The 57,671-nt window shown below is 44.5% G+C and carries 46 protein-coding genes and 1 pseudogene (1 of these 47 running past the window's edge); 20 read left to right on the top strand and 27 right to left on the bottom strand.

The annotated features are described in order from the left end of the window. From pstA to JC606_RS09145, 3 genes are all read left to right on the top strand, one after another. A protein-coding gene (gene pstA, locus JC606_RS09155) for a phosphate ABC transporter permease PstA (RefSeq protein WP_032498030.1) crosses the window boundary here: on the top strand, positions 1-21 show its final stretch. It extends 843 nt beyond the left edge of the window; the window shows 21 of its 864 coding nt (coding positions 844-864); its start codon lies off the left edge, out of view; it ends in the stop codon at positions 19-21. A 93-nt stretch (positions 22-114) separates the two neighbouring features. After that, on the top strand, positions 115-864 hold the full coding sequence (pstB, locus tag JC606_RS09150) for a phosphate ABC transporter ATP-binding protein PstB (RefSeq protein WP_004737715.1): 750 nt from the start codon (positions 115-117) through the stop codon (positions 862-864). A 336-nt stretch (positions 865-1,200) separates the two neighbouring features. Further along, entirely contained in the window at positions 1,201-3,345 is a 2,145-nt protein-coding gene (locus JC606_RS09145) for a sensor domain-containing diguanylate cyclase (protein ID WP_137406232.1), read from the top strand. A 69-nt stretch (positions 3,346-3,414) separates the two neighbouring features. On the opposite strand, the gene JC606_RS09140 is transcribed toward JC606_RS09145, so the two are convergent. From JC606_RS09140 to JC606_RS09115, 6 genes are read right to left on the bottom strand one after another with little or no spacing between them, the layout of a single operon-like run. Beyond that, positions 3,415-5,094 (bottom strand): BatD family protein, encoded by a 1,680-nt coding sequence (locus JC606_RS09140; protein ID WP_198778463.1) that lies wholly within the window; start codon positions 5,092-5,094, stop codon positions 3,415-3,417. A 2-nt stretch (positions 5,095-5,096) separates the two neighbouring features. Beyond that, positions 5,097-7,019, bottom strand: coding sequence for a VWA domain-containing protein (locus JC606_RS09135; RefSeq protein WP_198778462.1), 1,923 nt, complete (start codon positions 7,017-7,019; stop codon positions 5,097-5,099). Continuing rightward, a complete protein-coding gene (locus tag JC606_RS09130; RefSeq protein WP_105023844.1) occupies positions 7,012-8,004 on the bottom strand; it encodes a vWA domain-containing protein in 993 nt (330 codons plus the stop codon). The genes JC606_RS09135 and JC606_RS09130 overlap by 8 nt, the downstream gene beginning before the upstream one ends. Further along, a complete protein-coding gene (locus JC606_RS09125; RefSeq protein WP_198778461.1) occupies positions 7,997-8,482 on the bottom strand; it encodes a DUF4381 domain-containing protein in 486 nt (161 codons plus the stop codon). The genes JC606_RS09130 and JC606_RS09125 overlap by 8 nt, the downstream gene beginning before the upstream one ends. Next, a complete protein-coding gene (locus tag JC606_RS09120) occupies positions 8,479-9,405 on the bottom strand; it encodes a DUF58 domain-containing protein (RefSeq protein WP_198778460.1) in 927 nt (308 codons plus the stop codon). The genes JC606_RS09125 and JC606_RS09120 overlap by 4 nt, the downstream gene beginning before the upstream one ends. Before the next feature lie 10 nt (positions 9,406-9,415). Next, a complete protein-coding gene (locus tag JC606_RS09115) occupies positions 9,416-10,372 on the bottom strand; it encodes an AAA family ATPase (protein ID WP_198778459.1) in 957 nt (318 codons plus the stop codon). Between the two features lie 455 nt (positions 10,373-10,827). Between JC606_RS09115 and JC606_RS09110 the strand changes: the two genes are divergently transcribed. Both JC606_RS09110 and JC606_RS09105 read left to right on the top strand, forming a co-directional pair. Then, on the top strand, positions 10,828-12,744 hold the full coding sequence (locus JC606_RS09110) for a methyl-accepting chemotaxis protein (RefSeq protein ID WP_198778458.1): 1,917 nt from the start codon (positions 10,828-10,830) through the stop codon (positions 12,742-12,744). Positions 12,745-12,956: 212 nt separating this feature from the next. Further along, on the top strand, positions 12,957-13,157 hold the full coding sequence (locus JC606_RS09105; protein WP_137406239.1) for a restriction endonuclease subunit S: 201 nt from the start codon (positions 12,957-12,959) through the stop codon (positions 13,155-13,157). 211 nt (positions 13,158-13,368) lie between these two features. Here the strand turns inward: JC606_RS09105 and malK are convergent, their stop codons facing one another. Then, entirely contained in the window at positions 13,369-14,481 is a 1,113-nt protein-coding gene (gene malK / locus JC606_RS09100; RefSeq protein WP_063525341.1) for a maltose/maltodextrin ABC transporter ATP-binding protein MalK, read from the bottom strand. A gap of 655 nt (positions 14,482-15,136) precedes the next feature. On the opposite strand from malK, the gene malE reads away from it, so the two are divergent. From malE to malG, 3 genes are all read left to right on the top strand, one after another. Further along, positions 15,137-16,321, top strand: a complete 1,185-nt coding sequence (malE, locus tag JC606_RS09095) for a maltose/maltodextrin ABC transporter substrate-binding protein MalE (protein ID WP_137406240.1) — start codon at positions 15,137-15,139, stop codon at positions 16,319-16,321. A gap of 81 nt (positions 16,322-16,402) precedes the next feature. After that, the gene (gene malF, locus JC606_RS09090; protein ID WP_198778457.1) at positions 16,403-17,974 is read left to right on the top strand and encodes a maltose ABC transporter permease MalF; all 1,572 of its coding nucleotides are present in this window, start codon (positions 16,403-16,405) and stop codon (positions 17,972-17,974) included. Between the two features lie 11 nt (positions 17,975-17,985). Beyond that, the gene (malG, locus tag JC606_RS09085) at positions 17,986-18,876 is read left to right on the top strand and encodes a maltose ABC transporter permease MalG (protein WP_063525338.1); all 891 of its coding nucleotides are present in this window, start codon (positions 17,986-17,988) and stop codon (positions 18,874-18,876) included. Positions 18,877-19,462: 586 nt separating this feature from the next. Here the strand turns inward: malG and JC606_RS09080 are convergent. From JC606_RS09080 to JC606_RS09065, 4 genes and pseudogenes are all read right to left on the bottom strand, one after another. Next, entirely contained in the window at positions 19,463-19,708 is a 246-nt protein-coding gene (locus JC606_RS09080) for a hypothetical protein (RefSeq protein ID WP_032498029.1), read from the bottom strand. A gap of 279 nt (positions 19,709-19,987) precedes the next feature. Continuing rightward, entirely contained in the window at positions 19,988-20,491 is a 504-nt protein-coding gene (locus JC606_RS09075; RefSeq protein ID WP_004737700.1) for an acyl-CoA thioesterase, read from the bottom strand. A 360-nt stretch (positions 20,492-20,851) separates the two neighbouring features. Further along, positions 20,852-22,473: pseudogene (locus JC606_RS23600) on the bottom strand (peptide ABC transporter substrate-binding protein). A 192-nt stretch (positions 22,474-22,665) separates the two neighbouring features. After that, complete coding sequence (locus tag JC606_RS09065) at positions 22,666-23,559, bottom strand: DMT family transporter (protein ID WP_102350028.1); 894 nt, start codon at positions 23,557-23,559, stop codon at positions 22,666-22,668. Positions 23,560-23,658: 99 nt separating this feature from the next. Here JC606_RS09065 and JC606_RS09060 point away from each other — a divergent pair, with 99 nt between their 5' ends. The 3 genes from JC606_RS09060 to JC606_RS09050 all read left to right on the top strand — a co-directional run bounded on the left by JC606_RS09060 (position 23,659) and on the right by JC606_RS09050 (position 26,898). Continuing rightward, positions 23,659-24,447, top strand: a complete 789-nt coding sequence (locus JC606_RS09060) for an AraC family transcriptional regulator (RefSeq protein ID WP_004737696.1) — start codon at positions 23,659-23,661, stop codon at positions 24,445-24,447. A 209-nt stretch (positions 24,448-24,656) separates the two neighbouring features. Continuing rightward, the gene (locus JC606_RS09055; RefSeq protein WP_198778456.1) at positions 24,657-25,904 is read left to right on the top strand and encodes a hypothetical protein; all 1,248 of its coding nucleotides are present in this window, start codon (positions 24,657-24,659) and stop codon (positions 25,902-25,904) included. A 199-nt stretch (positions 25,905-26,103) separates the two neighbouring features. Beyond that, entirely contained in the window at positions 26,104-26,898 is a 795-nt protein-coding gene (locus JC606_RS09050) for an endonuclease I family protein (RefSeq protein ID WP_128165012.1), read from the top strand. A 120-nt stretch (positions 26,899-27,018) separates the two neighbouring features. Here JC606_RS09050 and JC606_RS09045 read toward each other — a convergent pair whose 3' ends face one another. The 8 genes from JC606_RS09045 to JC606_RS09010 all read right to left on the bottom strand — a co-directional run bounded on the left by JC606_RS09045 (position 27,019) and on the right by JC606_RS09010 (position 34,567). After that, a complete protein-coding gene (locus JC606_RS09045) occupies positions 27,019-27,744 on the bottom strand; it encodes a 2'-5' RNA ligase family protein (RefSeq protein WP_017104905.1) in 726 nt (241 codons plus the stop codon). Between the two features lie 126 nt (positions 27,745-27,870). Then, positions 27,871-28,356 carry a GNAT family N-acetyltransferase gene (locus JC606_RS09040; RefSeq protein WP_198778455.1) on the bottom strand — a complete coding sequence of 162 codons (486 nt, stop codon included), beginning with the start codon at positions 28,354-28,356 and terminating at the stop codon, positions 27,871-27,873. A 57-nt stretch (positions 28,357-28,413) separates the two neighbouring features. Continuing rightward, complete coding sequence (locus tag JC606_RS09035) at positions 28,414-28,791, bottom strand: nuclear transport factor 2 family protein (protein ID WP_198778454.1); 378 nt, start codon at positions 28,789-28,791, stop codon at positions 28,414-28,416. Between the two features lie 111 nt (positions 28,792-28,902). Continuing rightward, positions 28,903-29,313, bottom strand: a complete 411-nt coding sequence (locus JC606_RS09030; RefSeq protein ID WP_017107807.1) for a cytidine deaminase — start codon at positions 29,311-29,313, stop codon at positions 28,903-28,905. A gap of 18 nt (positions 29,314-29,331) precedes the next feature. After that, on the bottom strand, positions 29,332-29,757 hold the full coding sequence (locus JC606_RS09025) for an RDD family protein (protein WP_198778453.1): 426 nt from the start codon (positions 29,755-29,757) through the stop codon (positions 29,332-29,334). A gap of 472 nt (positions 29,758-30,229) precedes the next feature. Further along, positions 30,230-31,360, bottom strand: a complete 1,131-nt coding sequence (locus JC606_RS09020) for a lipocalin-like domain-containing protein (protein ID WP_198778452.1) — start codon at positions 31,358-31,360, stop codon at positions 30,230-30,232. After that, positions 31,360-33,870: an ABC transporter permease gene (locus JC606_RS09015; protein WP_137406250.1), complete on the bottom strand. Its 2,511-nt coding sequence runs from the start codon at positions 33,868-33,870 to the stop codon at positions 31,360-31,362. Before JC606_RS09015 ends, JC606_RS09020 begins: the two co-directional genes overlap by 1 nt. Beyond that, positions 33,857-34,567, bottom strand: coding sequence for an ABC transporter ATP-binding protein (locus JC606_RS09010; RefSeq protein WP_137406251.1), 711 nt, complete (start codon positions 34,565-34,567; stop codon positions 33,857-33,859). The genes JC606_RS09015 and JC606_RS09010 overlap by 14 nt, the downstream gene beginning before the upstream one ends. 353 nt (positions 34,568-34,920) lie before the next feature. Here JC606_RS09010 and JC606_RS09005 point away from each other — a divergent pair, with 353 nt between their 5' ends. From JC606_RS09005 to JC606_RS08995, 3 genes are all read left to right on the top strand, one after another. Beyond that, positions 34,921-35,715, top strand: coding sequence for an ABC transporter ATP-binding protein (locus JC606_RS09005; protein ID WP_029225988.1), 795 nt, complete (start codon positions 34,921-34,923; stop codon positions 35,713-35,715). Beyond that, on the top strand, positions 35,712-36,674 hold the full coding sequence (locus tag JC606_RS09000; RefSeq protein WP_198778451.1) for an ABC transporter substrate-binding protein: 963 nt from the start codon (positions 35,712-35,714) through the stop codon (positions 36,672-36,674). The genes JC606_RS09005 and JC606_RS09000 overlap by 4 nt, the downstream gene beginning before the upstream one ends. 86 nt (positions 36,675-36,760) lie before the next feature. Further along, positions 36,761-37,708 carry a FecCD family ABC transporter permease gene (locus JC606_RS08995; RefSeq protein WP_102425656.1) on the top strand — a complete coding sequence of 316 codons (948 nt, stop codon included), beginning with the start codon at positions 36,761-36,763 and terminating at the stop codon, positions 37,706-37,708. Positions 37,709-37,832: 124 nt separating this feature from the next. Here JC606_RS08995 and JC606_RS08990 read toward each other — a convergent pair whose 3' ends face one another. The 4 genes from JC606_RS08990 to JC606_RS08975 all read right to left on the bottom strand — a co-directional run bounded on the left by JC606_RS08990 (position 37,833) and on the right by JC606_RS08975 (position 41,833). Continuing rightward, the gene (locus tag JC606_RS08990) at positions 37,833-38,822 is read right to left on the bottom strand and encodes a zinc-dependent alcohol dehydrogenase family protein (RefSeq protein WP_198778450.1); all 990 of its coding nucleotides are present in this window, start codon (positions 38,820-38,822) and stop codon (positions 37,833-37,835) included. Positions 38,823-39,012: 190 nt separating this feature from the next. Next, complete coding sequence (locus JC606_RS08985) at positions 39,013-39,264, bottom strand: hypothetical protein (RefSeq protein ID WP_198778449.1); 252 nt, start codon at positions 39,262-39,264, stop codon at positions 39,013-39,015. 232 nt (positions 39,265-39,496) lie between these two features. Beyond that, positions 39,497-40,378, bottom strand: coding sequence for a DMT family transporter (locus tag JC606_RS08980; RefSeq protein WP_198778448.1), 882 nt, complete (start codon positions 40,376-40,378; stop codon positions 39,497-39,499). Positions 40,379-40,501: 123 nt separating this feature from the next. After that, positions 40,502-41,833, bottom strand: coding sequence for an MFS transporter (locus tag JC606_RS08975; protein ID WP_137406256.1), 1,332 nt, complete (start codon positions 41,831-41,833; stop codon positions 40,502-40,504). Positions 41,834-42,151: 318 nt separating this feature from the next. On the opposite strand from JC606_RS08975, the gene JC606_RS08970 reads away from it, so the two are divergent. Further along, positions 42,152-42,901: a helix-turn-helix domain-containing protein gene (locus JC606_RS08970; protein WP_137406257.1), complete on the top strand. Its 750-nt coding sequence runs from the start codon at positions 42,152-42,154 to the stop codon at positions 42,899-42,901. Positions 42,902-43,001: 100 nt separating this feature from the next. Then, positions 43,002-44,195 (top strand): MFS transporter, encoded by a 1,194-nt coding sequence (locus JC606_RS08965; protein WP_137406258.1) that lies wholly within the window; start codon positions 43,002-43,004, stop codon positions 44,193-44,195. Between the two features lie 142 nt (positions 44,196-44,337). Here JC606_RS08965 and luxN read toward each other — a convergent pair whose 3' ends face one another. Then, positions 44,338-46,953 carry a quorum-sensing autoinducer 1 sensor kinase/phosphatase LuxN gene (gene luxN, locus JC606_RS08960; RefSeq protein ID WP_137406259.1) on the bottom strand — a complete coding sequence of 872 codons (2,616 nt, stop codon included), beginning with the start codon at positions 46,951-46,953 and terminating at the stop codon, positions 44,338-44,340. 6 nt (positions 46,954-46,959) lie between these two features. Next, the gene (locus tag JC606_RS08955) at positions 46,960-48,138 is read right to left on the bottom strand and encodes an acyl-homoserine-lactone synthase (RefSeq protein WP_198778447.1); all 1,179 of its coding nucleotides are present in this window, start codon (positions 48,136-48,138) and stop codon (positions 46,960-46,962) included. 415 nt (positions 48,139-48,553) lie between these two features. Here JC606_RS08955 and JC606_RS08950 point away from each other — a divergent pair, with 415 nt between their 5' ends. Beyond that, positions 48,554-50,983 carry a M9 family metallopeptidase gene (locus JC606_RS08950; protein ID WP_198778446.1) on the top strand — a complete coding sequence of 810 codons (2,430 nt, stop codon included), beginning with the start codon at positions 48,554-48,556 and terminating at the stop codon, positions 50,981-50,983. A 205-nt stretch (positions 50,984-51,188) separates the two neighbouring features. Next, the gene (locus JC606_RS08945) at positions 51,189-51,581 is read left to right on the top strand and encodes a cystatin domain-containing protein (RefSeq protein ID WP_061032179.1); all 393 of its coding nucleotides are present in this window, start codon (positions 51,189-51,191) and stop codon (positions 51,579-51,581) included. A gap of 99 nt (positions 51,582-51,680) precedes the next feature. Here the strand turns inward: JC606_RS08945 and JC606_RS08940 are convergent, their stop codons facing one another. Next, the gene (locus JC606_RS08940; RefSeq protein ID WP_198778445.1) at positions 51,681-52,280 is read right to left on the bottom strand and encodes a hypothetical protein; all 600 of its coding nucleotides are present in this window, start codon (positions 52,278-52,280) and stop codon (positions 51,681-51,683) included. A 254-nt stretch (positions 52,281-52,534) separates the two neighbouring features. Then, positions 52,535-54,133, bottom strand: coding sequence for an isocitrate lyase (locus JC606_RS08935; RefSeq protein WP_137408600.1), 1,599 nt, complete (start codon positions 54,131-54,133; stop codon positions 52,535-52,537). 129 nt (positions 54,134-54,262) lie between these two features. Between JC606_RS08935 and JC606_RS08930 the strand changes: the two genes are divergently transcribed. Together JC606_RS08930 and JC606_RS08925 are read left to right on the top strand one after the other, a co-directional pair. Next, entirely contained in the window at positions 54,263-55,216 is a 954-nt protein-coding gene (locus JC606_RS08930; RefSeq protein WP_063525311.1) for a LysR family transcriptional regulator, read from the top strand. 118 nt (positions 55,217-55,334) lie between these two features. Continuing rightward, positions 55,335-57,518, top strand: a complete 2,184-nt coding sequence (locus JC606_RS08925) for a malate synthase G (RefSeq protein WP_198778444.1) — start codon at positions 55,335-55,337, stop codon at positions 57,516-57,518. Positions 57,519-57,671: the final 153 nt, after the last annotated feature.

The following is a 57,671-nucleotide window of genomic DNA, read 5'->3' as shown; positions in this document are numbered from 1 at the left end:
TTCAACACGGCAACTTACTAAGCTCACTAGCTACTGGCTCAACAATAAAGAGAGCCCCCGTGATAAAGAAAGCATCAAGTTAGACACGAATTTAAGAATTTAGAGATTACGAACATGAACAAATTTGATATTGAGAACCTAGATCTGTTTTACGGCGACAACCAAGCGCTTAAATCTATCAACCTGCCAATTCCAACTCGTCAGGTGACTGCTCTGATTGGCCCATCTGGCTGTGGTAAATCAACACTATTGCGTTGTTTGAACCGCATGAATGACCTAATTGAAGGCGTTACTATCAAAGGTAAGCTGGATATGGATGGCACGGACATCTACGGCAATATCGATGTCGCTGACCTACGTATCCGCGTAGGCATGGTATTCCAAAAGCCAAACCCGTTCCCAATGAGCATCTACGAGAACGTGGCATACGGCCTACGTGCTCAAGGTATCAAAGACAAAAAACACATCGATGAAGTGGTTGAGCGCTCGCTACGCAGTGCTGCACTGTGGGATGAAGTAAAAGACCGTCTAAAAGCGCATGCATTTGGTCTGTCTGGTGGTCAACAACAGCGTCTATGTATCGCACGTACCATTGCAATGGAACCAGATGTAATCCTGATGGATGAACCAACATCGGCTCTAGATCCAATCGCGACACACAAGATTGAAGAATTGATGGAAGATCTGAAGAAAGACTTCACTATCGTTATCGTAACGCACTCAATGCAGCAAGCGCGTCGTATCTCAGACCGCACGGCTTTCTTCTTAATGGGAGAGCTTGTAGAGCATAACGAAACCAGTGTTATCTTCAGTGAACCAAAAGATGATCGTACTAAAGGTTACGTAAACGGTGACTTTGGTTAATCGACGATTTACGTGTGGTATTTAAGCGATTAGATACCTTTACACACTAACTGAAACGCAGGTTAGATAATCGAATAGAACAACAGAATTATCACTATAACTATAAGCGATGGAAGTTTTGCCCCACTTTAGGTGGGGCTTTTTTATGTGTCTAAAAAAGCCCCAATGTCGATGTGATTTTGGGCAGAGAATCCCATTTTTGTCGTCCTTCTCATGCTTGTGATAATGTTAAAGGTGAAACTGCGACCCGCTTAACATCTCATTTTTACTTACATTGATTGCATATCAAGGCTTCTGTATTTTTGCTTTATTCTTAATCGCCAATGGAAGGAAGCTGTGCCTGTTAAAGCCTTTGCAAAACAAATATCTGCGACACGCGACCATCGTCTGTTGGCTGAGTCTCTTTTTGACTATCTGGTTAAGGTGTTAGCCCCCAAAGGGATTGGCATATTTGCTGAGCCAACGCCAGAGAGCGACGCATTACCACTATTCTCTTACGGCGAACTCACCTCATTAGCGAACTATCCCGCTACATTTTGGCCTTGGGTTGCTCAGTTCGATACCGCGGACGGGGTTTTGCCAATGGCTATCAACACCTGTAAGTGGGAACACATGAAGGTACTTGGTGGTGAGTCATTCATCATGATGCTCGACAATGCGCCTGCCTCCAGAACTTATTTAATTGTTCAAAATTGCTGTACAGAGCAGATCAACCAGACTTTTGCTCAAGACCTTGATGTACTTCAGTTAGCCGCAGCCCGTTGGCAGTGCATTCGCGCAGAGAAGAACGCTGCGCTTGAAATCAAACACAGAGACACACGTGAAGCTCAATATTTAGACGAGATAAAGCTACGTGAACTGTTTGTAGAGAACATGAAGCTGGTCCATCAGGTCGCGCTTGAGCTTTCCAATCCCGAATCACTCGATGCGTTGTATAAAGCCTCGGTTGAGGCTGTGCGAGACAGGCTAGGATTTGATCGTGCGATCTTCATGTTGCTTGATATGAAAAAGCGTTGCTTCAGTGGCACTTATGGCACTGACGAAGCGGGTAAAACCAACAGTGAACACCACACTCAATACGATTTGCATCAACTTGAAGCGGAATACATTGAAGCGCTGTCTGATAACCATACTAATCTAGTCATCATCGATAATGCGCCCCTGTATACAGAAGGTAAGGTGGTTGGGCAGGGGTGGAATGGCATGCTTATCTTGCGTGAAGGGGACAAGCCAGTTGGTTGGATCGCCATGGATAACTACATTCATCGCTCACCGATTACTAACTATCAAAAGCAGATGCTTGAGTCTTTTGGCTCTCTGCTTTCTCAGATCTACATTCGCAAGCGCCAAGAGCAGAACATACGTATGTTGCACTCGAGTATGGTTGAGCTGTCTCGATGCGATAGCGTCAGTGAAGTCTGTAAGTCTGCTGTTAGTTTTGCGATTCAACATCTAGGTATCGATCGGCTGGCGGTTTTCCTGACGGACAAAGAATGCAGCTACATGCAGGGTACGTGGGGTACCGACATCAAAGGCGATATTGTCGATGAGTCTTATTATCGCTCTGAGCTGGTGGAGCGTGACATTGTCGCGGCAGCACGTGCTTGTCCGAATCAAGTCGCGTTCGAAGAGTCGGTCCCGATTTATCACGATTTCAATATTGTCGGGGTTGGTTGGACGGCCATGACTATGCTCACCACAAACACGGGTGAGCCAATTGCGTTTATCGCTGCCGACAACTTGCTAACTCGTAGCCCGCTAACCTCACAGCTTCGAGAGGTCATACGTATCTTTGCTTCAAGCCTTGCTGAGGTGCTGCAAAGAACCATGGCTCAAGAAGAGCTGAAAAAACTCAATGAAACACTGGAGCAAGAAGTCAGTAAGCGTACCCAAGAGCTAGAGTTGGCGAATGAACAATTGGATATCATTTCTAAACTCGACCCTCTGACACGCCTTGGAAATCGCCGTATGTTGTCGCAGGTTTTAGAAGACTTGAATTGCAACGATCAAGGTGCGTTTGCCTCACAGAACGAAATTACATTTGGGTTGATTCTTGTCGACCTTGATCATTTTGGTTTGTACAACAGTGTCTACGGTCATACTGAAGGGGATGCGGCTCTGAGGACAGTAGGTGAGATACTGAATGCCCATGTTCACAATGATAAAGAAACCTTCTGTCGGATTGGCGGAGAGGAGTTTATGTTGTTGATGATTGGCACGAATCACTCAGAGACAAAGCAACGTGCAGAGTCGATTAGGAAATGCATTGAAGAGGCAAAAATCCTGCATTGTGAAAGTAGTACCAGCCCATATTTAACGGCATCCGTTGGCTATGCCTCGATAACGTCTGACCAGCATCAGTTCGATTTTGATTTGTTGTATGGCAAGGCAGATAAAGCCTTGTATCAAGCCAAAGATTCGGGGCGAAATCGAATTGTTTCTGCATTAAAACGTAAAAAAGTCACAGCCTCTCTTTCTTAAAACAAAGGCCGTTGATCTTCATATGATCAACGGCCTTTGTGCTTGACTGTTCTTGATGAGCAGTGTCGACTAAAGCTTTTCTAACGAGCTATTATGCTTTTTACTCGCGACTCTCTTGGGCTTCTTCACCGTTTTGATTGCCAGATCAGGACTCCATGTTTGGGCTGATGAACCGGCTTCACCGTAAAGGCTTTGGTTTAGCTTGGTGAGTTCGGCTTCAAGGGTTTGCAATGCCTCATTACTTAGATCTGAATTTTCAGATTTCCATCGCTCAAATAAGGTTCTGGTCAGCACGCCATCTTTCGTTCTTAGCGCTTCAATAAGCGCTTCTGCGGTATCTGATTGACGTTCAACAGTGTGTGTTGGTTTTGTCGTTACACCGCGGCGTGACCAGAAGTAGAAGGCCATCGCAGAGCTAATCAACCATAAAGCAGCGAATAGGGCGGTGAGATAAGGCCAGAAACCAGGGTTATCGACATTAATCACCGTTGGCGATGCTTGCTGGAGCGGTGCGCTAGCAACTGAAGGTGCGCTTGATACAACGCGATCACTTGCTGTTACTGCTAGCTCTAGGCCCAGAGCTTTACTGGTTTGTTCTGATTGAGCATCAGTATTGAACCAAGCTTGGGAAACGTCAGGAAGCGAGATGTTTCCTGCTTCTTTTGGGATTAGAACCTGTTTGTACACTACAACTGCATCGCCGGACTTTGTGGTACCAAATTGTGGCTTTTCTTCATAAACACGAACCGATTTAGGGTAGGTGATATTCAGTTTTGGTAGTTGGTGCTGCGTTAAGTTACTCGCCGTCATGGTAATAGTACGAGTTAACGAATCACCCGCTTCCATTTCGATGGCTTGCTTATCGCCTTCTAATCCTTTGTTACCGGTTAATTCGTTACCTTGGCTATCAGACCATTGCTGTATCAATTTGAAGTTTGATGTTGGTAACCACTCACCCTTGTAGCCTTTTGGCACATCCTTTACGGTGACATCTAAGGTTTCAACGGGTGTGTCGAGTTGGAACAAACGTGTTGTACTAGAGTTGTTGGTTGAGTAGATGACGGCTCCTGTTAGCTTCGGCCCGTTCAGCTTAAATTGACCTGCTTTTTGCGATGAGATACGGAATGACTGTTGAACTACCGTCACCTCCTTTCCATTGAGAACGTCTTGAAATTGCTTCGATTCCCCAATAGGTTCCACATCTAAGCCTGAAGAGCTCGGTGGCGCGATTATCGGATCTTGAAGCCTTCTTGGATCCGCTTTAATGATCAGCTTTACATCAAGCTCTGCGATCTCTTGTGGGTATAGTGAGCTCTTACTTAGGTTAAGTTGAAACTCAGCCATATCGTGTTGAGTCGGCGCCGCTTTATTAACGGCCACATTGATGGTGATGGGCTTGGTTTTAGCCCCTTCAATATCAAAACTAGGGATCTGTACCTGGCCTAAGCGCAGTGGAGCAAGGGTGATGTTCCACTCGCTTGACACCGAACGGCTACCATTAATGATGCGCATCGATGACCCAAAGCTTGGTGTGCCAACATAGAAGTCTTGCTGAAGCGCGGTGAGATCTAGAGCATCAGAAGAGACCTTCTCGTCGGTGGTAACTCTCAGTAGGAATACTTCATCTTTGGTGACACTGTTCTGTGAAACACTTGCTACGGCATTAGCAGCCAATGCTGAAAATGACGAGAAAGCGCCCAACAGCAGTGTTAGGGCTATGGATAAAAATGGCTTATTTAGAAATCGCATGGTTACCACTTTTTGTTCTGGTTGTTAGGAGCACTTTTTTGTTGTGCTTGTAAAATCATTTGCGCTTTAAGCAGTTGGCTTGGGTCACGCGCACTCTCTACTTGCTCAAGCTTTCGCATATCCGGGTCACTCGATAGCGGTTGCCCTGAGGCCTGTGCTACAGCTTGTTGAGCATTTTTATCACCTTTTTCGCCTGAAGCTTGCTGTGCGTTTGCACTTTGAGGCTGTGGCTTATCCTGCTCTTTTTCCTCAGACTGGTTTGCTGTACTTGGCTGCTTAGATTGCTCGCCCTCTTGTTTGTCTGCGTTTGCACTCGATTGGTCTTTGGCTTGCTCTTGGTTTGTGCTTTGAGGTTGGCTATCAGCTTTGCTCTGCGAGTTTTCATTGTCTGCAGAGTTTTGCTGTTGATCCTGTGAGCCTTGCGAAGAATCATTTTGCTGACCTTGCTGACCTTGCTGACCTTGCTGACCTTGCTGACCTTGCTGACCTTGCTGATTCTGCTGGTCTTGGTCTTTTTGGTCTTTGGATTCAGAATCATCTTGCTGTTGCTGTTGCTGTTGCTGTTGCTGTTGCTGTTGCTGTTGCTGTTGCTGTTGCTGGGCTTGTTTGACGATTTCTAGGTTGTTCTTCGCATACTCATGATCTGGGTTGTTTTGGAGAATACGTTGATACTCTTCAATCGCTTGATCGTACTTGCCTTGTTGTGCTTGAGCATTCGCAAGGTTGTAGCGAGCACTTTCGTCAGTCAAACCTTGTAGCGTTTGCTCAGCCGCTTCGAAGTCACCCGCTTTGTATTGTGAGATGCCTTTCCACTCTTGCTGTTTGAATTGTTCCGCAGCTTGCTGGAAATCTTCATCTTGATAAAACTGATAACCTACTTGGTCGTCGGTTTTCCATGGGCTTGCAAACGCCGTGTTCGGTTGGCTAAATGTTAAGACTGCAGCCAATCCGCACCAAATAACGCCTTTTCTGAAAAGCCCAACCGCAGGTAGCAATAGGAATGGCAGTAGCCAAAAGCCATTGTTGACTCTGGTGTTAAGTGAGTTATTGGTTTTGGTCACTTCCGTCGTTGTTGCAATGCGGTCGAGGTAGTTTGCGATGTGTTCGACATCTGAATTATCAAACTGAACTTCAGTAAAGGTGCCACCATAGCTGCGTGTCAGATCGCGCATGTTCTTTAAGTTGGTTCTTGCAACTACCGTCTGTCCTGAGTCGGTTTGCATCATCGAGCCACTTGGTAATGAGATTGGTGCGCCACTTTCACTACCCACCGCCAAGATAGATAGCGTCCAATTGCCACCAGATAGTAGCGAGTCGATCTCTTTCTTTTCTTGGTCATCGATGTCATCGGCAATGAGTACCAAATCACCTTGGTAGATCTTCGCGCGAGTCATCATCTCAATGGCAAGCTTAACTGCTGCGGGGGCATTACTACCTTGGAAAGGCATGATATCTGGAGATAAGTTCGGTACTTGGCTCTTAATGGTGTTGATGTCTGACGTTAGTGGGCTAATGGTATAAGCATCGCCAGCGTAAGCGACCATTCCGGTTAAGCCCTCATTCCACAATGAGAGTAGATCGAGCGCTTTATATCGCACTTGCGTTAAACGGTTTGGTTTTATGTCGGTAGCGTAGAGCGACATCGACATATCCATCATCACAACTCGTGCCTGTGTTTTTTCAAAGCTAGGCTGCTCATTGTTTTGAAAGCTTGGTCCGGCTAGCGCAATAACACCACCCAACCACCAAATACCAAAGTAAGTACTGCGGTTTTTAGACGGTTTGCTTGATTCTGGGGCTAAATATCGCGCGATATGAGAAGCCAATAACCCTTGTTTCGATTGTCTCTTGCTGAGCCACCAAATAGCGGGCAGGGCAGCAAGTGCTAACAACCAATATGGGTAGATAAAAGTAAAGTTAGACATTGTTTCTCCTAATGGCTAACAGCATAAATGCGAAGAACATGGCAGCCGACAAAGGCCATACAAACCACTCTTGTTGTGGTCGCCATATTTTGGTCGCATTTGTCACGGGTTCTAGTTGGTTGATAGTGTCGTAAATCGTTGCCAGCTCTTTGCTGTCACGCGCTCGGAAGTATTGACCGCCAGTGCGTTTGGCAATTTCCATTAGCGTGCGTTCATCTAAATCTTGAGCGGTGTTTACTTTACGAGTCATGAAGAACTCTTTAACCATCATTTCGCCTGCGCCAACACCGACGGTGTAGATGGTTGCGTTGTACTTCTTGGCAATATCTGCGGCCTCTAGTGGGTCTAACACCCCGGCGGTATTACTGCCGTCGCTGAGTAGTACCATCACACGTTGAGGCGCATCACTATCTACAAAGGTTTTGGTCGCCAATCCAATGCCGTCACCAATCGCGGTTTGATTACCGATCAGTCTTAGGACTGCTTGATTGAGCTGCTGTGACAGCGTGTCTCTATCCAAAGTCAAAGGTGTTTGTAGGTAGGCATGATCGGCAAAGAGCACCAAACCAACTCGGTCGCCTTTGCGGCGTTCAATGAAGTCACTCAACACATGTTTCACTGCCGATAAGCGGTCGATGTACTCGCCATTGAATTGCATGTCCTCTTGGCTCATGGAGTAGGAGAGGTCGACAACCAACATCAAATCACGGTGCTTCGGTTGAAACTCAACGGGTTCGCCATACCAGACCGGGCGAGCGCTCGCCGTTACTAGCAGTAGCCAAATAAGCACTGACAACGCTTTTGGTAAGCGAGTACTCGGTGTTTTGGTATTACTGTCTTCTGGCAGAAATGGAAGCTTGAGAGCACCGCTTGATTCTGCTTTAGGTGAGAACAAGTAAACGAGAAACGGCAATGGTGCGAGGAAAAACATCCACCACCAAACGAATTCAATGTTTAGTAAGTTAGTGCTTAGGAGATTACTCATAACGACCTCGCTTTGGAGGAAGGGCTTTGCGAATCCAAGTTTCGCAGTCAGTCACCAATTGTTGTTGGACTTTATGTTGTTCTTCGTTCATTGAAGTTGGATCTTGATAGAGTGACTGTTGCCAATGAGCTTGTTTCTCTACAAACAACGGTTTTTTCAATTGCGCGTCTAAGAACTTCGACCAATCATCACCAGCTAGGCCTGCTACTTTTTCTCGTGGGAAGTAGCTCAATGCAGCCTGACGAAGGATGCGTTGTGCTTCACTCGGAGACAAACGATCTGAAGACTGACTATTAGTGAAGTAAGACAGCGCTTCTTGCTTCGCCTGTTGATTGTTTTTTCTGCGTCTTACAATGAAAAATACAAGGGCAATCAGGATGATGGATGTGACAATCACTGCCCAACAACCCCACGCCAGAGGCCACCATGTTGGCGCATCTGGTGTAATCACAGGGCTTAAATCTAAGGGCTGCTTCATGACTGAGCTCCTGATATCTGGCTCATCAATGGCTGTGCACTCGACAACGAGCTATAGGGTATCGCGAGAGATAAGCTAAGCTGTTGTAGCTGCTGTTTTTTTAATGAGAACGCGTGATTGAGTTTTTGCTTCTCTTTCGTAGAGGAGAAGTTAAACCACTGTGTTTTACTGCCATCGGTGACTTGTTTTGAGCCTTTATAGGCCGTTTGACCTTGCTCTAGCGGGTCATGAAAATGTACCAAACGCACTCTGTTGTGTCGGCGTATTTGGCTGATAAGTGAGTAATCACTTTCTTGGTAACGTACAAAGTCACTGAGGAGGATAATATCGCTTCCTTTTGGGCAAAGTTGATGAAGAGACTTCAATCCATGCTCCAAGGTGGTATCGCAACGATTATCGTCGTTGGTTAGCGCTGCATTATTGATTTCTATGACTTTTTGCAAAATACGCAAAGGAGCATGGTTACTGCCACTCGGTTTGATTTCTATGATTTCTTTGCCGGTATCGATGACTGCGCCAATTCGGTCTTTTTGAGCGACGGTTAACCAGCACAATTGACTAGCAAAGTGCGCAAGTTGAACTGATTTCAGCAATAGGGTTGAACCGAAAATCATGCTACTTGATAAATCCAAATACAAGATGACAGGCTGCTCTCTCTCTTCAGAGAACAGCTTAGTATGCGCTTTGCCTGTTCTTGCGGTTACTCGCCAGTCAATGCTGCGTATGTCATCACCCGCTTGATATTGACGAACTTCTGAGAAATTCATCCCGCGACCTTTGCGGTTGCTTTCGTGTTGACCATTGAGCTGTGACCAGAGGCTTTTCGCTGGAGGCGACCATCGAACAGACTGCGCTTTGTACTGCAGCAGTTCGTCCAGGTTCAGCATCACGCCGTCACTGTGGTTCGGTAATAAATTATTCATGCGCGTGTCCCTATGCGCTACCAACCAACGAAATAAGGTGTGCAATCACTTGGTTTGCTGTGACACCTTCAGCTTGTGCGTGGTAGCTACGAAGCAAGCGGTGACGCAAGACAGGAAATGCCATCGTTTGAACATCTTGAGGTGTGACATAGTCGCGACCTGCAAGCCAAGCATGTGCACGAGCGCAGCGGTCGAGAGCAATGGTCGCACGCGGGCTTACGCCCATATCTAGCCACTGATCCAGTTGGTCGCTGTACTGCTTAGGTTGGCGAGTCGCCATTACTAGTCTGATGATGTACTGTTCAATGGTATCTGCCATGTGGATATTGAGTACTTCTTGGCGCGCTTCAAAGATAGTCTGCTGAGAGATTTCTTGTGGTTGTACCGATTCGTTACCTTGAGCTTCACCGCGGTTGAGTCGCAGGATCTCAAGCTCGCTTTCCATGTCTGGGTATTCAACTTCTAGGTGCAGCAGGAAGCGGTCTAATTGAGCTTCAGGCAGTGGGTATGTGCCTTCTTGCTCAATCGGGTTTTGTGTCGCCATCACTAAAAACAAGTCTGGCAGGGCGTAGGTTTTTCGACCTGCAGTGACTTGTTTTTCTGCCATCGCTTCTAGCATTGCTGCTTGCACTTTTGCAGGAGCACGGTTGATCTCATCCGCAAGTATAAGTGAGTTAAAGATCGGCCCAGATTGGAACGTAAATTCCCCTGTCTCTGGTCGGAATATATCAGTACCCGTCAGGTCGGCAGGCAGTAGGTCAGGGGTAAATTGAATGCGGTGGAAATCCCCTTCAACACAATCAGCCAGTGATTTGACTGCACGGGTTTTCGCTAACCCCGGAGGACCTTCAACCAGAATATGACCATCAGCAAGTAGTGCGGTCATCAGTTGTTTGACGAGCTCTTGCTGACCAATGATTTGAGACTCTAAATAGTTTTGAAGGACTTCGAAATTCGTTTTGTGCATTTTGGACTCTCTGGGTATCCATTTGATTTTTATTGTGAGTATTGGTCACTTTTCGAAAGCAAAAAGTTCCGGTACATCTACGTAATTTATTTTTTCAAATTTGGAATGATTTACAAGCGCTTAGCGAGAAACGCGTTTGATAGGTGGTTTTTACCATATCAATCGATGTTTATACACCAAAGTGCTTACTGAGGTAGTTGTGTATGTGTGTGGAAGTTTTAATTGCGTAGAGGGTCGATGAAGGTCGAATGACTGCATATTTGGTGTGCCGATGCTGTACGATTTTTGATGATTTTGCTTATTACATTGTTTTGCAAATTTTTGAGATATGACTCTTTAGATTTATGGGTGTTGGTCGATACATAACTCAGACTGTGCATTTTAGCTTAAGAGTGCACTAAAAAGCCCTGTTTTTGGGATACAAATGAAGAGCGATTCTTTTTAAAGGTCCAAATATGTTTAAAACTAACTCTCTGAGTATTAAGCAAAAGGTAGTACTAGGTATTACTTTTGCGGTTCTTGCCTCTACGGTTATTGTTGGCGCGATGGCACAGCAACAAGCACGAGATGTACTGAGTCATCGACTGGTCAATATTGAACTTCCTGGAATGCTAGAGCGAATCAATGGTGAGATTGACCGTGAAGTTTCCCAGTTATTGCTGGCTGCTGAGCAAATTGCTTCAAATGAATTTATTTCTGATGCAATCGAGTCGACAGATCGCGATCCAGCGTTAGAGAGTAAGTTGGTTAAACAACTGAATAATGTGCGTAACCAATACAACTTAAATGATGCTTCAGTAGCAAACCGTCAAACGGCGTATTACTGGAACCAAAATGGCTTCCTACGCCAGCTTAATCAACAACAAGATGGTTGGTTCTTTGGCTTTACTCAATCTGGGCAGCCAACCATGGTGAGCATGTTCCAAGAAGCCAACGGTGAAGTGAAGATGTTCGCTAACTACCAACAGCCTTCTGGTTTGGCGATGTCTGGTCTCTCAAAATCGATGGATGACATGGTGAGCTTGCTTAATGGCTTCAAAATTGAGAATACTGGTTTTGTATTCTTGACTGATAGCCAAGGTGATGTGCAGATTCACCGTGAGCGTTCTCGCAGTGATTCTTCTCTTCAACAACTTTACGGTCCTCAAGCTAACCAACTTTTGAATAAATCAAGCTTTAACCTGATCACAACGGAAAGCCAAGGCCAAGAACTGTTTGTCGCAAGTTTGTATGTGTCTTCAATGGACTGGTTTGTTGTTGGCGTGGTACCAACGGGGGAAGTGTTTGCTGAGCTCGATGAGACAGCACAAAAGATGCTTATCATGACTGCGGTTGTGGCATTGGCATTTATCCTCATGGGCGTAGTGCTAGCAAACAGCATTACTCAGCCAATTAAGCTACTTGCTAAGCGTTTCAGTGACCTTGGTGAAGGTGACGGTGACCTTGCACAGCGTATCGAAGTGAAAGGCAATGATGAAATCGCTCAGCTTTCAAAAGGCTTCAACGGCTTCATTGAGAAGATTCACGAGTCGATGAAAGAAGTATGCTCTACAAGCCAAGCGCTTCAAGTGGCGGCGGAGAGCGTTTCTAACAAAGCACATATCACCCATGACAATAGCCAAGAGCAACGTGACCAGACCCTCCAAGTGGTGGCTGCAATCAACCAGATGGGCATGACCATCAGCGAGATTGCATCGAACGCGGCAACCGCTGCTGAAACGGCAACACAGGCTTCAGGCAATACAGAAGTTGGCCGTTCTGTAGTGAATAAAGCAAAAGATGCGATTAGCCGTTTGGCACAAGACATCGAAAGTACAGGTCAAGTAGTTGAGCAGCTTGCTTCAACAACGCAAGACATTGGCTCTATTCTGGGTGTTATCCGTGATATTTCAGAGCAAACCAACTTACTTGCATTGAACGCTGCGATTGAAGCTGCGCGTGCCGGTGAGCAAGGTCGTGGTTTTGCGGTTGTAGCGGATGAAGTTCGTAACTTAGCAAGTCGAACTGCGGATTCAACGGAAGAGATTCAGAAGATGATCAACCAACTGCAAAGCGATGCAAAAGATGCGGTAACCGCAATGAGTGCGGGCAAAGTGATTACGCTTGAAGGTGTATCAGCATCAGATGAAGCGGTCGATGTATTGGGCGGTATTTCTGACCGTATTGTTGATATCTCTGACCGTAACACGCAAGTCGCAACAGCAACTGAAGAGCAATCAACGGTGGTTCACACCATTAACCAGAACATCGAAGAGATCAACGCGATTAACGAAGTTACAACAGGCACAGCTGAGCAACTTGCTGAAGCGAGCCAAGAGCTTCGTGACTTGTCTTCTCGCCTAGATAAGATGGTTGGTTCATTCAAGCTTTAACCCTTTCAAGCGGTAACATGGCTAAGAAAGTGATATAGACGAAGAGCTGGATTCATTTCATCGTGAATCCGGCTCTTTTTATTGGTGGGCTCATTTGCTTCTAACTGCATTTAGCTTGATCTGGTTTCGGGCTTTGCTTTCAATCAACCTAGCATCATAGAGCGGAAATGAGTAAAATCTGATTAGGTTCAATATTTAGGTAAGTATGTATCATGAGCGATTTTGAAAAAAAACTAGAGCAGATTACTCAAGAGATGGGCGATGAGCCTGAGGTAAAACTGCCGTCACTTGAAGAGCAAAAAGCGATCGTTGCTGAATTTAAGCGACTAGAAGCGGAAGGCAAACTGACACCTGAAGTATTAGAAGCGCACTTTGGTCAGTTCAACAAAAAGAATGATACGCCAATCCACTAAGCTTGAAACAGACCTATTTTAGGTGAAACTGTTAAGTGATTGGTTGGGCTAAGGCTCAAACAGAACAAATAAAGGTCTAGCACTCGCTAGGCCTTTTTTATTGCTTACTGGTTTTTGTTGTTTACTGATATAGGTTGAATCTAAAGAAAAATCCCGCTTACAGCGTAAGAGGGATTTAAATTGAGCAAGCAATATCCTAAAGGCTTAGCGCTTATTCGGTGCCGTACTCTTTGTACAGGCGACGACATGCTTTGCCATCGCTGTGGAAAAGGTGACAACGGTGGGCTGGGATACCGATAGCAAGCTTGTCGCCAGGCTCTAAAGTTAGTGTGTCTGGTTGACGGTAGATAACGTCTGCATCAGCACTTTCAAGGTTCAGGTAAACCTGAGTTTCGTTGCCTAGTTTCTCAACGATCATTACGTCGCCTTCGATCGTTGCATCGCCCTGGTCAGCAGACATCAAGTGCTCAGGACGAACACCCAGAGACATACGGTCACCCACGTTAACGGTTGTGCCATCAACTGGAATCCAGAAAGTCGTGCCGTTTGAAAGTTGAACCAGTACGCGCTCTGCTTCAGCTTGCTCGATATGAACTGACATAAAGTTCATCTTAGGTGAGCCAATGAAGCCTGCAACAAAACGGTTTTGAGGGTAGTGGTAAAGGTCCAGTGGCTTACCCACTTGAGATACGTAACCGCCATCAAGAACAACGATTTTGTCAGCCATTGTCATCGCTTCCACTTGGTCGTGGGTAACGTAGATCATGGTGCAGCCAAGCTGACGCTGTAGTTTCGTGATTTGTGAACGCATTTGAACACGAAGTGCAGCATCTAGGTTAGATAACGGCTCATCCAGTAGGAATACGTTTGGTTGAGAAACCAGTGTTCGACCAATCGCAACACGCTGACGTTGACCACCAGAAAGCGCTTTAGGTTGACGCTCTAGTAGGTGACCAAGCTGCAGGATTTCAGCTGCATGTTCAACACGCTTATCGATTTCAGCTTTATCCGCTTTCGCTAGCTTAAGGCCAAAAGACATGTTGTCGTAAAGGTTTAGGTGAGGGTATAGCGCGTATGATTGGAATACCATACCTACGCCACGCTTTGATGGCTCAACGTCGTTCATACGCTCATCGCCAATGTACAAATCACCTGAAGTGATGTCTTCTAGACCTGCGATACAACGTAACAACGTCGATTTACCACAGCCTGATGGTCCAACGAATACGACGAATTCACCTTCGTTGATCTCTAAGTTTACGTCCTTAGAAATCTGTACATCGCCATATGATTTATAAACGTTTTTTAAAGTGACACTCGCCATCTAGCTCGTCCTCGATCAAATTTTAAGTTGTACTGCTTATCATTATAAGAAATTTGTGGGCCAGCAGTAACTGTAGGAATTGGTAAGTACTGAGTGAGTAAAAAAAGTGGGTGGGGCTTGAATCGTTACCCAAGCCCCCCCGTCATTGCCAAACTGATGCCTATTTCCCCCACAACAAGCTAAACCTCCCCCGTGATTCCATCACAGGTTTAGCTTGTGCCTAATAAAGACAACAGCGGGCAGCTAAGCCAGCTTAATGAATCATGCGATACACATAATACTCGCTGGGAAAGAGTTCTCACTATCCACTCTCGGATGAACGTAGTCTCGGTGAATTAGCGTAAGCGCACATCCTCCTAATGGAAAATTAACTAGGGGGAGTAGGAGGGGATGAGTAGATAAATGAGCTCAATAATAATTAGCGATCCAGTTCAAATAAATTCACCGGATAACGGTGATGCCGATCACGCTGAGTGCGTTTTTTGTGATTTTAGTCTCTAATCTGACCGGATGGTGATCACGAATTTAAGCCATAATAGCTAGGGCGTAGTGGCTAGGATGATGAGCTAGTGAGTGTTTTCTCAGATCATAACTGTCGATAACTGGCTCGTATTGGCTGATGTGCCCTACGTATAAGTATAAAAAGGATATTAACATGAAAAACGCTCTAAGCGCTGTAGCTCTAGGTACATTAGTTGCATTGGGTTCTTTTGGTGCAAACGCTGCTATCGAAGAAGGACAACTAACAATCTGGATAGGTGGTGACAAAGCTTACGAAGGGATGGCTGAAGTAGGTAAACGCTTTGAAGAAGACACTGGCGTTAAAGTAACAGTAGCTTTCCCTGACAAACTAGAAGAGAAGTTCTCTCAAGTTGCAGCGGCTGGTGACGGCCCAGATATGATTTTCTACGCACACGACCGTTTTGGTGGTTTTGCAGAAGCGGGCCTTCTTGTTGATATCAAACCTTCTAAAGAAACAAAAGAAGGTATCGTAGACTTCGCATGGGACGCAGTTTCTTACGAGGGTAAAACAATCGCTTACCCAGTTGCTGTTGAGTCAGTTTCTCTAATCTACAACAAAGCACTTGTTCCTAACCCACCTAAGTCTTGGGAAGAAATCCCAGCACTTAACGCTGAACTTCAAAAAGAAGGTAAGAAAGCGATCATGTGGCCTCTACGTGGTGGCGCATACTTCACATGGCCTCTACTAGCAGCTGACGGCGGTTACGCATTCAAACAGGTTGCTGAAGGTTACGACATTAAAGATGCAGGCGTAGCGACTGAAGGTGTTCAGAAGTCACTAGGTTTCATCGAGAAAATGGTACAAGACAAAGTTATCTCTGCAGACATGGACTACTCAGTAGCGGAGTCTGAGTTCGTTGCAGGTAACGTTGCAATGACAATCAACGGTCCTTGGGGCTGGGCAAACATCGAGAAAGCTGGCGTAGACTACGGCGTAGCAACTCTACCTAAGTTCAACGGTAAAGCATCTAAACCTTTCGTTGGCGTATGGGCTGGTGGTATCAGCACAGCTTCTCCAAACCGTGACCTAGCGGTTGAGTTCATGGAAAACTACCTACTGACTGATGAAGGTATGAAGAGCCTGAACGACGATAAACCACTTGGCGCTGTTGCTCTAAACTCTTTCCAACGTCAACTAGACAGCGACACTCGTATCGCAGCGACAATGGACAACGCGATGAACGGCGAAATCATGCCTAACATCCCTCAGTTCACAACGTTCTGGTACAGCATGGAAGAAGCGATCGGCAACGTAGTTGATGGTCGTCAAACAGTAGACCAAGCGCTGAAAGGTGCTGAAGCTCGCATGACTAAGTAATAACTAAGCACTACCTTTTAAGGAGAGGGCAACCTCTCCTTATTTTTCTATTTTTTATCTATATCGCTAGCAGGTTCCTCTATGCAGTCAGTTCAAGGTACAGATGCTATCCCAGCACCATCAAGCCTTCCAGGCAGTAAAAGCGTCTTCATCAAATGGGGGTTGCTTGGTAGCGTTGGCTTAATTAATGGCTACGCTACAATTCTAATGTATTCTCGCGGTGAGCTCGCTTTTGCGCTGCTTACAGTGATCTTAACGGCTTTAGCTCTTTACATTTTTGGTAGTAAGAAAACTTACGCCCACCGTTATATTTACCCGGGTATTGCCGGAATGATCTTGTTCATTCTTTTCCCATTGGCATACACCGTTGGGCTTGCGTTTACTAACTACAGCTCAAAAAACCAACTTTCTCTAGAACGTACTCAAACCGTTCTTTTAGACCGCTCTTTCCAAAGCGGCGAAAGCTACCCATTCACTTTGTACAAAACAGATAACGGCCATCAAATCGTGGTTAAAGATGGCGATCAACTGTTAGCGACTGAAGTATTTTCGTTAGGAGGCATGACAGCGACAGATATGGACCTATCGGCTATCGAGTCGACTCAAGGTGAAAAAGAGAAGATCAAAGCGATCATTCAAAACAGAGCTGCGATCAGTAGCGTAGACTTCCATTTGCCAAACGGCGATGACATCCGCATGAGCGGTTTACGTAAGTTTGCCTCTGTTGCTCCGCTTTACACACTACAAGAAGATGGTGAAACACTGGTTAACAACGAAACTGGTGATGTATTAAAGCCAAATATGGAAGTCGGTTTCTACCAACCTGTTGATGCAAACGGTGAGTTTACTGGTAACATTATTTCTCCTGGCTTCGTCGTTGGCATCGGTACGCACAACTTTGAACGTGTATGGAAAGATGACGGTATTAAAGAACCTTTCATCAGCATCTTCATTTGGACGGTTATTTTCTCTGTATGTACTGTGGCGTTCACACTGATTATCGGTCTTGTACTTGCAAACATCGTACAGTGGGAAGAGCTGAAAGGCCGTTCCGTTTACCGAGTTCTACTGATTCTGCCTTATGCAGTACCAGCGTTTATCTCGATTCTTATCTTTAAAGGTCTATTCAACCAGAGCTTTGGTGAGATCAACATGGTACTTGAGAATATCTTCGGTCTAAGCCCGAACTGGTTCTCTGACCCGATTCTTGCGAAAACCATGGTGTTGATTGTAAACACATGGCTAGGTTTCCCTTACATGATGATTCTGTGTATGGGTCTGCTTAAAGCGATTCCTGATGACCTATACGAAGCGTCAGCAATCGATGGTGCGAACTTCTTGGATAACTTCAAGCGTATCACGTTCCCATTGATGATTAAGCCGCTAACACCGCTACTGATTGCAGCGTTTGCCTTTAACTTCAACAACTTCGTAATGATTCAATTATTGACAAACGGTGGCCCGAACATGATTGGTACTTCTGAGCCAGCGGGTTACACAGACTTGCTTGTAAGCTACACCTACCGAATTGCATTCGAAGGCGGCGGCGGTCAAGACTTTGGTCTAGCAAGTGCTATCGCGACGCTTATCTTCCTATTGGTTGGTGCACTAGCGTTACTAAACCTTCGTTTCACTAAACTGTCTCAAGATTAAGGAGCACGACAATGGCTATGGTACAAGGTAAAGGCCTTAAATACCGAGTGTGGGCAACACATGCACTGTTGTGGTGCTTCCTGGCAATGATTATCTTCCCACTACTGATGATCATCGCGATCTCGTTCCGTGAAGGTAACTTCGCAACGGGTAGTTTGATTCCAGATAATCCATCGCTGGAGCACTGGAAACTTGCACTAGGCATCTCAGTAACAAACGCCGATGGTTCGGTAACAACACCACCATTCCCAGTACTGACTTGGTTGTGGAACTCTGTGAAAGTTGCGGGTATTACATCGATTCTGATTGTGGCACTGTCTACGACATCAGCTTACGCGTTTGCTCGTATGCGCTTTAAAGGTAAGAACACAATCCTGAAAGCGATGATGATTTTCCAAATGTTCCCTGCGGTATTGGCTCTTGTGGCAATTTACGCACTGTTCGACAAACTTGGACAATACGTACCGTTCTTAGGCTTGAATACGCACGGTGGTTTGATCTTCTCTTACTTAGGCGGTATCGCACTACACGTATGGACGATCAAAGGCTATTTTGAGACGATTGATAACTCTCTAGAAGAAGCGGCAGCACTAGACGGTGCAACGCCATGGCAAGCATTCAGACTGGTTCTACTTCCACTGTCTGTGCCAATTCTAGCTGTTGTGTTTATCCTATCTTTCATTGCGACAGTTGGTGAGGTTCCAGTAGCGTCTATCCTACTTACCGATGTGAACTCTTACACGCTAGCAGTAGGTATGCAGCAATACCTATATCCTCAGAACTACTTATGGGGTGACTTTGCGGCAGCGGCTGTACTTTCAGCGCTTCCTATCACTATCGTGTTCTTACTTGCTCAACGTTGGTTAGTTGGCGGTTTGACGGCAGGTGGTGTAAAAGGATAAGCTGTATCCTATAAGAAAGAAAAAGAGCGACCATTAGGTCGCTCTATATTGGCATTTTTATTACATCATTTGGTTTGGTCGCCGATCAGTAATAAAAATAACCCTCAGGTTACGCATAGCTGGCTACTAATCAGGTTCCTTACGCTATTAATGATTAGTGGTTTTTGTAACTCTAACCCAGGTATTTACTTGGGTTTTTTTATGCCTGCTGTTGTTAATCTTACCTTTGTGTCAGCTTTACTCGTTAACTGTCTACCCAGCGCGGTTGTTATGTTTACAACGGCTTAAGTATTCAAAGTTTCGAGTCACTTCTCTCCTAAACATTGACTGCATCATCTCGGTTACTTGAGGAAATGAACTAGTCTCACAAATCAGACATTCAGTATAAGGGGCTATTAGTCTATTGATATATTGCTAATATTCCATTGCGTGATACTTCAATGATTTGTATGCAACAACTATAGATATTGCATAAAAAAAGGACATAGACACAATTGTCCCTATTAGAGCTTTTGCTCGTTATTTCATGTGCTTATATAAGGTGTTTTGGGTATTAGTTTTGTGAAGTGTTTGGTTGAGTATTTAGTTAGAACTCTTTACTCGAAGGAGCGCATCCAAGGTGTTGCAGTAATACATAGATACTTTCTTGATCCAAGGCCACGCGACGAAACAGGTCCGCAAACGTCGAGTCACCGCCGAAACAGGTTTGGATGTAGTGGTTGATCTCATTACTGTCGTAGCCTTCGACGTACAAAGTTCTAACCCATTGGTACTCAACAGCCTTCAAATTGTTCAGTGTAGCTTCGCTAAGAGTGGGGCGTGTGACGCTCAAGTGTGGCTCCGGGAAATTTAATACATCCATTATGATTGGCGGTATTTAACCAGAGCAAAATGACGACTTTATTACAGTCAAAATAAATCATTGAGCTTAGGGCAATTCATTCTAAGTGTTGGCTGAGAATCACGTTCTATGGGCGTAACAGAGTGCTTTTGGGGCTTATTAGATAGGAAGGTAGGGTTAGACAAACGAATGCCAAGCGAGTGCCTGGCATTGAAACTATTTGGGCTGAAAAATAGCTGTTAAATGATAATGTAGGGCTAATGGTTAACCTTATTTCAGGTACTTCACGTGCGCTTCCATCTCTTCACCGATCTGCTTACGCATGTTCATAAGGCGAATAGCTGAATCTCTTAGTTCGATGTCTTCTGGTGTTTCTGGAATCCATTCTGGAACTTTAGTCGGGTTACCATTTTCATCCACTGCAACCATAATAACGATACAGTGAGTGGTTAGTCGGTTATTCAATTCTTTAGGATCGCTGGCTTGTACATCGATAGCAATATGCATAGAAGAGGAACCGGTATAGATGACTTTTGCACTTACTTCTACCAAGTTACCTACATGGATTGGGGCAACAAATCGGATACCACCAGCGTAGGCTGTAATGCAATATTTACCACTCCATCCTGCAGAGCAAGCATAGGCCGCTAAATCGATCCATTTCATTGCTGCGCCACCATGAACTTTACCACCAAAGTTCACATCCCCGGGTTCAGCTAAAAAACGCAGAGTAACGTCTCGTTTACCATCCTGTCGGCTATTGTTACTGCTCATGTGTCTTCCTTCATTATTATTTTATTGCATAACATGCGTGTTACTTGCTAATAACAATATACTTAAGACGACATAATTTAAAGCGGATAATCTCAAGGTTACGAGTATTTTTTCAAACGGATGACAAGCAGGTGAAGGTTGTTGTTTGTTGGGCTTATGAGGTAGTGGAATAGGCTCATGGAGTTCGATACTGAAAAAAACACCTAGCGCAGTGCTAGGTGTTTTTAAGCCGCTAGGTACTCATCGCGGTACCTTTATAATGTTAGCCAACTAACCGTTGTTTTATCTGGTTCGTTAAAGTAATTCTATCTTCATTACCACTAAAGTGGTAGTTAAAAGTCTTTATTGTTGAGCTCACTTTTACTGTTGTATGAAGTATAGATCCTTAGCGTAGATATTTCCTTTCGGATTGTTGTTTGGGAAGCCTTTGAGGGTATTTCGCACTAATCGAGTGTGATTGTAGTGATATAAAGGCATAACTGCTGCAGATTTGTTCAATAGCGATTCGGCATGCTGATATAAAGCAAAGCGATTAGCCTGATCTTCGGTCTTACTCGCTTGCTGTAAAAGCTCATCGAAGTTGGGGTTACAAAAACCACTTTCGTTTGCTGTGTGATTGCAAGTGAATGCTTCTAGAAGAGCAGAGGGTTCCGGGTAATCGCCAAATGCCCATGAACGAGCAAGTTGATAGTCTCCGGTTCCTTTTGCTGCTACGTATGCTTTCCATTCCATGTTTTGTAATTCAACGTTTACCCCGAGTGGCTTCCACATAGAGGCAATTGCTATGGCGATCTTTTTGTGGTTCTCGCTGGTGTTGTAGGTGAGTGTGAATTTCAGAGGGTTTGCTTCGTTGTACCCAGCGTCTTCAAGTAGTTGTTTCGCTTTGGCTTGGCGTTCGACACTATTTAATGCTTCAAATACTGATTTCGGCGCCGTGTAGTTAGGAATATTATTCGGGGTCACGCTGTAGGCTTCGGGTTCATCTTGCCCTGTTACCTTATCTACTAGTATCTCACGGTCTACGGCCATGCTTAGTGCTTGACGTACTCTGACATCATCAAATGGCGCCTGACGCGTGTTGAACGAGTAGACGTAAGAACCTAGCAAAGCTTGCGCTTTAATTTGCTCAGGGCTCTCTTTGACAAGTTTTTGGTAGTACTCAAGCTGCACGCGATTGGTCATATCAATCTCACCGGACTGATAACGAATAAGCTCGGCGTTTTGAGATGATAAACCTAGGTAGGTTACCTTATTAATAACCGTTGAATCGTTATCCCAATAGTTTGGGTTTCTCGTCACTTCGACGTATTCATTGGGAACCCATTTACTGAGAGTGTAAGCACCATTGGTCGTGATGTTTTCCGCACGAGTCCATTGATCTCCTTTCTCTTCAACCAATTTAGTGGAAGAGGGAAGAAGGTTTTAATACTCATTAAACTCATGAAGTAGGGAGTAGGTTTCGATAAAGAGATCTCTACCGTGCGCTCGTCCAGTGCTTTAATCCCCAACTCTGAGGGATCTTTGTCTCCAGATAGAATTTCACTGGCGTTGACGATATTTGCCGTCGAGAAAACAAAACCGGTGTTATTGCCCGTTTTAGGAGACACGGCACGTTGCCAACCAAACACAAAGTCTGCTGCGGTCACAGGATCACCATTTGACCACTTCAGACCATCTTTTAAAACGAATGTGACCGTCTTTCCCCCGTCGCTGAACCTCCAACTGTCAGCTTGTCCCGGAATTATTTGTCCATCGCTGTTCTCGATAACAAAGCCTTCAAACATATCGTTGACGATAATATCTCCTGGCATGCCTGAGTTGACGAAGCTAGGGTCTAGCGTATTTGGCTCTGCACCATTCCCACGAACAAAATGCTGTTCTTTGGCGAGTGAAGTGCTAGAGGGTACAGAAGCAGCAATAGCTGAAGTCGAAGAGAGAGCGATAAGCGATGAGATAAGCAGAGGTAGCTTTGGTTGAATCATTGTAATTCCTTTTACAACTTAAACAGTACTCAATGCATTAAACATGACTCGGACACAGGCTGCAATACAGCAAGTGTGCATTAACGGAATTTGAAAGCGGTGTGAACAAAACGAAAATGCCTGCGGAGTAACGCAGGCATTGTTAAGTGGAACTTGTTCGTGTGTAGGAAGCTTAAAGTATGGGAACTCTACTTAACTTTGTTGAGGTAGTGGCGCTTCCAGTCTTGGTTTTCTTTTTACTTGAGCAAGGATAACACCAGAAACGACCATGATACCGCCAATGATATGGAACTGGTTAATCTCTTCGCCTAACCATGTCGATGCCAATACAATCGCGACTACAGGCATTAAGTTCATGAACATCGCACTTGAATCAGCGCCAATCGTGTCAATCGCTTTGACCCACATCCAAGGTGCTAAAATAGAAGCCGCTACAGCTGCGTAAGCAATCAAAGGAATGGCTTGTTGTGAAGGTACTAGCTGATCGCTCGTTAGCCAAAGTGGAGCCAACATCGCGACCGCGAATATCCCTTGCATGTAGATGACAACCCAATTGCTTATCGGCATTTTCCAACGTTTTAGCAACACGCAGTAAGAAGCATACACACAAGCTGCGATTAACATGTAGCCATCGCCTTGCGTTAACTCTTGATGGATGAAGAATAGGGGATCGCCTTTACCAAGCATTAATGCTAAGCCTGATAGAGACAACACACCGCCCACAATACTCAAACTTGAAATCGACTTGTTAAGCAGTGGCACGCTAAGGAATACGCTGATCAATGGCACTAATGATGTAATCAAAGCCATGTTCGAAGCGGAAGTGGTTAAGCCTGCGTAGTAACCTAAAGATTGGTTCAACACCATGCCTAGAAAGCCAAGGAAAGCCAGCTTTGTTAAGTTAGGTTTAATGATTGGCCATTGTTTGATTACCGAGCGAATGCAAAAAGGAGTCAGAATTAACATCGCAATAAACCAACGGTAAAAACTCATCGCGCTTGGTTCGATGGTGCTTGCAGCGAGCTTGTTGACTATCGCATTGGCACCCCAGATACAGACTGTGAAAAAAGGTAAAAGATAATGCATGTGAATTCCATCGCAAAATGAGTTGATGCGGCTAGTTTGACAGGTCGTTATACTTACAGATATCTTTAAAAAGACATCAGGCGCGATAGGAAGACAAGTTTGAAAAAACACCCAAGAAACCTTCACCCATCCTTATCAATTGATAAGGCACCATCCAACGTATTTATGAATTTTGAAGCGTTCTTATCGAATACTGAAACGCGTGTCCACAGTCACCCTTGGGGACAGGTTCAGTTGATCAGTGGTGGGATTCTTGAAATGGAGGCAGAGGGAACTCGTTTCTTGGCACCGCCACATCTCGCAATTTGGGTGCCAGCAGGGGTTAGGCACTGCAGTTATAACCGTAAACCACTTGATTACTGCTCACTGAATATCGCCCCAGAGTTAACTCAGCACCTTCCAGAAAAGACCAGCCTTATTAAGATCACGCCGATAGTCTCTTCGATCATTGATGACTTTCGTCAGCGTGATATTAACGTTGCACAAACTGAACCAGATAAGAGATTGGTCCAGGTCTTATTGGATCAACTCGCAGAGCGTCAAGTTGAACACCACTTCCTACCGTCAACCGACAACAAATACCTTGCGCCTATTTTAGCGGCGATAGAAGAGAACCCAACGGATGAGATTTCGTTGAAAGATTGGGCGGAGAAAGTCCATGCTACCGAGCGCACTTTGTCGCGTCATTGCCAAAGTGAATTGGGTATGAGTTTTACTGAATGGCGATTGCGCGTTCGTTATTTATACTCAATGGATCTGCTAAGAAATGGGCAGTCGGTTAAAGAAGTTGCGCTTACGTTAGGCTACAACCAAGCCAGTCCTTTCATCAGTATGTTCAAGAAGTATTCAGGACAAACTCCCGAGCAGTATAAGAACCGTTTGTTGTAATAGGTTTAGTTAATTCCTTCGATTAACAGTGTGGAGGTTATGAATTTTATATCTAAACCATTGTTTTATTTGGCTAAACTCAATTGATTTTAGCTTGATTCTAGACCTGATTCTTTTATGGTTTTAATTTGGTTATATAAGCGTTTAGTTTTCTTTCGGTAATTCGGTGATGATTTATTTACCACTTGCTCAACGTATCGAGGAAAACCTTGAAGTTCCAAATCTCAATCATATCAGTGTTAGTTGCCACACTTACTGCATGCGGAGGTGGTGGCGGCGGTTCGACACCCCCGACTCAAAAGAAACAAACCGTAGTGCCTCAAATGTCGGTCACTCCCGCCAAAGGTAGCGTGGCTGATCCCAAAGATGATGCAGCAAAGAAATTCGCTAGCAGACCTGCTATGTATTCGGAAAATACCATTGGTAGCACTGATATCAAACAGTGCGAAAAGTCCCTGAACCTGTTCAACATTTATAGTATTGGTTGGGAAGATGAATTTAACAAGGGGCTATCGGCTAAGCAACGAAAAGATCTTAAAGACTTCCGTGGCATTTATCTCGCAGACGGTAGAGTAGAGAATATCGTTAACACCAAGCAAACGATCGAAGCAAAAGATTGGATAAGCTATTTTTACTATGATGCAAATTTTCAAGATTGCGAAGCTCGCCGCTACAAATCGTATGCTAAAGAAAGCAAAGTTGGCGAAGAAATTACTGAGCTTCGTTATAAGTACAGTGTTGACGCCGATGCTACTACAAACACACCTCAACAAAACATAAGTAACTACACCGCTTGGCAAACTGATTCTGCGAAAAACACAGTGATTGGTCTCGTGACCAACATTACAACGGGTAGTATTCAGCATAAACAACAACTGAAAAGCTTTAAATCTGATAGCGGGCGTTCTGTTGATAACGTCAGTTTCAGCAAGATGTTTAGAAACAGCTACTTTTTGGAGTCTTATGACAATGGGAAAGTTGAGTACCAAGTTGTGGGCGGTAAGGTGATTGATAGATATGGGAAGTCAAAATCGTCAGACCCTGATACATATTATGCCATTAACTTAATTTCTGCGTATTTCCCAGATGTAGGTACTCGAATTAACTGGTGTGTTCGAGGAAGCCAGCTGGTCTCAAATCAAGAGAAGCCAATCAGCGAAGCTCAATACAAACGCATTATTGGTGACGGTGACTTAGGTGCTGCGTATTGCGACCCATTTGATAAGAATATCGGCAAAGTTCGTTATTATGATACGAAAGGAAACAAAGTATTAGACAGCTCTGCTATCGCCAACGAGTTAAACAACAAGTTGGTACAAGGCACCGTTATTAAAGATAAGTTGGATCAACGCGTTAAAAACAAGAAGCTGTACTTAGGGAAAACACATAGTGAATATTTCCAGGATACTTCTCTGGTGAATCAAGTTGACCAGATTAAAGCTGACTTGACGCAGTAGGTTTACTGTCGCACTTTGCCCCACAACCTAATCAAATGAGTATTAGCCGAACGCAAATGAAGAATGCGTTCGGCTATTTTATTGCACCACCCATATTATTTTCAAAACAAACTAATTGCATATAAATTGTGTTTTGTAGAGTATGGGGGCACTCATCAATGGTGGGTGAATAACAACAATAACAAGGATAATAAAAACAATGAAAATGCGTTTAAATCTAAGCCTCTTGCTGATTTCGACGGCTCTTAGTCCAGTTGCGCTAGCTAATACTAGCTACCCTGATGGTTACTACCTTGAAGCTGAAGGGCTAAGCGGTAATGCCTTAAAAGATATGCTTGGTGTGATTGCTGCTCGCGGGCAAAAGCAACTCACTTACACTCAGGTGTGGTCTGCATTGAAAGACACCAACGAAGATCCGAATAATCCGAACAATGTGATTTTGTATTATAGCGGTCGTTCACAATCCAAAGACTTTACGTCATCAGGTAACAACGACAAGAATGCTTGGAACCGTGAACATCTTTGGCCAAAATCTTTTGGATTCAAGCGCAAAGATCAGTGGGGTTATACCGACATTCACCATCTTCAACCAACCGACGCAGAGATTAACTCTATCCGGTCGAACAAAGACTTTGATTTTGGTGGAGCGCCATTGAAAAAGTCGCCGCTTAACAAGACGGATTACGACAGCTTTGAACCTCGTGACGCAGTGAAAGGGGATACTGCTCGTTCGCTTTTTTACATGGCGGTGCGCTATGAAGGAAATAACGCGAAAATGCCGGACTTGTACTTAGTTGATGACACGTCGAGTTCTTCAGGGCAACCTAAGGTTGGAAAGCTGTGTACATTACTGCAATGGCATAACGCCGACCCTGTCGATGATTGGGAACGTAATCGCCATGAAAAAGCTGTTAAATGGCAAGGCAACCGCAACCCGTTCATTGATAATCCAAGCTGGGTAAATGACATATATGACAGCCGCTGTAATGGTTGATACATAAACTGAAGTCAATGCAATGAAGCCATCCTAGTGATGGCTTTTTATCTTGCGAACACTTTATTAGTGAGTGCTATTTGCAGTAGAGAACACTTAGTGTATCGATAAGCAACGTCGTTAAGCTTCAGCTAAGCTCTTTGTGTTTGTATTGAGTGATATGCAGGTTCTAGATAACGATTGAGTGATATCCAGGTGTTGGTACCAGTTATTGAAAACCAGTTCGAAGTCATTAAGAGTAATCCGACCAAACGTATGATTTCGATATTGCTCACAGAGGTTAAAAAGTCGCTGAGCATTATTGATTGGTGATCTAAAGCGAATCAAAGAGCTGTGAGCAGTGACCTGTTTGTATCGACTATCGAAAGTGACTCGTAGCCCTTCTTCTAATAACGCTTCACGTAACTTGTTTCGGAACTGTTCAAGTCCATTACCTATAGGAAAGCCTTGGAGGATGATACAGTTTTCAGAAGCACTTATGCCTTTATATTCAATCTCAATGGGTGCAATTGAACCTACAACTTTATTGAAAACCTCAATGTAGGATTGAGTATTAACCTGAGTAATTTCAAAGTTAGCAACGCATGAAATGATGGAAAGAATGGTTAAATGCAACTCCTCCCTAGGATGATAATATTGGTCGGGTTCGTGTATGTGTACTGCTTCTTGAAATCTCAATATTTCATCGAGAAGAGCATTATTGCCTTGTTTTAGATAGGCTAGAGCAGTGATCCCTCTTCGAGTGTCGTTGGGGAGATCTAATAGATGTGCATCTAGTTCATATTGGTCGGTTTCAGATGCAACTTTAAAGCGTTGCCACATCTTGTCATAAATCTCTTTGCTCACAGGCTTCCTTAGATACTTATTAAGACAAAAGGTGAGTACAGAACTTATTCTATTGAGATGCGTGGCTTAAAATGTATCCTCACTCAAATATTATGTTTAGCTGTTCCATTACTCGGTTGTGTGGGTTTAGGCTTCAACCGCTCCTATTTTCTTAGACATATTAAAACCAGTAATAGAGAAGCCCACTGCTTGGTAGAGTTTCAGTGCTCTTTCATTATGGTACGCAACTCTCAACTTTATTTGTTCAATACCATGCTCCTTAAGCTGCTGCTCTAATAGGCTCATAGCTTGCTTTCCATAGCCAGCACCTCGGTACAAATTAGATACGTAGAAGTCGTAGATGAAGGTAGAATTGTCTTCTGTATTAATGGAGTGCCAAAGGTAGCCGACAAGGCATGGTTGTCCACTTAACTGAGCTTCAATACAAAGAAGCGAATGCTCGTTTCCTTCAAGGCCATTCGGAAAGCAACGATGTAGATCTTTTTGAGCTAGCTCAACGGATCGCTCCATAGAGTGTCCATAGTTTTTCGCTATTTCACGGCTGTAATCGTCAATAAAATAGTCGCAGTAAGCGGGGTACTCTTCATGGCGCATTTCTCTAAGTTTAATCATGTATATCCTTGCGGTGTACTAAATAAAGTCGCGATCTCATGATTAAGATGCGATGTCTTAACTGTAGGTTAGCTCGAAAGGTAAACATGGTGTGCCTTGGTGATATTTAAGCTGCCAACCAGCCTCAGTCAAAACCCATATAGAGCAACGTTTGGCATAGTTACTCACATCACCAAGTTCACTTACCAAAGCAGTCTGATATTTTAGTAAGTGTACCGAAGGGCTTAGTAAAAGGCATTCGTAGTTTTGTGAGTGAATTTTTGAGGTGGAAGGTTCCTCTGCTCTCATCATTTTGACGATAGACATAAAGTCATAGCTATCGCCACTGCGACCGACTTCGGTAAAATCGGGATGGATTAAACGCCTAATATCATTATTTTTTTGTCGAACTTCATATTGATGAAGCTCGATTTCTTGCCGAATCAAAATTTCCAATTGAGCTCCCTAGCGTAGATTTCAAATTCCCCGTGATCATATTACGTATCATCCCTAGAAGCATTGCATAGAGTGCTTAGTGGGCTACGAGGCTTGTTTATAAGCGTTTTGCTATAGAGTGGTTCCATTTACTAACGACCAGTGGTGTGGCATTAATTCACGGATAGTTTTGAACACCAGCTTATTCTCTTTTGTTGAGATAGCTGCTTTAACGTCGCCTCCCCAATGAACCAGTCTTTCTTGGCAGACTCCACAAGGAGATAGCACCAAAAACTCACTACTCTCGTCTTCTCGACAGATACACAGAGAGTGCGTGACTTTTTCGTTCAATTTATGCGCTTCCAGAAAGGCGCCGACCTCCATACAAAGAGAAAGTGCATCATTTTTCGTATCGGGAGCAATACTGGTTAAAATTTTGCCTGTTTCCGTTCTTACAGCCGCAGCGCCACCCCAGCCTCGTGGATACCGTTTTTTAATCAGTTCAACGGCAGCGTGATATAACCCCTGTTCTTCTTGTTCCATAGTATCCTCTTCGAGCGGTCATTGTTTGTAGCTAGTTAACGATGACGACCGTTTCGCCAACTTGTCACCGATTCTCTGTCTCTTTTTACTAAGAATAAAAAATGCGTCGATAATGCCAAGCAATGGTGATAGCAAATTGCGAAAGAGTGATTGTGTTAAGCTACAACTTTCTCCTGTAACCGAATCTATAACCGAAATTCCCAGTAGTTTCTTGCCAATACTTTGACCTCTCGGTAAACCATCAGAAAGTAGGAAGTACGAAGCTGCTATCAAGCTCGCTGACCAACCTGTTATATCTTGAGATAAGCCGATTGAATTACCTAACGAAAGAAAAAGCATGAATATGATAGCACTAATTAAAGTATCGATGAGCTCCCCTACATAACGACGCCCTGGGCTTGCTAGCTTATGCGCTGTAATTACACTGTCACTATTGTTTTTCACTTTTTCCCTTTATATGAATTGGATATTTGAGTTGCTTGATAATGTCAGGTCCACCTAGCTATGTTTGAGTGCGCTGTGACCTCCTTGGACGGATACTCTCTAACATACAGGGGCAATTAATTTGGATGATGATCCTGAAAATCGTGATGGTGTTGCCTGTAAAGAATGAACCGCGTAGCCAAATATTAAGCTATTAGCTTTTGTTGTTTTTACTCTTGGTAATATATCTAAAACTTATACTTGTTAGTATTTATTAAACAGACGTCGATGCATGATCGCTTCACAAAACGGAATCTCACTATTGAATGGTTGCGTTTTTAGGTGCGCATTTACTTATTGACTTGGTTGTATTTAATTTTTTGATGTTGTAGTGAATATGACTTTACGCTGTGACAAGATCGTTCGATTTGAATAGGTGGCTGGTTAATTTATGTCTTTTTATTGTCATTGCTTTATGATTGCTCAGACACACCTAATACCCAGTCAACTCCATATAGCCTGTACCTGAGTGTGTTCCTTTAATTGAGATTGGACCCTCCCAATAGGGAACCGATAGTGACATTTTTGCTTTTGGGTTGAGTGCCGAGACTGTCAGTTCTATTTGCTGGCTTGGAATTGAAACCAGCCAATCTGTTGGATAATCGCGCCCATCAATTACTGTTTGTTTGGTTACAGTGAGAGTAATGTCTTGCTGTGAAATGGCAGTGCCAGAACCATTTTGCTGCATCAGCCTTGCGTGAGCATAGCTGGCTTCGCCTGTTGCTGAGTTTCGCAGTTGGAATACGACTAGGCTCGTTTCATCACTGAGTCTCAGTGCAAACCAATCCCAGCCTTGTTGTGAATCGAGTAAGAACTGCGAGCTCCACTCTCTATCTATCCAACCTTTGCCTGAAACCTGATGTGTCACGCCATCAATCGTCACGTCGCCTGATACATCGATGAATGGCTGGCTGTAGTAGTAGGATGCGACTTTTCCGTCACCGCTTTTGGTGCTGTAGCCTTGCTCTCCTTGTTTTTGGTAGGGAGCGTCGCTAGTCAGTGTTAACGAGTAGCCAAACTGCTCTGAGTTAGCATTCAATGTGGCAGGGAACAAGTCATCAGTAGAAGATGTCCATTGCCAATCATCAAGATAGACGCGAAATGGTGATGTGTTTACGCCTGCCAGTTCAGCTTGATCGCGCGACCATTTTTCATCGGCGTAGTGTTTGTCTTCGGTGGTAACGGCACTGTGTGCCATGTAGATCTGCTGGCTTTGCCATGCGGTTAACTTGTTTTGTTCGGCGCTGTTTTCTGGAGCTGCGGCAAAGCGGAACTGTGTCCATTGTACGCCTAGTGTGTTGCCGTCCTCATCGATGAGGTTGGCTGTTAGGTACCACCACTCATGACGGAAACTCGGGTGTGTTTGATGGTCTTCAGGGAAGGTGAGTTCAACGCCTTTAATGACGGGACTGAATTGATCACTCTGCTGTTCGCTGTTCCCGCCGAGTATTGATCCCATGTCTTGAGCGGAATTCGGATCGACCTTGTCACAACCCCATAGAGATAGCAGACCCAGTGAGAGAGCAGATAGTCTGATTAACTTACTTTTCAAGCCAATGTTCATTACAACACCTCACTTTGCAAACTAGACACCACAGGCTTACTGACCAAGCGCCATAGAGGAATGAGTGTTGCAATCACAGCCACAATAATTGTGATGAAGGAAATACTGAGCGTATCACTCCAATTCCACTGATAATTTAAGCTCCAACCGAAGGCGCGAAGGGTGACGATGTCTGTTAGTACGTAGCCAACCATCGCACCAAGTGGGATGGCGATAACCAAAGTAAAGGTCACAAGCACAACGATTTGCCCGAGAACCATCGCCATTAACTTTTTGCGGCTTATGCCAAGTGCATACAACCGTGCGATAGCGGCCTTACGAGCATCGAGCAGCATGAAACACGCACAGAACAGGCCAATGACGGCAACCATCAAGGTGACGCCATTTAGTGCGCGTGTAATGGCGAAGGTTTGTGAAAAGATATCTAAAGCGAGGGATTTGATCTGCGCTTGATCGTAGAGCTGACTTGGGTGCAAGTTCAATTGCTGGCGCAGCTGTTCGTAGACTTGTTGTTGGTCACCAGAGACTTTAACCCCTAGGCTAGTCGGCAAGTTAGTAAAACCGCTTTCAAGCCATAAATTAGGGGCAAGCAATACCTCGCCATTGGGTGAGCCGTAGTCGTGGAAAATCGCACCGACGACTAGTGACTTGTTTGGAATAGAGTCGAGCTTAAGTTTGCTGTTCAAAGACAAACCAAGCTTCACCGCCGTGGGTTCGCTTATCGCAACCAGTTCACCTTGGTGAAAGCGCTGCCAAAAGTTATCTAGCTGCGATTGGAATACCATGGTTTGCGCTAATGTATCTTTGTCTTTGGTACCGAGTAACGTGGGCAAACCTTGTAAGTTATCGTCGACATAATATTGCTTATAAACGGTTTCAACGTTCTCAAACTGCTCTAATGCTCGTTCTACGTTGGCGATTTCGCCTTGAGCCGGGCTCACGTAAATGTCGGCATGCAGCCGCTGTTCTAACCATTGCTTTAGAGTCGATTCAAAGCTGCCTACTAAGGTATTCATTCCCATATTAGCCGTTACAGCAAGCAGCAGCGCCATCATGGCAAGGGAAAGTGAAGATATGAGCTCTCGCAACTCAGCAAACAGGTACTGCATCAACCCCGACTGAGTGCGCTGTTCACTCCACTTTGCTAATACGCTGAGCGTTTTAGGCAGATACAAAGGAATAGATACCACTAATACACCAAGCCACGCCATGGTGAGGCGGTGATGTTCGCTAAGCCACAAGCCAGCTAATGCGATACCCGTGAGTGTTGTTCCAATAATAAACAGTTGGTTTTCGTTTGAAGCCTCTGGCGCTTGATAAAAGCCACCATGAGAGGAGAGCGGTTGGTGAATGCGTTGTTTAAAGTGCTGCCAGCAGGCAACAAGTGTGGCGGCTAAGGTGAGCAATAAGGCCTGAATTAACCATGACCACTGCCATGTGCCAGGCAGAAGTGTTGCTCCGTAAAGTTGCTCCAGCGTGATCGCCACGGTAGGATGGAGCCAGTGGCTTAATTGAATACCCAAAATGAAACCGAGTGCAGCTCCTAGGGTGACCAGAACGGTAAGCTCAATAAGCAAAGCTGAAAATACCATGCTTGGTGCCACACCGGCTTGCTGAATTTGAACCAGTAGTCGATTACGTTTCAGTAAACTGTATTTCACACCGTTATAAGCGATAAACAAACCTACCAAGAACGCGAGTAAGCTCATGGCAGTTAAGTTGAGGTGAAAGCTGTCGGTAATTGAGCCGAGATCGGTACTTTGGTTGTTAGTGATCCATTGCCCTTGTTCTGCGATGAGACTCTGCCAGTTATCTTGTGGTTGGTTCTCGACATTAAAAACGGCGATATAGCTCAGTTGACCTTGTTTGTTGAGCAGTTGTTGAGCGAATCCTATGTCCATCAGCATTCGACTCCCCAGTTGCCACTCATCAGGCAGCACAACCACTTGGGTAACGATGTCATCGAGGATCAGCGTTTCCACTTCGTCTAAGCTTTGATGCTGCGACTGGCTCATCATTACTATGGGCTTGCCTGCTAAGAGTTGAGGTAGGGGAAGTGCATTATCAAAAAGAGATATGCTTTGTTCGTTCCCTTCGGAGTAGCGAAATCTTGATGTGAGAGCGGCGATGAGCTCACTACCTTGGATTGACCAACGACGTCCTTGCTCGTCTCTCACACGCCCTTCAATCACAGGTAGTACCGCGCTGAGTCCGTTTTGTCTTAGCTTGAAGTAGAGCGACTCAGGTAGGTAGTTTTGTCCTGCTGGTGGAATGATTAGGTTCTGAGCCTGAGCGCTCAGTTGTTCGGTGGATTCTGCATAGCTGCGTTTGGCATTCAAGTTGATGGCTTGTACCGCGACAAACAAGGTGACCGCTAGCACAATGCCAATCAAGATCGCCGCGGCTTGCAATGGTGACTGACGATAGTGCGCCGCGAATAGGTTTAGCGTGAGTTTGGTGTGCGCAACCTTTAAGTGAGCAGGCGCGTTAGTAGCATTAGCCTTGAGCATGAGTCATCTCACTGGCTTGATTTTGGCCTATATGCTTGAGACTTCCATTGTCCAAGACCAGCTGCCTCTGCATAAAATCGGCGCATTCAGGGCTGTGCGTCACCAATAATACAGCGGTGTTGCCTTGTGTTGTGATCTCACTTAGTAATCTCATCACCTCCAACCCTGCTTTATGATCTAGGTTGCCTGTGGGCTCATCTGCAAGCAAAAGTTTAGGTTTATGAGCCAGCGCTCGAGCGATAGCGACACGCTGTTGTTGTCCACCAGATAGGGCTGATACGTGTCTATTAAGTAGTTTACTGATACCTAATGCTTCGACTAAGTAATCACACCAAGCTCCCCATTTCTGTTGGTTTAAATGCAATGGAAAGGCGATGTTTTGTTTTACGTTGAGTGGGGTGAGCAGGTTGAACTGCTGAAAAATAACGCCGAGCTTTTGGTGGCGGAAACGACTCCAGTGTTGGTCTTTCCAAGCTGAGGTATTTTCACCATCGAGCCATAACTCGCCTTCTGAAAGAGGTTCAAAGCCCGCAATTAGATTGAGTAGAGTACTCTTGCCACTGCCGCTTGACCCAGTCAAAGCAACGCTGACACCAGTCCCTAGATTGAAGTCGATATTGTCCAGTACTTGATGGCTCTCTTTGCCATCAATAAAGCTCTTACTGGCCTGTTGCAGTGTGACAACTGGGCTTTCCATTTCCTCTCCTTGTAATCAAAAAGCGATTGCCAAAGGTGTTATGTGTTGGCGATTAATCTCACGATAGACTCTCTCAAACTGTAGACGACAATTTCAGAGATTAGAGCGATTTATATCGAATTATTAGTAACTTGTACTTGATTGTTGAAGGAATGGATCAGTTGGTAGCTGGATAAGTACCCCCTAAATAGGTTGTTATTCTCTAGGCTCGGTTAGGGTACTCGGGGTTTCTCGCGTTGATTGGCACCTTCTAAGATTATTTATTAATAACTATATTTTTAATTTATTGTTATGTTATAACATAATCGAAAGTTATTTTTTGATACTCGGTGGGGAAATTGAATAAACCTGTATTGTCAGTGAAGGGGCTCTGCGCCAATGGTTTAGCAAACTGGAGGGCGGTCTCGGATGTGACATTTGACGTGAATGATGGGGAGTGTATTGCCATCATTGGGCCGAATGGAAGTGGAAAGTCTAGCTTACTAAAAGGAATTACAGGCGAGTACAAAGCCGTTGCCGGTGAGATGTTGTTGTCTGGTATCGAACTTGAAAGTCTAGCAAGGCAGCAGGTAGCGAAAAAGGTCGCGGTGGTTACGCAACATGAGCATGTGGATCCCCGTTTGAGTGTCTCTGAATACGTTGGCTTGGGGCGTACGCCGCACACTTTCTGCTGCAGTGCGAAAGAGCACAAGCGAGCAGTCAAACAGGCAATGGAAGATGTTGGGCTATTGCATAAAAGCCAACATAGCTTTGGTGAGTTATCGGGTGGTGAACAACAACGTGCAAGTATTGCACGAGCATTTGCACAAGAGCCTAGGCTTTTATTGCTAGACGAGCCGACTAACCACCTTGATCCTCTGGCTCGTCTTGAACTTCTGAGCCTTATTAAACAACGCGGCATTGCATCAGTTGTTGTGCTGCATGATCTGCCCTTAGTCGCCCCATTTGCCGATAAAGTTCTTCTGATGTCTGGCCAAAAAATGGTCACATTTGCATCGCCAGATACGGTCATTCAAGACCGCTATATGGTGCCCGTTTTTGGATTGCGCGTTTTGTCGTTCAATCACCCCAATATGTGCAGCACCATCCATCACTTTGAAGCTGCATCCAATCACTCTAATTTATCTCTAATAGGAGCAGCCCAATGAAGTGGCCTGTAATTTCTAGCCTTTTGTGTCTTTTACCTTTATCTATTGCCCATGCAACAAGCACTCAATACCCCGTTACGGTAGATAATTGCGGAAGCCCACTAACGATTAAGAAGCACCCTTCGCGTGCGGTCGTGCATGACATAAACATGGCTGATATGGCATTTGCTCTTGGCCTTCAGGAGGATTTGGTGGGTGTGACGGGCATTACTGGTTGGTACAAGATGTCTGGTTCATTCAAACAACGTTTAGGCGATATTCCAGAGCTTTCCCCTAAGTACCCGTCATTAGAAACATTGATTGCCTTGGATGCCGATTTCTTTTTTGCTGGCTGGAATTACGGGATGAAAGTAGGGGGAGAAGTGACGCCTCAAACACTGAAACCCTATGGAATCGAAACCTTAGTGTTGTCGGAAAGCTGTATTCATACTCAGAGCCAAAAGCAAGGCGCTACCATGGACCTGCTTTATGATGATATGGAAAAGCTAGGCGTTATTTTCGATAAACAGTCAGAGGCCGAAGCTTTAGTGAACAGTTGGAAAGAGAGAATTGCAAAAGTCGCTGAACAACAAAAAGCGTCAGGAAAACCTAGTCCCAAAGTCTTTCTGTTTGATTCCGGTGAAGACAAGCCTTTTACTTCAGGTAAGTACGGAATACCTAATGCAATGATTGAAGCAGCCGGTGGACAAAATATTACAGGTGATATGGAAGCAAGCTGGGCACGAACTTCTTGGGAAAATGTGGCTAGCGCCAACCCGGATGTCATCATTCTTCTCGACTACCAAACTGCAAGTGGCGCCGGTTCGTTGCAACGTTTTCTAGAAGCTCATCCGTTAATGAAATACACCAATGCGGTGACTGCTGGTCGCTATGTCAAATTGCGTTATGAGCAGCTAACTCCTGGGCCAGCCAATATAGATGCTATTGAGAAACTTGCAGCCGCGTTTGTTTCTGAATAGCAGGCAAGGTTATTATCGAAAAGAGTAGTAGTCTTTTGATTTTATTTGATAAATATCGAGCAGTTTGGTTGATGGGTATCGGCGCAATGCTGCTCGCCTTTATGATGAGCTTACAATTTGGCTCTGTCCCTCTTTCTTTTAAAGAGGTGATGGTTGGATTGATCTCTTTTAATGATCCAAGCCCTGATATGACAAGCAGAATACTGTTCGACCTTAGGTTACCTAGGGCGTTATTAGCTGTTATTGCTGGTGCGGGGCTGGCGATGGTAGGAGCCTTACTCCAGACGTCGACACGCAATGACTTAGCGGATCCATTTCTGTTTGGCTTGTCATCAGGTGCGTCTGCTGGTGCAGTATTGGTGATCACTCAATTGGGTGATGCCTTGGGCATTTGGTCATTGCCGGTGGCGGCGTTCTCAGGAGGTATTGTTTCAGCCACAGCAGTTTTGATTCTGTTCTCTATGCAGAAGAAAAAGGGTAACGACAACCTGATCTTGTGTGGTTTGGCGATTTCATTCTTATTTGGAGCAATCACCAGCTTTTTAATCTATTCCGGCGATCAAAGAGCGGCGAGCTCAATTTTGTTCTGGACGATGGGAGGTCTTGGGCTTGCTCGTTGGGATAACTTGATTTTTGCGCTGGTGGGTGTGCTGTGTCTGGTTGCCTTAGTGGTTAAGCGTTATCGCGAACTCGACACTTTATTAGTGAGTGAGCAAACGACTAGCTCATTGGGCATCAACGTTCATCGCCTACAAAGTGAGATTTTTCTCTGCTGTGCGTTTTGCACCGCATCGATCGTGGCAATGACAGGCGTGGTTGGCTTCATTGGTTTGATGGTCCCTCATCTTGTTCGACCGTTTTCTGGGGTAACCCATAAACGAGCCATTCCTTTGATCGCACTTTGGGGGGCGGTGCTTTTGCTTTTTGGGGATGTGGTAAGTAGGACGATATTGGCACCACAAGAACTTCCTGTCGGGATTGTAACTGCGGCGTTGGGTGGGTTGTTTGTTTTGTATCTTGTCTGGCGCAAGTAGCTTGTTGGTTTAATCTGGAAAATTCACTAACCATAGAGCCTATGGAATTCTAACCACTATTTTCACACTGGCACTTTCGACCATCACTCTGGTGGTTGAAAGTGCATTCCTAAATCTCTTCAACTTAAGCAGGCAGCAAGATGATCTTGCCATCTAATCGTGTAGTTTTTGATTCAATAAGATCAATGGCTGTCTGAATTTGTTCGAGAGGAAAATAACGGTCGACTTCGAGTTGAATCTCGCTCTCGATGAAGTGATCGAGCATGGACTCGAATTTGTCACGGCGTACTTTTTTACCTTCAGCTTCTTCCCAATACCTCAAGAAGAAGGTGCTGAAATCGATAGCGTGATCTTTTGCGTATTCGAAGAAGCGTGGCTCATAAAAATCCAGAGACAGCGTGCCATAGTTGATACAGCGCCCTTGTCTGCCCAGTGTATGAATGAGATCTGTTCCGGGTGACCCGCCAATCGCATCAAAAGCAACAGTTGGTTGAGGTAGGCCAAGTTGCCTGATTTGTGCAACCAAGTCATTTTTGGTATCCAACACATGCTTTGAAGTCGTAAGAGCGCGTTTGGGTTGTGACGTTACAACAATGGTTTGAAAGCCAAGCGATTGTGATAGTTGGGAGAAAATTTTACCAATGGCTGAACTGCCAGCGTTGATGATTAATACATCTTCTTGGGTCAACTTTGCTACTTCAGTTGTCAGTATCCATGCGGTGAGTGCATTAATGTACAACTGACACGCGTATCCGTTATCTAGATGTTGAGGCAGGTGGAAAAGATTGTCAGGTGAAACATCGACGTATTTCTGCCATGTTCCACTTGTTGCCACGAGCACTCGCTGGCCCACAGTAAACTCAGAGTGGCTAGACTCTACAACCGTACCTACTGCTTCAAACCCTGGCACTCTGGGCGGCTGGTGGCTGTGTTTGTATTGCCCAACACCGTAAATCGACAATAGGTCACTAGGGTTGATGTTGGTCGCTTCAATTTGTACTCGAACCTTATCTATATCGAGTGCCCCTAAAGTGACATGCTCGATCTTGAGAGATTCTTTCGGCTGCCCGAATCGGAATTGGCTAATTCGGGTGTTTCTTTTGGTATCTGTCATGAGTCGATTACTTAAGTTGGGTTAAGTGAACGTATTCGCTTTCTAGATAGCGCGTTCACAAGCAGTCTGGTGTTGGCAATAGGATATGCATTGGTGGGAACTGGTAAGTTATGCCCATCAATGCTGTTTCATAATGCCAGACTGGTGCTGTTCAACCAAGTAACTCATTTTCGTGTCACTGATTTTGAGACTATATGTCGGATCCTTGTGCTGACTTTGTTTTGTTGTTTGACGCTTGTGTGGCTGTCTTTGTAGTACTTATTGCATTGACTGTAGTTGCCGTAGCCGCAAAGTGTTTATCGCTAAGCGTTACTGTCATCGATTCATGTTTTACGGTTGTAGCTTCGGCTTGAGAGTGAGCGCCGTTTGTTGTTTCTGCCAGTGTCATCATTGACGTTGTCGCAAGGATCGTGGCTAGAGTGATTTGAACAAATGTTTTCATAGATTGTTTTCCTATTGGCTAAAGTTATATGTGGATAGCTGATAGGCGCACTATAAAAGTTATGGGAAGGTGGTTCTTATCATTTTACGCCATCGTATGATTTTTAGACGGCGTAAAGGTTTGGAGAGAGTAACTGAAAAGTGGGCATAAACCTTACTGTTTATTGCCACGCAGCTCTTTATTAGCACATAACTCTTGATTACCACGAAGCTTTCTATTGCAACAATAGCCTCTATTGCCACATCACAAGGATTGCAGCGACGGAAAGCAATATCAGCGCAAGGATGTCTTTGCGGGCAATGCTCTGCCCTAACCAGAAGTAGGAGATTAATACCATAAAGACCACTTCGACTTGGCCTAATGTTTTCACGTATGGCACGGCTTGAAGAGACATCGCGCTAAACCAGCCAAGAGAACCAATCACACTCGCTAAACTTGTCATCACAACCAGTTTTGATTTTTTGAATATCAGGCGTAATGTATCTGGCTCTTTAATCAGGAGAAACGTGCAGATAATTAATGTCTGTAGGCTAATGACCAAAAACAGCACCCAAGCAGCGCTATGAGGGAAGGGCTGTCCAATACTTAGGCTCGCTTCACGTACCCAAAGCGAGGTCAAGGCAAAGGCGGTGCTACATGCCATACCCAAGCAAAAGACTTTAGGAGAGAGGCTTCGCCAATCAGAAGCGCTACTCATGATGAGCACGCCCAATGTGCCGATCAATACGCCTATCCAACCTGTAACAGTCAACGCCGTACCAAAAAACAACACGGAAAGTACAGCAGAAACAGGAGCTTCACATTTGGCAAGCCCTGCACCTATGGCGTAGTTTTCGAGCTTAAATAGCATCACCATCAAGCCGGTCGCGAGGATCTGCATGATTGCTGCGGCAACGATATAGAAAATAAACTCACTGGAAAAATTGGGCGCGGAGACTGGCTGCCATTGATACAAAGCGTAGAGGTAGAGCAGTGCGATCGGACCTGCCCATATAAATCTTGCTAGCGTCACACCTGCCACGCTCATGGTGCCACTTAATTTGCTTTGAAAGGCATTACGCCAAGATTGGCTAAAGGCAGCAAGCAGGGTAAAGGCGATCCAACTAAAAGACATTGCGCTTCCGTGTGTGAGGTAATTTAATGATTATGTTAACAAAAAATTACCTGCTGAGAAGTGAAAGCGGTCTTTTTATGAGCAGAGCTTCACCTTTGCCCCGATTTGGCATGGCACTGAAATTTAAAAGATCGGTGCCTTCTTGTTTTTGAAGTAGAACCACCCGCTGATTATTACGAACAGAAAGGCGAAGTAATAGCAGAACGAAGATAGCGACGCCAAGAACGCGAGGTTTTGCTCTATCTCTTGCTCGGAGTAATTGTTAGAAACCAATTTGTAGTAGTAAGCATACAAAATACCGATCAGCCCATAACCGAGGTTAAACATCAAACCTTTGAAGCTAAGAACGGTGGCGCGGTTATGCGACTCGGTCTTTTTGTTCAGGTGGTAACTGATAAAAATGTTCATCGTCATGATGATAAAGATAAGCACCAGTGCAGGAATTACCCCATAGATTGACCAACCCAAACTGATCCAATAGTAGGTAGCGATACTTGCTAAGCCCATGACGATAATAAAGGTTTTCGGCTCGATACTTTCTGCCAGTCTGCGGCTTTGGCCTGCCAAAATGATTTTTAATAGACTGATTCCCGCGCCAATAAAACCGAAGTAAATAATTGGAATATCGATGGCAAGATAGTATTGGCTGTTCATAGTGAGGAACATGCGCGATGTGTGTTCGAACAGGCTGTAGTAGAGCAGTATGAAAAGCACGTAGGGCGTAGCGAGCACCCACTTACCTGTATCAGCGGTTAACTTGAGGCTGGCGATGGTCGTGGCTAACTTCGTTTGACCATTCGGCATCACTCTCTTTTCTTCACGCATGTTTACTGCAGCATAAATCGCGAGTAGCGCGACCAATAGCGTGGCAAGTACAGGAATACGCATCAGGTCTTTGGTGCTTTCAGGCTCGGCTAATCCAAGGAAATGAAAGATGTTCGCCATGAAATTCACGTCGTACATCGCCGCACCGATCAAGGTGACAAAGATGCCGACGCTTGAGGCGATACGAAGCTGGATCTGTAACACACGAGGCCATAGCTCCTCATTGCCTTGTTCTTTTAAAGTGTCATACGCCAGTGCTTCATCAGCACCGCTTGCTAATGCCATGGCTAACCCGCTGAGTATCCGGTTGACCAAAAAGACCATGAACACTAAGTTTGGATTTTCAGTCGGTACTAAGGCTATCATGGCGATTTCAACAAACATCACAAGGGACGAGAGCACCACTAGCTTCTTACGACCCAAGGTGTCGGCAAATGCTCCAGATGGGACTTCAGCAAGTACGATGGTCGCCGCCCACACTACGTTAAGCATGGCAAATTGCGAAAGGGTTAGGCCGTAATCTAAGTAGAGTAGAGTGAATACTGGGTAATAAAAACGCGCAAAGTAGCTGCTTCGAAACATTAGGAAGTAGCGAACATTGGGAATTTTTAGGATTTCTTTGAGCGTCATGATGAATTAGTCGATTAAATAACACATTATTATGTATAACTCTTTTCTCCTTTTAAATCATGAAATTGTTCAAAAATGATCGACGTCTGACCTAGTTAGAGAGCATTGAGCTGGTGCGGGGCTTATATGTTCCTTTATGAAGTATAGCGACTAGGGGACTAGCATTGTTCCGACTTATTGTCGTGTCATCGATAAGAGTTGTCGTAAGATATAAATAATTCCGCGTTTATCAGAGGTAGTGTCAGAGAACCAGACTCGATTGATCGATGACTTGAGAATATGAATGGGATGCCGATTAAAAATAGGAGTGGTACTTGGATGCATCATAACGAAAGGCTGGGGGAGATAATTAATTTGGATGATCATCAGGTGATGGTTAAACATTATGAATCTCATTATTCGAGTGAGGTTCACAGCCATGATTACTCTCACTTAGTTTTTATACATCAAGGTTGCCAAATTATCTCTACTGACAAGGATAGTTTGCTCTCTATGCCCGGCTCTTTAATTTACATTCCAGCTGGCGTACCACATCGTGCGGATGCCTTAAAGCAGTCACAGGTCTCCTTACTTCGCCTACCACTAGGTTCAATCCCTGAACTCACCGAAATATGTATCTTGGATATTTCTCCCATCGTTACTCAACTTTTCAGCTTATGGGAAAATGGTGGGCCGGAGCCAAAGCTTGAGCCCCATTATATTCAGGTTCTCATGGATCAATGCACCCTCTGTAAGGCAGTCGACAATCCGTTAATTGCAAAGGAAGGTATGGACAGAAGGCTGCTACCGGTAATTGATGCATTATCAAATAAGCCGAGTATTAAGTTATCTATCTCAGACTTGTCTAAACAAACAGGGGCTTCTGTACGTACTTTAAACCGACTTTTTTTGACTAGTTTCAAAGCATCTTTCAGGGAGATTCGCCAAAAAGTAGTGATGGAGCGTGCTGAGAAAATGATGGCAAAAGGGATTAGTGCTACTGAAATTGCATTCGAACTTGAGTACTCAAGCCTATCTGCTTTCTCTACTGCATTTAAAGAACATCAGAAAAAAGCACCCCAGAATTAAACTTGGCGTAAATTGTAAACATCGTGGCGCTTCACCCAAAAACTTAGTTTGAGGATCTTTTTAACATGATGCTCTGTTCTTAACGTTTATGGGAAATCGAGTGTCTAAAATAACTATTGTATTTATCAGCATCTTAATGGCATCGAGCTATTTTTTTGCGTCGAGTATGTATACGCCAAGCTTTCCAGATATACAAAGTGAACTGCGTACATCAGAGGCGTTAGTACAGCAGACTTTGAGCCTGTTTTTTATCGCTTTAGCATGCAGTCAGCTAATTTGCGGACCGTTGTCCGAGCGGTATGGACGAAAGCCCGTCGCTGTTCTTTCATCTGTGATCTTTGTGATTGGTTCGATGACATCTCTTATGGCTGACAGCATAAATGTTCTATTACTGGGCAGGGTAATCCAAGGCTTAGGTGTTGGTGGCCTTTATCTACTTTGCCGCACTATCCTTCAAGACGCATTCAGCAAGTCTGAACTCATGGGGATACTTGCTTGGTATGGGATTCTATTTATGAGCCTACCTGGTCTAACGCTCATTTTGGGGGGATATCTGACTCAGCACTTTGGTTGGCAAGGTAATTTTGTCTTCATGGCATGTTTATCGACTGCAACGCTGTTGATTATTTCAGTCATGAAACGCGAAACGATCAGTCACAAGAATCCAGATGCCATTAAGCCTAAACAGATACTAAGAGACTATGCTTTCATCACATCAAACGTAACGTTTCTGTGTTATTTGGCAATGATGTTTAGCGGGACAAGTTGCCTATTGCTTTTCCAAGTAACGGGTTCTTTTGTTGCTCAGAATCAGTTTGATCTAACGGCCGCGGATTATGGCGTAGGATCAATGGTTTTGATAGTGAGTAGCGTAGTATCCAGATTAATTTGGAACCAGTTTCTGAAACATCGTATCAGCGAAAATATGACTCTAGTCTATGGTGGTCTGATTCAGGTTTTGGGTAGCGTTGTCATAACATTAAGCCTTTTGCTGCATAGCTATTCAATAATGTTATTTGGGTTCGCGGTGATGGCTTTTGGTTCCGCATTCTTATTAGCAATAGCAGGTGTTTCGGCATTGTATCTGTTTCCTAATCACAAGGGGCAGGTTGGTGCTATCTACGGTGCTCTTCAGATGATTGGAGCATTTGGTTTTACGTTTTGTTTATCCCTCGTTCCAGCAACTCACGAGGTGATGGTTTTGAGCTGCTGGTTATTGTCTCTGATTAGCTGCGTTGCAATTATTACTATGTACATGTGCCAGCGAAAAACGTATGAAGTACCGGTCGCTTAACCAAGTTCGAGTTAGATAACTGATTGAATTGGTAATGTGACCACCTAATTGTACCCACAAAAAATCCCCTCAAAATAAACTTCTGAGGGGATTTTTGATTAACTATTGATGCGCTTATCAGCCACTAATAATGGGTAACCAACTATTCACTCTCCGCTTCTTTGGAAGCCTCTGTTGCCGTGTTTTTGTACAGCCATTTATCGAGCACAATTTTCAGAGCGTCTATGGATGTTGGCTTTTCTAGGCGGGCATCCATTAACTGTGCGATCATCTCTAGTTCACGCTGGCCTGACTCACCAGAAAGAGCGATGATAGGCGTGTTAGGTGAGCGTGCCTTGATGATCTGACTTGCTTCAAAACCATTCATGACTGGCATTTGTACATCCATTAATATCAAATCGACGTGATTTTTCCTAAACAGTTCGATGGCATTTTCCCCATTTTTTGCTTGCAGGCTGTTTACGCCCAGTCTGGTTAGATACATCTGAACAAGGGTACGTTGCACCTCTTTGTCGTCAACGATGAGCACGGTTGGGGCTATGCTATTCGTAGTAACTTGTGTAGCTATTGCATCGGATTTTTTTTCTTCAGTTCTGATGTTTTGGGGCTGTAAGACGGCTTCATCGGCTTTTTCGACATGGGTCTGGCTTTGCTGCCAGTCGTTAAAGTAAGGTGTCCGTAAAGTGTCCGCTTTTGGTGCATTGGGTACCACAGGGAAATAAAGATGGAACTCAGTAAATTGGCCGCGCTCGGATTGACACTCCACTCTGCCGCCAAATGAACGCATGACTCGTTGACAATAGCCTAACCCCAAGCCGCTACCACCGCTTTTTTGGTAAGAGAAGAAATCGTCGAAGATCTTGTGTCTGATCGCTTCATCAATGCCTGGCCCTGTATCTCTGAAAGTGAGGATATTTTCGTAAGAACCGACTTGGGAACTGATTTCGATTTGGCTATTTGGGTACGAATCAAAATAGTAAATTGCATTGCGGATAAGATTGAAAATTACAAAATTGAATAAAGTTTCGTTTAGATTTGCCACAAAATCTGCGTGTTGAGGTAAGCGAATACGTTCGATGATTTTCTCGTTTTCAAAACCATAGTGGCTGACGGCTTGATCTATTGCTTTGTGGATTGAAGTCATTGAGACCGGTCCATGGTCAAGTGAGCTGTCGCTAACCTCTCGTAATATAATATCAATTAGTTGTCGCCCGCGCTGAACGGCCGCTTGTCCATTTTCAATGTCAAGTTGGACCTGCTTTTCTGGGGCTTGGTTTTCGATATGCTGTTTCAAGACCTCGAAATGAAGTTGTACTTGAGCAAGTGGGTTACGCATCTCATGGGCTATGGAGTTGGCGAGTGCTCGGCTTTGGCGGACTCGTCTATCGGCTTCTATGGTACTTTGAACGCGGGCCAGTAAGGTCTGTAGCGCTGAAATCTCTTCATTAGAGAACATTTGATCATTGCTTTTGTGCGACGATACCAGTAAATGTGTGACAGACTTCCCTTGCCCAAACAATGGCATAACCAAGGCGGTATTGTTCAAACTCATCTTGTCATACAGTGCTTTGAGCGAAAGTTTGGAGGGTGTTTTGTAATCCAGCTCTTGAGATAACTCGTCGAACACCAGCACTGACTCGTTTGTTGAAAGATAGTCTTCGTAGAAGGTTTCGTTGTAGTTGCTATTAACAAGACGAAGCTTGTCTTCAGGGATTTGCAACAGCTGACCTAAACGGCGCATTGCATCGTCAATCGACAGTTTAAAATCTTCTTCCAAGGCCAGTATTTGCTGTACTGGGGTCTTCTTGTTTCCATAAACGAAGAAAGACGCATAGTGACTAACACGTTTGTAGAGTACGTGCCAGGTGATACCGATCATCGCACAGATTGGGATCGCGATTAACCATTGGTTATCGTCAGTTTGGGGGATGAATATCACGCCGAATGGAATTGCTAAAATCATGCATACTAAAAGTGTATTAAGACCAATGTAAGCAAGATATTTCACGCTGTAGAAACGTGAAGTCAGAAGAGCATAGCCAACAAACATCATCTCGCTAATGGAGAGTGCGGGAGGTAGCCAAGTTAGCGAAAAGTCCTTGAGGAAGTAAGTCATTCCGACTTGTATCGCTAGAGTGGATAGCATGTAGACTAGTATCCCAGATATCATATAGCTAGTTTTCGCGAGTGTTAGGCGATTACTATTGACCCTCATAGCTAGTAGGTTGAATAAAGTGAGCAGCATAGAGCAAAGCATAGCGTTGAAAAAGTATGAGGTGTGTGGCCCAAACTCTATACTGAACTGACTTGGTCCTAGCACTTCCACGTACTTAACTGTCTGATCTTGTTGTAAGTTTACACATAATGAATATGTAACCAGTAGGCTGAAGGTGAGACGTTGCCAAAAGTAAACGTTGTCTTTTCTCTGCTCTGCGTGTAGCTGACATGAGAAGTAAAAAGCAAAAGCAAAAGCCAAAGAAGAGGCAATGTTTGCAAACTTAGCCATGAAGATCGCTGTATCCATCCCCAACAACACAAGTAAGTCAGTATGGAAATATGCATTACATCCTATCCATGCAATTATACAGCAGGAATAAGCAATATAAGATGCATGATGTGATCGCCAAATACTTTCATTTTTTTGTCGCAAGCGAATGCAATAGTAAAATAGCCACATGACAACAATTGCTAAAGTTGCAAGAAGGATAATTGCTTTCGCATAGGAGATGGTTTCTAAGTTAAAATCAAAAACGATCATTGTTGATTACCACGTAGTGTTTTTGTTTTCACGAAGCATACGTCGGTAGTCACGAAAGTTAACTTGCTCAAACGCTCTTAACATGAGTTTAATATTCCACAGCCCGCGATAGGTCTTCGTACCATTTCCATTTAAATCACATACGCCTAAATGAAAGTAAGCTTTGGGGCCGATTGCTTTGTAAAAGTCGAGTATCAATGGTTGATCAATTATGGTGAAGCCTATTTTATAGTTGGCTTGGTATAAAAGATTAATCATTTCTTTTTGTGCAAGATAGAGGAAGAAGAGCTTTTGTGTGGTATTCCCGTTGACGGTTAGACGAAGTATTTCACAAAGCACCAATGTATCGGATATCTGTAACTGGAAGTGATGATCAAACTGCACAATAGAATTGCATTGCGATAGATCTGGCGTTGTAAAGAGTTTCAACCTTGTCAGTTCATCATAGCTGCGAAGTGGCATAGAATATTGCCAGTGTTCATTACTGAAGGGAGGCGCATAGCTTAACCAAGTGTCCTTGGTTGACCAGTCTTGCAGAAGTGCCGAGGATACTAGTGTTGGAAACGCTTCATCTACTGGGTGCTTGAGCAAGACAAAGTGTTTACCAGATTGCGAAAGGTGTAATAAAGGCAGCATCTCATACCATTTTTCACCCTTTATGAAGATCTCTAGATTACTTAAAGCAATCGCATCATTGATGGGCATGGCTTGTGGATGGCATGGTGTTTGTACCATGAGTGAATCGGACTCGATGTGCTCAATGATCGCGCCATAATACGCGGAATCTTTAATAGGTAACTCGATACGTGAGTTGGGAGGATCGCTCAGTGGTGATCTTGCCTTTATTACGGCAATCTCGCATTCGCACCAAAAGTCTAACCATGACATATAACATTGGCTTGCGGCCTTCTCTAACAAAACCAATTCAGGGTTCAAGGTGCTTGGGTATCGCTTAATGAGTTCGCGATAGTCCATCAACTCAAACAACACTGACAAGCTTTTGTTTTGATGCTCCGGGAACAAAGATTCAAGGAGGTTTCGTCGATAGTCAGTAACGGTTTGGAAAAGAGCGGTGCGCTGCTCGGTATGATAAGTATTGATGACGAGATCTATTAGTGCTCGTTGTTGCTTTTCGATAGACTCATCGCTAGCCAATAGCGAGTTTAAAGACGATAGTAGTTTCATGGTGTTAACCTAGATTGATATAATTATTTTTATTCGATCTGCACTTATTCCCTGACACTTATATTATGTAAGCCTTGAACTAACGTTATTTTCGTGTGTACAAATAACGTTGCTTGTGTCTACGAGATTAAAAACAAGTTGCATAATCGAGCGCAAGTCTACTACTTGCGTATTTTCTTAACAACCGAACTTTTTCTAGATTATAAAGCTCTAAATTAGTTTTTTCTCAATAACTTAAGAGCAATTCATACGCCTAGCCTAACATGTAGCTAGTGAGCATAAACCTTTGGTTTTATAAACTGATACTAAATATCTATTTTTTGAAGCAATCTCATAACTAATACGCAACTAAATTCACCTTTATAATTGTAGGGAATATAACGACGAGCCAAATATACAATTAACAAATATAATTATGCTTCATACTCGTTTATTTCCACGTCATCGCTTGGCGCTCGCTTGCTTACTTTCTAGTGCATCTACTTTCTCTTTTGCTCAAAGCCAATGTGAGGTGTCTGAACTTCAATTATCACCTGATCTCGCTCTTGCGGTTTCACTAGCCGACAACAGTTGTTATAGCTCTTGGTTCTCTGCATCAAAAAGTTCGTTAACCAATATCTACAGCGAAAACAGCCTGATCCAAATTAGTAATCTACTGAACTTAGAGATAGCCCGTTACCAAGGCGAATCTGAGCAAGCACGCAAGCTTGAAAACTTAGGTGAATTTGTACGCGCAGCTTATTACGTTCGTTATAACGCGCGAGAAGAAGATTTTTCAGAGGCGTTGAGCGAGCGCTTTGCACACTCAACCAATGCATTTCTTGCTCATCCTAATTCGCTAAATCAAGGGCGAGAACAAGTTGGTGCGCTGAAGAGCCTGACTCTAATGGTCGACAACGTGAAGCAGCTTTCACTCACTATGGATGCACAACTTGCGGCACTTAGCCATTTCAACCGTGAAACGGCGCAAGACACACAGTGGGTCGATGGGCTCAATAATCTATTTAGAGCGATGGCCGGCCATGCCGCTCGAGATGACTTCTACGACTACCTAGCAAACAACACTCAACATATAGATACACTAGCGACGTTTGCTCGCGAAAATCGCTGGGCTTTGGATACTGACGCAAGTTTTCTGGTTTATAACGCGGTGCGCGAGACTGGAAGGTTGCTAGCAAGCCCAGATAAAGCGACTAAAGATAAAGCGTTGCAGGTGATGCAAGATGTGATGGCGCAAAATCCACTGGGTAGTCAGCACGACAAACTGTGGCTAGCGGCGGTAGAAATGCTGGGTTACTTTGCACCAGAGGGTTTGAACGGGCTCGATCTTGAACAGGCGAAACGCGACGTTGCTCGACGTATCTTACCTAACCGCTACGAGTGTCAAGGTCCTGCTATTCTTCGCTCTCAAAATCTAACCGAGTCACAAGCTGCAAAGGCATGTGATGTATTGGCGGCAAAAGAGGCAGACTTTCACCAAGTGGCTAATACTGGGCAGCAACCGGTCGCTGACGACAACAATAATAATGTTGAGATCGCGGTATTTGGTAACAAAGGCAGCTATACTGATTACTCTTCATTCCTGTTTGGCAATACGACAGATAACGGTGGTCAGTACTTAGAAGGTAATCCGGCCGGCTTGGATAATGTCGCGCGTTTCGTGGCTTACCGTTACGACAATGGGGATGAGCTCTCCATTCTGAATTTTGAACATGAATACATGCATTACCTAGATGCACGCTTCAATCTATATGGCTCATTTAATGATAACTTGGCTCATGGCTACGTAGTGTGGTGGTTAGAAGGTTTCGCCGAATATATGCACTACAAGCTAGGCTACGATGCCGCAATACGCTTAATTGATAGTGGCAAGATGCGCCTATCGGATGTGTTTGCAACCACTTACTCTCATGATTCGAATCGTATTTACCGATGGGGGTATTTAGCGACTCGCTTTATGCTAGAGGAGCACCCCAATGAAGTGCAAAGCTTACTGGCACTGTCTCGTTCTGGTCAGTTTGCTGAATGGGCAAAGCAGGTAAAAGTGCTTGGCCAACAGTACGACGGTGAATTTGAACGTTGGCTAGATACGGTAACAAGTGAAGACAAACCTGAGCCTGGAGAACCAACTGAACCGACAGAACCAAGTGATCAAATCAAGACTCTTATTGCCAACCAAAGCCTAGTGTTGAGCGGTGAAGCATACAGTGAGCAGCTATTTTATGTTGACGTCCCTGAGAACACCACACACTTTGAGGTGTTAATTGAAGGGAAACCTCAAGGGGATGCTGATCTCTACATGAGCTACAACCGCGCTGCGCATTACTATGACTTTGAGTTCAGCCAGTATGGCAGTGGCAGCAATGAGGTGGTGGTATTTGAGCCAGAGGCGACGGGATATATTAAGCTCGGTCGTTACTACATGAGCGTTACGGGACGAACTGAATTCAACGGGGTGAAGCTGTTTGCATCTTTGGAAACAGAACAACCCGTTCCACAGTCTCCAGAGCAAGATGACCTAACACCTGTGGTATTAGAATCTGGTAAAGCTCATCTGTTTACTGTTCATCAACAACGTTACGCTGCCGTTTATGTTCCAGAGGGTGTACAAGAAGTTCGCGTATGGCTAATCGATCAAAATAATGATCCAGCAGAGAAAGGTAATGTTGATCTGTTTGCAAGCGGTGCATATTGGCCAACCGTTGGGCAGCATGACTATGCGTCGGATTATCGTGGCAGCAATGAGTATCTACAAATACCTGTGACTGAGGAAGGGTACTTACACTTCTTGTTAAGTGCAGAACAGCAAGGTGATGATGTCGAGATGTTAGTCTATTTTCATTAAGGTACAAATCTCGAATATATAGATAACAAGCCGAGTATAAACACTCGGCTTTGTTCTTCTGACAGTTTTCTGTGTTTATAGAGTATTTGCACCATAATCTCTGATGAAGTGATGACATTGGCGGTTTAAGCTTGTAAGCATATGAAACATCGAGATAACGGTGTGGTCACTTGTTAAAACTGAATGATTTATTTAGTGAGGATCTATGAAGAAAGCACGATTAACATCACTACTTGGAGTTGCGACTTTAGTTGGCGTGGTTGCTCTGGCTGGATGCAGTCAGAATGGTGAAGTGATGACTCAGTCACAAGAGAATACGAATCCGATCTGTAGTACTAAAAACCTAACTGGTGGTTGGTCGAAAAGTGAAGTCACACCACAAGCAGAGCAAGCGCTAGACGCCGTGCTTAGCCAAATGAACACGTCTGCAAAGCTTCAACAAATCTTGAGTGTTCGAACTCAAGTGGTGGCTGGTTTGAATTACGCGATTGAGTTTGAAATGGATAATGGTGAAGTGTGGAATACGATTGTATACCGCTCTCTACAAGGCGATATCGAAATGGTTCAGGCCGCGCAGCAAGGCCGTTTGTGTCAGTAGTCTAAGCTAGCTATCAAATATAACGTCTCACACAAAAATGGCTCCCAACTTGGAGCCATTTTTATTCTGATTAGCGCTTTATCGTAAGCTCGTAACGGTTTATTCCGCCTCAGATAATTCAGGTTCTGATACTTCGCTTTCAGATAACTCAACAACGCAAGCTCGGCTGATATCTTCATCGATGTATGCCATACCCAGTTTATTTAGGTAATCCATGCGGTCTGCAGTACGAAGATCGATATCAGGGCCTGCAATCTTGTTATCTTGGTAAACTTTAGCGAGATGAGCCATAAACTGCTCGCCCACACTCATCATTAACAGGCTCATCGCACCCACGTCCGGCCTTACTTTAGCGCGCTGTTTTTCAGACAGGTTTACCGCTAATACGATAGGTTGTTCCTCACCTTCAAAACGAACGCTGCGCTCTCTCACCGTTTGTTGTGCCCAGTAGTACGCAAGCTCTTTGCTCTGAGTTAGGAACACAGGCTCTACAGATTCGGTGTAGTTATTGCCGATGGTTGCCATGGTTTTTACGGCGGCTTGGTTGAGTGCTTTATCACCCGAGCGTTTTAGTCCTTGGCCTTTAATAGAAGCGATTAATGCTGAAGAGGTTCCGTGATACCAAGTATCACCTGTTGCGAAACCATTTTCTGATAGCAGTGTTTTTGCATCTTGTAGGTGTTTAGGTATTGAAGTCATAGGCACTCTCAATCAAAAGAAATTTCAACAAACAGGAATCTCATAAAACATGAATACGGTTAGCTTAAACAGATGTTGCTTAGCTGACCGTGGGTTAGGGCACAAATCTGAGACTTTGAGATAAAGCTGGCAGTACAAGCCTTATCTCAAAGCCTTCCCCCGGATCTTACCGAAGTAAGAGAGAAGGGCGGGGGAGGCTTTAGCGTTAGCGATTAATCAAAAGTGCTAGTGACTAATCAAAAAAGTGCCAGCGATTAATCAAATTGGTTCGATGTATTCAGTTCACCCGCTGCTTTTAGTGCGTTTTCACCAGCGAAGTACTCTTTGTGGTCATCACCCATATCTGAACCAGACATGTTTTGGTGTTTAACACATGCGATACCTTGGCGGATTTCTTTACGTTGAACGTTAGCAACGTAGCCCAACATGCCTTGGTCACCGAAGTACTCTTTCGCAAGGTTATCGGTAGACAGCGCTGCAGTGTGGTAAGTAGGTAGAGTAATTAGGTGGTGGAAGATACCTGCTTCACGAGACGCATCTGCTTGGAATGTGCGAATCTTGTCATCAGCTCGTTTAGACAATTCAGTTTCGTCATATTCAGCACTCATTAGGCTAGCACGGTCGTAGGCAGAAACGTCTTCACCAGCTTCAACCATCGCATCGTATGCTTGTTGACGGAAGTTTAGCGTCCAGTTGAACGATGGAGAGTTGTTGTATACCAGTTTCGCATTAGGGTGTACTTCACGAACGCCATCCATCATCTCTTTGATTTGGCCGATGTGGGGCTTCTCTGTTTCAATCCAAAGCAGGTCAGCACCCGCGTTGATTGCTTCAATACAGTCAAATACACAGCGGTCTTCACCAGTACCTTGACGGAATTGGTACAAGCCAGATGGTAGGCGCTTAGGACGTACCAGCTTGCCTTCACGGTTGAAGCAAACGTCGCCTTGTTTCATGTCAGCTACATCGATCTCTTCAACATCTAGGTAAGAGTTGTAGATGTCACCTTGGTCGCCCGGCTCTTTCACTACTGCGATTTCTTTTGTTAGACCTGCACCTTGTGAATCGGTACGCGCAACGATGATGCCGTTGTCGATGCCTAGCTCAAGGAAAGCGTAACGAAGTGCACGAAGTTTCGCGTGGAAATCAGCGTGAGGTACGGTTACTTTGCCGTCTTGGTGGCCACATTGCTTCTCATCGGCAACTTGGTTCTCGATTTGTAGACAACATGCACCTGCTTCAATCATCTGCTTAGCCATTAGGTAAGTCGCTTCTGCGTTACCGAAACCAGCATCGATATCCGCGATGATTGGCACTACGTGTGTTACGTGGTTGTCAATTTGGTCTTGGATGCGATCTTGTAGGTCAACATCACCTGCTTCACGAGCTGCGTCTAGTTCACGGAATAGACCGCCTAGTTCACGTGCATCTGCTTGGCGAAGGAAGGTGTATAGCTCTTCAACTAGCGCTGCAACTGATGTTTTCTCGTGCATTGATTGGTCTGGTAGTGGACCGAACTCTGAACGAAGTGCTGCAACCATCCAACCAGAAAGGTATAGGTAGCGGCGATCTGTTTTACCATCAAAGTGCTTCTTAATAGAAATCAACTTTTGTTGGCCGATAAAACCGTGCCAGCAACCTAGAGACTGAGTGTATTGAGAGCTGTCTTTATCGTAAGCCTCCATATCCGCACGCATGATATCTGCCGTGTATTGTGCGATATCTAGACCTGTTTTGAATTTGTTTTGAGCTCGCATACGAGCAGCAGATTCAGCATCGATTGCATCCCATGGAGCACCTGCAGCGCTTTTTGCAACTTCTATCATTTCGATATCTTGTGTAATTTGCGACATAACTATTCCTTAGTTTCACGTGGGTATGGTTGCCAACTTGGCTTGGATTAAAACTTTGCTATGGACAAAGAATAATCACACATGTGATAATTTTGTTAATTTATAGTTATTATATTCGGTATTTTTTATATGAATATTGCTCGTATAGACCTTAATTTACTTGTGTATTTAGACATGTTGCTACGTGAAAGAAACGTTACGCGAGCAGCGAATCAGCTGGGGATTACTCAGCCTGCAATGAGTAATGGACTGCGCCGATTACGCGATCTACTTGAGGATCCGTTGCTGGTCAGAACAAGTGAAGGAATGGTGCCAACCGAGCGCGCGCAAAAGTTGCAACCTTTGATTCGCAACATCTTGGCGAATGTAGAAAAGACCTTGCAACCGACGACGGAATTTAACGCAGAAGACAGTGAACGCGTATTTCGTATCATGGCGAGTGACTATGCTGAATCCACCATTATTCAGCCGCTATTAAGAAAGTTGAGTGAGATAGCGCCGAAAATACGCCTCGATATTATGACGCCAAGTGACGTGAGTTATCAGGATGTAGAGCAGGGTACCGTTGATATCATCATTAACCGCTTCGACGATATTCCTCAGTCTTTTCACCAGATGAGCCTTTGGCACGACGGCTTCTCTTGCCTATTCAGCTGCGATAATCCGATAGCTGACAATTTCGATATTCTTTCTTACTTAAAAGCGCAACACATTTGGGTGAGCAAAACCGGTATGGGTACGGGTGTTGGGATTAACCCAAGTGAAGCGCAGAAATTAGGTTGGATCGATGAAGCGCTAATGCGTATAGGTAAAACCCGAAACATTACCGTGTTTACTCGACATTACCTGTCAGCGATTTTATTCGCGCAACAGAAAAACCTGATCCTTACCATCCCAACCAAAGCAGCACAGCTGCAACGCAACAACCCTAAGTTATTGATCAAACCTGCTCCTTTTGCCATCGAACCTTTTGAAGTGAAGATGGCGTGGAGCCCGTTGTTACAAACCAATCCAGACCACCAGTGGATGCGTCGCTTGATAAAAAGTGTCGCCAATGAAATTGAAAGTGGTGTGACGGAATAACCCTATTTTTAGGGTATTTCTTTTGTGAATGTCCATTATAAGTGGCATAAATTAGCTAAATTTTCGTCAGTTACGTAAATTTAAGTGAGTAGTCAGTGATTAACTTGAGAGAGATTTTATGAGCAGTCGTATTCAACAGGGAAGCTTGAACATAGATAGCACCCTCTACCAACTAGTTAATGAACAGATCATCCCTGGCACGGGTATTCTTGCAGAAGACTTCTGGCAGTCATTTGCAACCATCCTCAAAGATCTGGCACCAAAGAACCGTGCATTGCTTATCAAGCGTGAAGATCTCCAACATCAAATCGATGTATGGCACCAAGAGCGTGCGGGTCAAACACTGGATGCTGCAGAATATAAACAGTTCCTACAGCAGATCGGCTACCTAGTACCTGAAGGCGATGACTTCCAAGTAACGACTGCCAATGTTGAGCCTGAAATCGCAACACAAGCTGGGCCGCAGCTTGTAGTGCCTATCATGAACGCGCGCTTTGCACTTAACGCAGCAAACGCGCGCTGGGGCAGTCTATATGATGCGCTCTACGGCACAGACGTGATCAGCGAGAGTGATGGCGCCGAGAAAGGCGGCAGCTTTAACCCTGTACGTGGTGCCAAAGTGGTGAGTTATGCTCGTGGTTTCCTTGATGATGCCGCACCGCTCAATGGCGTTTCTCATAAAGACGTGACTAAATACAGCATCAGTAACGTGAGTATCGGCAACACGCTTACCGCGACTCTAGATAACGGCGAAGAAGTCACGCTAATCGACCGCAATCAATTTATTGGTTATCAGGGTGACGCTAGTGCGCCTTCTTGTATCCTGCTTAAACACAATAACCTTCATATTGAAATTCAAATCGATCCTAGTGCACCAATCGGCAGCATTGATGCAGCCGGTATTAAAGATGTGCTGGTGGAATCTGCACTGACTACCATTATGGATTGTGAAGACTCAGTAGCCGCTGTTGATGGTGAAGATAAGGCACTGGCTTACCGTAACTGGTTAGGCTTGATGAAAGGTGACCTACAAGAGTCGCTAGAAAAAAATGGCAAGACCATTGTTCGTAGCCTTAATCCAGATCGCCAATACACCAGCGTAACGGGTGGTGAGATCTCGCTTAAAGGCCGAAGCATGTTGTTTGTTCGTAATGTTGGTCATTTAATGACGAACCCAGCGATCATTGATGATGAAGGGAATGAAGTACCTGAAGGCATCATGGATGGCATGATTACCTCACTGATTGCTATGCATGATTTGAAAGGTAACAGCCCGTACCAAAACTCGATCGCTAATAGCATCAATATCGTAAAACCTAAGATGCATGGCCCTGAAGAAGTGACATTTACCAATGAGCTGTTTGGTCGCATTGAAGACGCATTAGGTTTAGAACGCTTTACTATCAAAGTTGGCATTATGGATGAAGAGCGCCGTACCTCTGTGAACTTGAAAGAGTGTATCCGCGCCGCTAAAGATCGTGTTGTGTTCATCAACACAGGTTTCTTAGACCGAACGGGTGACGAGATTCATACGAGTATGGAAGCGGGTCCATTTGCTCCTAAAACACAACTTAAAACCATGACATGGATTGGCGCTTACGAAGATCAAAACGTTGATCTGGGCTTAGCTTGTGGCCTGCAAGGTAAAGCCCAAATTGGTAAGGGTATGTGGCCAGAACCAGACAACATGGCAAAGATGATGGATGCCAAAATTGGTCATCCACAAGCGGGTGCTAATACCGCTTGGGTTCCTTCACCTACCGCTGCCACGTTACACGCATTGCACTACCACAAGGTCAGTGTACCGAGTCGCCAAAAAGAGCTGCGCGAGCGTGTGAGAGCGAACGTTGACGATATCCTTACTATTCCTCTACTGGGTAATCAAAAGCTGACTGCACAAGATATTCAAAATGAATTGGATAACAACACGCAAGGCATCCTAGGTTACGTAGTGCGTTGGATTGACCAAGGTGTAGGTTGTTCGAAAGTTCCTGATATTAATAACGTAGGACTTATGGAAGACCGTGCCACACTGCGTATTTCGAGCCAGCACATTGCAAACTGGTTACGCCATGGCATTTGCGATGAAGCCCAAGTGATGAAAACGATGAAGCGCATGGCTGCTGTTGTTGATGAGCAAAACGCTGGGGATCCAAGCTACCAGAATATGGCGCCTAATTTTGAAAACAGCATTGCGTTTTCTGCAGCGTGTCAGTTGGTGTTTGAAGGCTGTGCTCAACCAAGCGGTTATACAGAGCCAGTACTCCACGCTATGCGCTTGAAGCTGAAATCACTTAAGTAGCAAAACAACCGGATAATAAGAAAGAAAAGAATAACAACGATAAAAGTAACCCCCCTTAACCGAGCCCAAGGTGCCGCGCAATATAGCGCGGCTTTTTTTTGGTTCATCGCGGATTAGCGGGAACTAAAAACAAAAACGGTAGTAAGTGATATG

It is taken from the genome of Vibrio sp. IB15 (assembly GCF_016406055.1).
GTDB lineage: Bacteria > Pseudomonadota > Gammaproteobacteria > Enterobacterales > Vibrionaceae > Vibrio > Vibrio chagasii.
This window is presented reverse-complemented; position numbering and strand designations above follow the sequence as displayed.

Bases quoted from the DNA above. Each gene is read 5' to 3' on its own strand.
- pstB (WP_004737715.1), top strand. From the start codon at position 115: ATGAACAAATTTGATATTGAGAACCTAGATCTGTTTTACGGCGACAAC.
- JC606_RS09140 (WP_198778463.1), bottom strand. From the start codon at position 5,094: ATGCGATTTCTAAATAAGCCATTTTTATCCATAGCCCTAACACTGCTG.
- JC606_RS09135 (WP_198778462.1), bottom strand. From the start codon at position 7,019: ATGTCTAACTTTACTTTTATCTACCCATATTGGTTGTTAGCACTTGCT.
- JC606_RS09130 (WP_105023844.1), bottom strand. From the start codon at position 8,004: ATGAGTAATCTCCTAAGCACTAACTTACTAAACATTGAATTCGTTTGG.
- JC606_RS09125 (WP_198778461.1), bottom strand. From the start codon at position 8,482: ATGAAGCAGCCCTTAGATTTAAGCCCTGTGATTACACCAGATGCGCCA.
- JC606_RS09120 (WP_198778460.1), bottom strand. From the start codon at position 9,405: ATGAATAATTTATTACCGAACCACAGTGACGGCGTGATGCTGAACCTG.
- JC606_RS09115 (WP_198778459.1), bottom strand. From the start codon at position 10,372: ATGCACAAAACGAATTTCGAAGTCCTTCAAAACTATTTAGAGTCTCAA.
- JC606_RS09110 (WP_198778458.1), top strand. From the start codon at position 10,828: ATGTTTAAAACTAACTCTCTGAGTATTAAGCAAAAGGTAGTACTAGGT.
- JC606_RS09105 (WP_137406239.1), top strand. From the start codon at position 12,957: ATGAGCGATTTTGAAAAAAAACTAGAGCAGATTACTCAAGAGATGGGC.
- malK (WP_063525341.1), bottom strand. From the start codon at position 14,481: ATGGCGAGTGTCACTTTAAAAAACGTTTATAAATCATATGGCGATGTA.
- malE (WP_137406240.1), top strand. From the start codon at position 15,137: ATGAAAAACGCTCTAAGCGCTGTAGCTCTAGGTACATTAGTTGCATTG.
- malF (WP_198778457.1), top strand. From the start codon at position 16,403: ATGCAGTCAGTTCAAGGTACAGATGCTATCCCAGCACCATCAAGCCTT.
- malG (WP_063525338.1), top strand. From the start codon at position 17,986: ATGGCTATGGTACAAGGTAAAGGCCTTAAATACCGAGTGTGGGCAACA.
- JC606_RS09075 (WP_004737700.1), bottom strand. From the start codon at position 20,491: ATGAGCAGTAACAATAGCCGACAGGATGGTAAACGAGACGTTACTCTG.
- JC606_RS09065 (WP_102350028.1), bottom strand. From the start codon at position 23,559: ATGCATTATCTTTTACCTTTTTTCACAGTCTGTATCTGGGGTGCCAAT.
- JC606_RS09050 (WP_128165012.1), top strand. From the start codon at position 26,104: ATGAAAATGCGTTTAAATCTAAGCCTCTTGCTGATTTCGACGGCTCTT.
- JC606_RS09040 (WP_198778455.1), bottom strand. From the start codon at position 28,356: ATGATTAAACTTAGAGAAATGCGCCATGAAGAGTACCCCGCTTACTGC.
- JC606_RS09030 (WP_017107807.1), bottom strand. From the start codon at position 29,313: ATGGAACAAGAAGAACAGGGGTTATATCACGCTGCCGTTGAACTGATT.
- JC606_RS09020 (WP_198778452.1), bottom strand. From the start codon at position 31,360: ATGAACATTGGCTTGAAAAGTAAGTTAATCAGACTATCTGCTCTCTCA.
- JC606_RS09015 (WP_137406250.1), bottom strand. From the start codon at position 33,870: ATGCTCAAGGCTAATGCTACTAACGCGCCTGCTCACTTAAAGGTTGCG.
- JC606_RS09010 (WP_137406251.1), bottom strand. From the start codon at position 34,567: ATGGAAAGCCCAGTTGTCACACTGCAACAGGCCAGTAAGAGCTTTATT.
- JC606_RS09000 (WP_198778451.1), top strand. From the start codon at position 35,712: ATGAAGTGGCCTGTAATTTCTAGCCTTTTGTGTCTTTTACCTTTATCT.
- JC606_RS08995 (WP_102425656.1), top strand. From the start codon at position 36,761: ATGCTGCTCGCCTTTATGATGAGCTTACAATTTGGCTCTGTCCCTCTT.
- JC606_RS08990 (WP_198778450.1), bottom strand. From the start codon at position 38,822: ATGACAGATACCAAAAGAAACACCCGAATTAGCCAATTCCGATTCGGG.
- JC606_RS08985 (WP_198778449.1), bottom strand. From the start codon at position 39,264: ATGAAAACATTTGTTCAAATCACTCTAGCCACGATCCTTGCGACAACG.
- JC606_RS08980 (WP_198778448.1), bottom strand. From the start codon at position 40,378: ATGTCTTTTAGTTGGATCGCCTTTACCCTGCTTGCTGCCTTTAGCCAA.
- JC606_RS08975 (WP_137406256.1), bottom strand. From the start codon at position 41,833: ATGACGCTCAAAGAAATCCTAAAAATTCCCAATGTTCGCTACTTCCTA.
- JC606_RS08970 (WP_137406257.1), top strand. From the start codon at position 42,152: ATGCATCATAACGAAAGGCTGGGGGAGATAATTAATTTGGATGATCAT.
- luxN (WP_137406259.1), bottom strand. From the start codon at position 46,953: ATGATCGTTTTTGATTTTAACTTAGAAACCATCTCCTATGCGAAAGCA.
- JC606_RS08955 (WP_198778447.1), bottom strand. From the start codon at position 48,138: ATGAAACTACTATCGTCTTTAAACTCGCTATTGGCTAGCGATGAGTCT.
- JC606_RS08950 (WP_198778446.1), top strand. From the start codon at position 48,554: ATGCTTCATACTCGTTTATTTCCACGTCATCGCTTGGCGCTCGCTTGC.
- JC606_RS08945 (WP_061032179.1), top strand. From the start codon at position 51,189: ATGAAGAAAGCACGATTAACATCACTACTTGGAGTTGCGACTTTAGTT.
- JC606_RS08940 (WP_198778445.1), bottom strand. From the start codon at position 52,280: ATGACTTCAATACCTAAACACCTACAAGATGCAAAAACACTGCTATCA.
- JC606_RS08935 (WP_137408600.1), bottom strand. From the start codon at position 54,133: ATGTCGCAAATTACACAAGATATCGAAATGATAGAAGTTGCAAAAAGC.
- JC606_RS08930 (WP_063525311.1), top strand. From the start codon at position 54,263: ATGAATATTGCTCGTATAGACCTTAATTTACTTGTGTATTTAGACATG.
- JC606_RS08925 (WP_198778444.1), top strand. From the start codon at position 55,335: ATGAGCAGTCGTATTCAACAGGGAAGCTTGAACATAGATAGCACCCTC.